The organism is Hymenobacter sp. 5317J-9 (assembly GCF_022921075.1).
Taxonomy (GTDB): domain Bacteria; phylum Bacteroidota; class Bacteroidia; order Cytophagales; family Hymenobacteraceae; genus Hymenobacter.
Genome location: NZ_CP095050.1, coordinates 3,201,179 through 3,258,581 on the forward strand (window position 1 = coordinate 3,201,179; position 57,403 = coordinate 3,258,581).

Here is a 57,403-nt window from a genome sequence, read left to right on the forward strand (position 1 = left end):
GGCGGGCCCGAAATATAGGCAGCAAATTGGCTCCGAATGGGCGCCCGCTGCCAGGGCCCCTGACGCGGGCGGCCTTCCACCGTTGCCCGGCCGTGCTTAAACCCGCCGCGCCCCGCAGCATCCAACGCCCGTGTTTCACCCTTCATCACCCCGCTTTATGAAAAGAATCCTTGTGTTGCTCGCTCTTTCGCTCGGCGCCGCCAGCGCCGCTTCGGCCCAGGCCCCGGCCAATGCCGGCATGGCCACCGCGCAAGCCACGCCCGAGCAGCAGGCCCAACGCCGCACCCAGTACCTCGCCAAAGAACTAGGCCTCAGCGCCGACCAGCAGGCCAAGTTGCAGCCCATCTTGCTGGCCCAGCGCCAGGAAATGATGGCCATGCGCGAGAAGGTACAAACCGGCGGCCGCCAGCGCGGCATGGGCCAGGACCTGAAAGCCGCCCAAGCCAAATACACCGACCAGATTAAGGCCGTGCTCACGCCGGAGCAATTTGCGAAGTTCGACCAGATGAAAGACGACGCCCGCGACAAAATGCGCGAGCGCCGGGCCAGCGGCCAGGGCCGGCCGGCCGGCCGATAAGCCTCCGGGTTTTCGTCTGCAAAAAGGCCCTGCTCATCGATACAAGCAGGGCCTTTTTGCAGGGCACCCAGTCTTGGCATACTGCTTGCAAATACCCTGGCAAGCGAATGAACCCGTATTCTTCGCTTCTTCCCTACTCCCCGTCTTATCCCTTCTCTCTTCCCCTTATCATGAAAAAGACCCTGATGTTGCTCGCTGCCCTGGCTTTCACCACCGCCGGCACCAGCTTTGCCCAAACTGCCCCCGCTGCCACCGCCCCCGCTAAAATGCACCACGGCAAGGGCGGCCACAAAGACCCCGCTAAAAAAGCCGACCAGCACGCCGCCAAAATGGCTAAAGAGCTCGGCCTGACCGCCGACCAGGAAACCAAAGTGGAGCAGCTGATGCTGGCCCGCCAGCAGGAAACCCAAGCTCTGAAAACCAAGTACGCCGCCAACAAAACGGCTGGCCGCGCCGAAATGAAAGCCTCGCACGAGAAGTACGAAGCCCAGCTCAAGAGCATCCTCACGCCGGAGCAATACGCCAAGTTCGACCAAATGAAGGCCGAGCACCGCGGCCACGGCAAGATGCAGGGCGGCAAAACCAAGGTGAAGGCCAAAGCGTAATCGCCTTCGTTTTCAACCACTTCAAAAAGCCTCGGCCCCACCGGCCGGGGCTTTTTTGTGCGCAAAAGCCAACCTGAACCGCACCCCGCATTCCGGCGGTTGCTTATATTTGGCCTAACCACCTGGCCCGAAAACGGCCTTATTCCTCCACCCCATGCCTCCCCTCCCCAGTAGCACGGCCTCGGCCGTGCAAATTCAGCAGTTTTACGACAAGGGCCTGGCCCACGCCAGCTACGCCGTGCGCTGCGGCCGCCAGGTCGCCGTCATCGACCCGGGCCGTGACCCCCAGCCCTACTACGATTTTGCCGACGAGCACGAGGCCGACATCGTGGCCGTGATTGAGACCCACCCGCACGCCGATTTCGTGTCGTCGCACCTGGAAATAGCCCAGGAAACCGAGGCCACCATCTACTGCAGCAAGCTGGTGGGCGCCAAATACCCCCACAAATCCTTCGACGACGGCGACCGCCTCAAGCTGGGCAGCGTGGAGCTGCACGCCATCAACACCCCCGGCCACTCCCCCGACAGCATCAGCATTTTGCTGATGGACGAGCTGGCCCAGAGCCGCGCCGTGTTCACGGGCGACACTTTATTTGTGGGCGACGTGGGCCGGCCCGACCTGCGCGAGGACGAGGCCATTGGCGGCCACAAGCGCGAAGAGCTGGCCGCCGAGCTCTACCGCAGCACCCGCAACAAACTCATGACCCTGCCCGGCAGCACCCGCGTGTACCCGGCGCACGGCCCCGGCAGCCTCTGCGGCAAAACCACCAGCCCCGACCTCGACAGCACCATTGCCAAGGAGCTCAAGACCAATTACGCCCTGCAGCCCATGTCGCAGGACGAGTTTATTAAGGTACTGCTCGAAGACCAGCCCTTCGTGCCCAAGTATTTCGGGCACGACGTGAAACTGAACAAGGCGGGCGCCCCCAGCTTCGAGGACAGCATCCGGGCCGTGCCGCACCCGGGCAGCAACGTGATGCTGGAGCCCGGCGTGCTCATCATCGACACGCGGCCGGCGGCCAAGTTCCGCGCCGGCCACCTACCCGGCGCCATCAACCTGCAGGACGGCGGCAAGTTTGAAACCTGGCTGGGCTCGGTGGTGGGCCCCGGCGAGAAGTTTTACCTGCTGGCCGACACCAAAATAGCCCTGGACACGGTGGTACGCAAAACCGCCAAAATCGGCTACGAGGCCAACATCAAAGGTGCCCTGCTGGCCCCGCTGGCTCTGCCCGAAACCTCCCCCGCCGTGGACGTGGACGCCGTGCGCCAGCACCCCGAGGCTTTCACCATCGTCGACATCCGCAACCGGGCCGAGGCCAAAGACCCGGTGTTCGACAACGCCCTGCTCATTCCGCTGCCCGAGCTGCGCGAGCGCGCCCACGAAATCCCCACCGACAAGCCCGTGCTCATTCACTGCGCCGGTGGCTACCGCTCGGCGGCCGGCGCCAGCATCGTGCACCAGGCCCTTCCCGGCGCCGAGGTGCTGGATTTGGGCGAAGCCATTACGGAGTTTCAGAAGCAGGCCGTGCATTAGCCTTACGGCGACATGCCCCAATTGCCGCTACTCCCTTCGCCTGGGCAGTAGCGGCAATTGTCTTTTCAGCCCGGTCATAACCGCTCGCCTGGCGCTACGCCTACCGGCCGGCGGCCGGCAGCGGAAAGCGCCTTCATCACCTCAATATCATGCAGCAGCCCCGAGTGCAACTGAGAAAAGCCGAAGTATCCGACCTGGAATCCCTCTTCCGGTTTCAGCTCGACGAAGAAGGCATTTTCCTGGCGGCGTTTACGCCCAAAGCCCCTTCCGACAAAGCCGCTTATTTCGAGAAATACACCCGGCACCTGCAAGACCCCACCATCAATACGCAGGCCATTTTGGTTGACGGCCGGGTTGCGGGCAGCATTGCCAAATTCGAGATTGCCGGCGATGCCGAAATCACCTACTGGCTGGATAAAAGCTTTTGGGGGCAGGGCATTGCGACGGCGGCCCTCACCGCTTTTCTCGCTATTGAAGGAGCCCGACCAATTTTTGGCCGGGTTGCGTTCGACAACCTGGGCTCGCAGAAAGTGTTGGAAAAATGCGGCTTTGTGAAGGTTGGCACCGACAAAGGCTTCGCCAATGCCCGGCAAGCGGAGATAGAAGAATTCATTTACAAATTGGACGAATAACCCTCATTGAATGGCCGGCTGGGCTGCGTGAGAGGCAAGCGCCGGCCGTCACGAAGCGGCGCCGACATTCCTTGGGCCTGGGTATCTTTGAGATTATCTCTACCCTATGCGCGTCCTTCACACCGCCGATTGGCATCTTGGCCAGCACTTTCTCACGGGCCAGGAACGCACCACCGAGCAGCAGGCTTTCCTCGACTGGCTCCTGCTGACCGTGCAGGACCAGGGCATTGACGCCCTGGTAATTGCCGGCGACATTTTCGATACCCAAACGCCGTCGTACACGGCGCAGGAGCTGTATTATACCTTCCTGGTGAAGATGCAAGCCACCGGCTGCCGCGACATTGTGGTGGTGGGCGGCAACCACGACTCGCCCACCATGCTCAACGCCTCGCGGCAGTTGCTGCGGCAGCTGCGCATTCACGTGGTGGGCGGCGTGCCCACCGACCCCGCCGAGCAAATCCTGCACCTCAACCGCGCCGACGGTGGGCCCGGCCTGGTGGTATGCGCCGTGCCCTTTCTGCGCGACCGCGACATTCGCCTGGCCGTGGCCGGCGAGACGCTGGACGACCGCCAACTCCGCATCCGCCAGAGCATTGCCGACCACTACGCCGCCCTGGCCGAGAGTGACGCCGTGCGCCGCCTGCGCGAGCAGGACGTGCCCGTGCTGGCCACCGGCCACCTCTACGCGGCCGGCGGCGAAGCCCGCGAGGGCGCCGAGCGCGACGTGCACATCGGCGGCCTTGGCCTAATTGGAGCCGAGCATTTTCCGGCCGCGTTCGACTACGTGGCCCTGGGCCACCTGCACCGCCCGCAGGTGGTGGGCGGCCGGGCGCACATCCGCTACTCGGGCTCGCCGGTGCCGTTGTCCTTCACCGAGGCCGACGACAAGCAGCAGGTGCTGCTGCTGGAATTTGAAGGAGCCGGCGCCCCCCGCATCAGCAGCATCCCGGTGCCCGTGACGCGCCGTTTGCAGCGCTTTCATGGCACCCTGGAGGAAGTAGAGGCCGACATTCTGGCCTTCGACAACGCCGCCTTCCAGTTGGTGGCCTGGGCCGACGTGCTGGTGCGCTCCGACGAGACGCCCGCCGAAGTGCAGCGCCGGGTGCAGGCCGTGCTGCAGCTACAAAAGCAGCAGGTGGTGGCCCCGCGCGGCGTGCGCCACCAGCGCGCCACCGAAGCGCCCGACCTGGCCGAAACCGCCATTCCGCTGGCCCTGCTGCACGAGCTGACCGTGGACGAGGTGTTTGGCCGGCGCGTGGCGGGCCTGCCGCCGGAGCGGGCCGCGGCCCTCACCGCCACGTTTGGCGAGCTGCGCCAGCTGCTGGCCGAGGCCGACCCGCTGGCCTGGGGCGGCCAGGAATAATTACCTGGTAGCTGCTGGCTTTCTGGCCAACAGCCAGATGCCGCCCAACACCAGCGCCGCCACACCTGCCGCCACCGCGACAGGAGCAACTCGCGTGGTTTCTTCCCGATGTGCCGGCCGGGCAAATTCGGCTTCCTGAAATGATTCTCCGGCGGTAGCAGCCAGAATCAGGCGAACGGTTTCGGCGGGCTGGTCCCACTGCGGAAAATGGCCGCAGCGGTCGAACCAATACAGGCGGGCATCCGGGAATCTTTCCAGGGCGCGTTTGGCCTGGCCGGGCAAGCACACCTTGTCCTGCCGGCCCCAGCCGATGACCAGCGGGCTGCTGATGGTGCCCCGCGGCGCCCCTTGCTGCACTTCGCCGTGGGCTAGGTTCCAGAGCAATTCATCGAACGAAGGGGAATGCGCGAAGCTGCGCATCTCGTCGAGCGCCGCGTAGGCCGGAATGGCCCACGGCCGGGCCGAGAACTGCGCAAACAGCAGCGAGCGAGTAGCGGCGTTTCCGGTCAGGAAGGGCATTGCGGGCTGCAGGACACGCACGAGCTTGGTCGAAATCGAGACGCTGTGGTAGAAAACCGGAATTTCCCAGCCTTGCCAAAAGCCGCCGGGGTCGAGCGACACCACCGCCCCCAGCACGCCGCCCCGCCGGGCCAGTTCCAGCACCAGCCGGGCGCCCATGGAGCTGCCCACGGCGTCGATGCCCAGCAGGTGTTGCTCGCGCAGGAAGTCCGTCACGGCATCGGCCAGGGTGCCGATGGTGACCGGACCGGCCAGCGGCGGCGTGTTGCCAAAACCGGGCAGGTCGACGGCAATGACCTCGCGCCGAGTGGCCAGGTCTTCCAGAATGGTTTGCCAGGAGCGCCAGCTGCCGCCAATGCCGTGTAGCAGCAGGAGCGGCTTGCCCGCCCCGCGTCGAATAAAGTTCATAGGTGCCGGCGTAATAGGTGAAGCGACGCTTGGCTGAACGGCGGCATGGCCGCGGGGGTTATTCGGCAACGTGCCGCACTCCTGCGCTGGCGGGGAACCGAAACCAGCCGCAGCGCTTTTCCAGGGTGATTGCCGGCCGGGGCTGCCGTACCTTCGGGAAGTATTTTTGGGAGAAGTATCGAATGAAAATTATCAGCGTCCGTTTCGCTAACCTTAACTCGCTGCCCGGTCCGTTTCTGATTCGCTTCGACGAGACGCCGCTGGCCGACACGGGGCTATTTGCCATCACGGGGCCCACAGGGGCGGGCAAAAGCACCTTGCTCGACGCTATTTCGGTGGGCCTCTACGGCCGGGTGCCGCGCCACGACCGCCAGGTGGGCGAAATGGTGAGCCGCCACGCCAAGGACGCGTTTTCGGAGGTAGAATTTGAGGTGCACGAAACCGACCCCGACACCGGCCAGGTGGACCGGGTGCGCTACCGCTCGCGCTGGGAAGTGAAGCGCAAAGTGCGCGGCGAAGACAAAGGCAGCCTCAACGCCGACGCCATGTCGCTGGTGCTCAGCCCGTCGAACGTGGCCGTGGTAAGCGGGAAAGAAGCCGTGCCGAAACGGGTGGGCGAGCTGTCGGGCCTCGATTTTGGGCAGTTTGAGCAGTCGGTGCTGCTGAGCCAGGGCAAGTTTGCGCGCTTTCTGCACGCGCCGGAAAAAGAGCGCAGCGCCCTGCTCGAAAAGATGACCAACGTGGGTATCTACTCGCGGCTGTCGGTGGCGGCGTTCGAGAAGGCCAAGGAAGAAGAACTGAAAACCAAGCTGCTGCGCGCCAAGCTGGACGCTACCCGGTTGCTGTCGGAAGAAGAGCGCGCCGAGCTGGAACGGCAGCTGGACGAGCTGCATCAGCAAGCCGAGCAGCATTACGAAGAGCAGCAGGACCTGAACCTGTGCCTGACTTGGCGCACCATCCTCGACCAGCTCGACCGGCAGCTGCTGGAAACCTCCCGCGAAGCCGAGCGCCTGCGCCTGGCCGACGAAGCCCTCCAACCCGAATTTGCCCGCCTGGACGGCCACCTCCGCGCCGCCGCCGTCGACAAACCCCTGGAACTGGCCGAAGCCGCCGAAAAAGAAGTAGCCACCGATGAAAAGCAGTTGCTCGAGCTGCAAGCAGCCCTTCCTCACTTAGTACTGGCCGCCGAAAAGGCCGCCACGGCGCACACCGCCGCCACGGCGGCCCACGCACAGGCGCAGGCCGAAGAAGACCGGCTGCGCCCGCTGCTCAGCCAGGCCCAGCAGCAGGATGCCGCCATAGCCGCCGCCCGGCACCAGCTGCAGGTGCAGCGCGATGCGCACGCGCAAAGCCAACGGGAACACCAGAAAACGGCCGACGACCTCAGCCAGGAGGCGCAGGAAATTGAAGCCCTGCAAGGCCAGAATACGACGCTGGACCACTGGCTCATCGAGCACAGCGCCGAAGTTGACCTCAAAAACCAGGTGCTGGCGCTGGACCGCGAAATCATTGACCTGGTGGGCGCGCAAAAGGAAATGGCCGCCCGCGACGCCCGCCGCGCCGAGCTGCGCAAAAACCAGGAGCAAACGGCCGCCGACCTCCGCCAGCAGGAAGCCCTCGAAACCGAGGCCAAAGTCCGCAAGCAAGCCATCGAGGAAGAGGGCAAGCCCTGCCGCACCGAGCGCGACGGCCTGTTGCGGGGCACCACGGCGGCCGACCTGGCCCAACGCGCCGACGACCTTACCGCTCGCCAGCAAGCGCTGCAACTGCTGCTGCCCAAAGCCGAAGCGGCCCACGAGCACCGTGCCCGCGCCGAAACGCTGGCCGCCCAGATTGACCAGGAAACGCCGGCCCTGACCGCCGCCGAAGCCACCGCCCGCCACCTCGAAGCCCGCCGGACCGATGGCCAGCACCTGCTGGAAAGCTACCGCCGCGAGCTGCGCACCCAGCAGGCCCTGGCCGACCTGAACCAGCACCGCCAGCACCTGCAGCCGGGCCAGCCCTGCCCGCTGTGCGGCGCTTTGGAACACGCCTTCACCGCCGATTTTGCCGCCGAAGCCGATGAACAGGAGCAGCGGGTGGCGCAGCAGCAGCTGGCACTGGCCAGGCTCGATGACGAACTGCGCCACGCCACCACCGCCCTCGCCCGCTGCCAAACCGAGCAGCAGCAGCGCCAGAAGCTGCGGGCCGAAGCCCTGGCCGCGGCCGACTTGGCTCGGCAGCAGGCCACGGCGCTGGCGGCCGCCCTCACGCCTGCCCCCCCCAGCCCACCGCCCCCACCGCCGTGCGCGACCTGCTGGAAGCAGCTACCCGCGAACAGGCGGCCGCCGTGGCCGCCCGCCGCCGGGTGGCGGAGCTGGACGAGCAGCTGGCCAAGCTGCGCGAGCAATACCTAAAAGAAGGCGAGGCGGCCACGGCGGCCCAGCGCGAAATTCCCCGCCTGCTGGAACGCCAGCAAACCACCGATGCGGACCTGACCAAGCTGGCCGAGGAAATGCTGCATTGGCAGGAGCAGACCGACATTTTCCAGCGCACCATTCAGGATTTTCTGGCGCCGCACCGGCTGGCGCTGCCCGCCCGGCCGCCCTACGACGGCATCCTGGCTACGCTGCGCGAGCGGGCCGACCACTACGAGGCTCAGGTAGCGAGACTGAATGAGCTGGGCAAAATGCTGTTGGAAAAAACCAGCCAGCACAAAGCCCGCGCCGCAGCACTGGCCCAGCAGGCAACCCAACTCGCCGCCGCCGCCGCGGCACTGGAAACGGAGCAGCAGGCCATTGATGAGCAGCAGGTCGCCCGTCAGGCCTTCTATGCCGGCCCCAATCCTGCGGCCGAAGCCGAACAGCTTCGCCAAGCCACCCAGCGCTTGGCCGACGCGGCCCAGCGCGCCCAAACGCAGCTGGCAGACCAGCAAAAAACGCTGGAAATTCAGCTGAACCGGCAGCGCGACCTGCGCGCGCAACTGGCCACGCACCGGGCTACCCACGCCCAGCGCCTCACAGAGCTGGATGCAGCCCTGGCCACTACCGGCATTGCTACCCCCGCCGAAGCGCGCGCGCTGCTCCTGCCCGCGGCCGAAGCCGAGCGCCTGCAACAACGCCGCCAGGACCACCTCACGGCCAGGGCCGCCACGGCCCGCCGCCTCGAAGACCTCAGTGCCGAGCAGCTGCGCCACGCCGAAGCGGGCCTGACGCCCCACATCGCCGCCGAGCTGACCGCCCAGCTCAACGCGCTATCGGCCGCCGACGACACGCTGCAGCAGAAGCTGGGCGCCGTAAGCAACCAGCTCAAGCAGGACGACGACGCCCGCCAGCTGCAGGCCGATGGCCTGCGCGAGCTGGAGCGGCGCCAGAAGGAAGAGCAGCGCTGGCAGGACCTGAGCGAGCAAATCGGCTCGGCGCGGGGCGACAAGTTCAGCCAGTTTGCGCAGGGACTCACGCTCACGCACCTGGCCCGGCTGGCCAACCTGCGCCTGCGCCAGCTCACGGGCCGCTACACCATCCTTAAAACGCCCAACAAGAACCTGGAGCTGCAAATCATCGACCACGACCAGGCCGACACCGTGCGCCCCATGGCCTCGCTTTCGGGCGGCGAAAGCTTTTTGGTGAGCCTGGCCCTGGCGCTGGGCCTGAGCGAGCTGGCCGGCCACAAGGCCCGCATCGAGTCGCTGTTTATCGACGAAGGCTTCGGTACGCTCGACCCCGATGCCCTGAACACGGCCCTCGATGCGCTGGAACGCCTGCAGCACTCGGGCAAGATGATTGGCGTCATTTCCCACGTGTCCGACCTCAAGGACCGGATTGGTACCCAGATTCGGGTGCGGCCGGGCGCTGGTGGCAACAGCACGGTGCACCTGGTGGGCATACTGGGCCACGAAACCAGCTGCGCCGTGCCCGCCCAGCGCCCTGAGCCGGTGGCCAGCTAGCGCCGGGCGCGCCGGTTGGTGATGCGCTCCACGCGCTGGCGCTTTATCCAGCGCAGGTAGGTTTGCAGGCCCTCGGCGGCGCGCAGGGCCTCCACGGTGGGATATAAGCGGGCCAGCTCGCGGTTGCTCAGGAAGCGGTGCACGCTGCTGTGGCAGGGCTGGCATAGCTCGACGGTGGGGCCGTAGCGGCCGCCCTCCTCGCGGGGCACCAGGTGGTGGCGGGAGGTGGCCTGCACCTCGCGCTCGCAGAGGCCGCAGCGGGTTTCGGCCTCGGATACATTAGATAAGGGAGGCCCTTGGGTGGGCCGCAAGCGCCGTCTGGCCATGCTCTGAGAAGGGAAATCAAAAGCGCACTATCGGGGAAATACCCAACAGTAACGGCCCGGAGCAAGTTGCTATTTCGCTGTTAACCCGCTAACTTGGCCTGCAATGAGTTTACTTGCCGGTATTAGGCAAGCCCTCGTTTTTGCCCCTCACCCCTTTTCGCCGCTTTTCATGACGACATCTGTACCCGCAACCTCATCCCCCGCCCGGGTTTCGTTCGGAGGCAGGGCCCTCGGCGCCCTGGTGGCCCTGCTTCTGCTTGGGGCCGCGCCCGCGGCCCACGCCCAAACCTGGATGGTAAGCACCACGGCCCACATCAAGCTGGGCATTCTGGACAAATACGGCCAGCTTGGGCCCTACACGGCCACGTTTGTGGTGCACAGTGAGAAAACCGGCAAGGATTACTTTCTGGTGAAGCAGCTGGCCAACAACCAGACCGGCATCGACGTGCTGTTTCCCACCGAGCCCTCCGACCCCGACTACTTCAAGACCGAAGGCGGCGAGGCGGCCGTGGCCGCCCCCGGCCGCTACACCTGGGAGTGCCGCGTGAAAGGCGTGAAAGCCGTGAGCGGCCGCTTCGTGTTTCCCGAAGTTGGCAACGACGTGACGGTCATCAACAAATAGCCCGGCGTCCTGTTGCGGGCCGAATTTTACCGAAAGCCTGGCCGCGCGCCGGGCTTTTTTCGTTATAGCTACTTGCCTGCGCGGCAGCGGCCCACCGCTGGTCCCCATGGGTTTTTCCGGTTGATTTTATTCTTTATTCCCTATGCCCCGCAAATCCTTCCCCGAACTCATCAACAGCCCCGGCATGCCGGTACTGGTCGATTTTTACGCCACCTGGTGCGGGCCCTGCAAAACCATGGCGCCCATTCTGGAGCAGGTGGCGGCCCAGCACGGCGGCAAGCTGCGCGTCATCAAAATCGACGTGGACCGCAACCCCGCCGTGGCCCAGCAATACCGCGTGCAGAGCATTCCCACGCTGATACTATTCCACCAGGGACAGCCGGTGTGGCGGCAGGCGGGCGTGGTGCCGGCGGCCCAGATTGGGCAGGCCCTGCAGCCTTTCGTGGGGAAATAACGCCTATTGGGCCCTGCCGGCCCTTCGGGCAAACTATCTGGCACAAGCGGGCGTTGGGGTGAGCGTTATCTTTGCGATTCCCTGCTGCCAACTATATGATTTTTAGTTCTCCTGTCCGTTATCTGGTTCTTGTTTTATTGCTGATTGGATGGGGGGCGCAGCGGGCTGAGGCACAGGGTGCCAGCCGCTTCACGCTGAGCGGCACCGTGCGCGGCGCCCGCGGCGAGGCCCTGCCCGGCGCCAGCGTGGCCGTGCCCCAGCTCAGCACCGGCACCGCCGCCGATTCCCTGGGCCGCTTCACGCTGACGCTGCCCGGCGGCCGCCACCAGCTGGTGGTAACCTCCATTGGCTACCAGCAAATTACCCGCGACCTGAACCTGACCCACAACCAGCGCCTCAGCTTTGCGCTGGAGGAGAGCGGCAACGAGCTGGGCGAAGTGGTGGTGCAAGGCGCCGCGACACTGGAAGAAAAGCTGAAAACCACCCAGATGGGCGTGGAGCACCTCAGCGTGCGCGAGGCCAAGCTGCTGCCGGCCCTGTTCGGCGAGGTCGACATTCTTAAAACCCTGCAACTCAAGCCCGGCGTGCAGAGCGGTGGCGAGGGCACGAGCGGCCTGTTTGTGCGCGGCGGCTCGGCCGACCAGAACCTGTTTTTGGTGGACAACGCGGTGGTGTACAACCCCAACCACTTGTTCGGCCTGTTTTCGGTGTTCAATTCCGACGCCGTGCAGAGCGTGGACCTGTATAAATCGGGCTTTCCGGCCCAGTTTGGGGGGCGCCTGTCGTCGGTGGTGGACGTGAAGCTGCGCGAAGGCGACCGGCAGCACTACGTGGCCACGGGCGGCATCGGGCTGATTTCGTCGCGCCTCACCTACGAGGGGCCCATCAACAAGGGCAAGGGCTCGTTCATCGTGAGCGGCCGCCGCACCTACTTCGACATTTTTACGCGGGCCCTCAACAAGGCCAACGAGGGCAAGGAGGACTACAGCCCCATCCCCGACTACTATTTCTACGACATGAACGCCAAGGCGAACTACACGCTGGGCGACAAGGACCAGGTGTTTTTCACGGGCTACCTGGGCCGCGACGTGTTCGGGTTTAGCAGTTCGGGCGGCTTCAATTTCAATTTTAACTGGGGCAACACCATCGGCACGCTGCGCTGGAACCACGTGTTTTCGCCCCGGCTGTTCGTGAACACTTCGGTGGCCGTGTCGGACTATCAATACAGCCTTACCAACCGGCTCGACCAGTTTTCCTTCAGCCTGGGCTCCAACATCCGCGACTACACGGCCCGTACCGATTTCGAGTACACGCCCACCGACAAGCACCTCTTCAAAGCCGGCGCCACTTTTACGCAGCACCGCTTCGGCGTGGGCCGCCTCGACGCCAACTCCGGCGACGGCCGCGTGAACTTCGGCTCCGACGTGAACTACTACGGGGCCGAGGGTGCCCTCTACGCCTCCGACAACTACAAAGCCTCCGACAAGCTGCAGCTGGAAGGCGGCCTGCGCCTCACCGGCTTCCGCAGCGGCTCGGACCAGTACGGCGGCCTCGAGCCCCGCGCCTCGGCCCGCTACGCCCTCAACGACCGCACCTCCTTCAAGGCCAACTACGCCCTGATGTACCAGTACGTGCACTTGGTCACGAACTCGGGCGCCACCCTGCCCACCGACATCTGGTACCCCTCGCGCCTGAGCGTGAAGCCGCAGCGCTCGCAGCAAGTGAGCGGCGGCGCCAGCTTCCTGCTGGGCGATGGCAAGTACCTGCTCACCAACGAAGTGTACTACAAGTGGGGCCAAAACCAGGTCGATTTCAAAGACGGCGCGCAGCTGTTCGTGAACCCGGAGCTGGACGCCGAATTCATTTTCGGCAAAAGCTGGGCCTACGGCAACGAGATTTACCTAGAGAAAAAAACCGGCAAAACCACTGGCTGGATAGGCTACACCCTAGCCTGGAGCTGGCGCAACTTCCAGCCCCAGCGCGGCACCACGGGCATCAACAATGGCGAGGACTTCCACCCCAGCTACGACCGCCGCCACAACCTGACCGTGGTGGTGCTGCACCAGCTCAACCCGCGCATCAACCTCACGGCCAGCTTCGTGTACACCTCCGGCAACCTGACCACGCTGCCGCTGGGCCGCTTTGGCGTGCAAGACATTCCGGGCTCCAGCGTGGGCATCGACCCGCGCCCGGTGCCCATTTACCCCAATCGCAACACCTACCAGCTCATCCCCTACCACCGCCTCGACCTCGGCATGGTGTACAAAATCGGCGCTCGCCTGAACCAGGACCTCACCCTGAGCATCTACAATGCCTACAACCGGCGCAACGCCTACTTCGTGTTCTTCGAAACCGTGCGGGATAAGGCCAGCGGCCGCACCACGGGCTTCGCGGCCAAGCAGGTGTCGCTGTTTCCCGTCATCCCGTCGCTGACCTACAATTTTCGGTTTTAGCGCCCTCCCAACATTTTAAAAGCCCTTTCTGCTAAGCGGAACGGCTACTTCAAACATGAAACTCGCTCACAAGCTGACGGCTTTGACCCTGCCCCTACTGGCCCTGGCCGGCTGCGGCAAGCTCCAGAACGACATCGACGTGCCGCTGCCCACCTACGCCTCGGAGCTGGTAGTGGAGTGCTACCTCGAGCCCGGCAAAGTGCCCAGCCTGGCCGTCACCACGTCGGTACCGTACCTGAGCTCGGTCATTCCGCAGGTGCCCTCCGACGTCACCGTGACCCTGACCATGCCCAACGGCACGCTGGTGCCGCTGGCCTTCTCCCCCAACTACAAGGCTCTGACCGACACCACGGGCGAGAAGTTTCACTCCCATATCGGGCGCGACCCGCTGGTGGCGAGCCCGGGCGACGTGTTCAAGCTCGACGTGCGCGATACCAAGGGCCGCCACGCCACCAGCTCCACCACCTACCTGGCCCCCATTCCCATCGACTCGGTGGAGTACAAGTTCAACGACAAATCGGGTTCGGAGCGCAAGGCCTACTTTCTCACCAACTTCCGCGACCCGGCCGCGCCCGGCGACTACTACCGCCTGCAGCTGCACAAGGGCGACCCCATTCCCAAAAACCTGCGCAAGAGCCCGGAAACCGACATTTCGCTCGAAGACCGGCTGCTGAATGGCCAGGAATTTACGGTGGGCACCAGTTACCGCTTCAACGCTAACGACACCGTGACGGCCACGCTCTACCACACCGAGTACGCCATGTTCCGCTTCCGCCAGTCGGTGCGCGACGCCCGCAATGCCAACGGCAACCCCTTCGCGCAACCTTCAGCCATTTATGGCAACGTGCAAGGTGGCGTGGGCATTTTTGCCGTGTTGAGCGGCACCCGCCTGACCAAGGTGATACGCTAAGCTGGTCGGTAAGAAATAGGCCGAATTTCTGAGCGTGGCCAAAACATTTTTATCACGGTATTATTCACTTTTTATCAAAGCTAGTATTCACTTGGGCGCAGCAGGCTACGCTGCATGAAATTTCTGTCCTACTGTCGATAGGGCTATGGAATGTGGTTGACTGTCGAAATTATATAACGATTTCGGAAAAAGGCCGTACCTTTAAGTATTCCTTCTTTTTATAGCACTTTGGTATGGCGATTATTTTACGCCCGGCCCTCTTTCTTTTTCTCGGTTTTGCCGGCATTTCTTTGGCCAGCTGTGGTAAGAAGGACGATGTACAGCCTGCCCAACCCGCCGCCCAGGTTCTTACCCCCGAGCAAATACTCACCAGCCACACCTGGCTGCTGAGCCGCACTGTTTTCAACAACGGCCGCAGCACCGTGGTGGCGCCCCAGGGCCCCAACACCCAGTACACCATGAAATTTGCGACGGGTGGCACCTACACGCAGGTCTGGATTGGCAACAATTCAACCACCACCGGTACCTGGACGCTGGACAGCAATAATAACCTAGACCTCTCGGAGTTCAGAGGCGGCGGCTACAAAATCGACTCCCTGACTACCAACAAGCTGCGGTATAGCTTCACCAACCGGGCCAGCATTCCCGAAGCCCGGGTGTTCAGTGCCCTGCCCTAGGGCAGCTATTTTCCATAAAAAAGGCCTTTGCATAATTGCAAAGGCCTTTTTTATATCCTGGCTATGCAGCCCCGGCGCAGAAGCGCATCGGCCCACTTTTGGGTTTACAACTGCTCTACCACGGCTTTAATGAGTGCTGTCAAACGGGGCTCGGCGGCTCCGGCGGCGGCAAAGATGTCGGCCAGCACCACGGGCTTGAGGTGTCCGGGCGCGCACAGGTCGGTGATGACCGACACGGCCAGCACTGGCAGCCCCAGGTGGCGCGCGGCAATGACTTCGGGCACCGTACTCATGCCCACGGCATCGGCCCCGATGGTGCGCAGGTAGCGGTATTCGGCCGGGGTTTCGAGCATGGGGCCGGGCACGCTGGCATACACGCCGCGGCGGGTAGTGCCGGCCTGGCCCAGGGCCTGAGCAGCCGCTTCAGCGCGGGCCAGCAGGTCGGCGTCGTAGGGCGCAAACATGTCGGGGAAACGTGGGCCCAGCTCGTCGAGGTTGGGGCCGATGAGCGGGTTGCCGGGCTGCAGGTTGATGTGGTCGTCAATCAGCATCAGGTCGGCGATGTTGAAATCGGGGTTGAGCCCCCCGGCGGCGTTGCTCACCAGCAGCCGGCTGATGCCCAGCAGCTTGAGCACCCGCACCGGCATGGCCACCTGCTGCATGGTGTAGCCTTCGTAATAGTGAAAGCGGCCTTGCAGCACGGCCACCTTCTTGCCGCCCATGCGGCCCAGCAGCAGGCGCCCGGCGTGGCTTTCCACGGTAGACAGCGGGAAGTGCGGGATGTCGGCGTAGTTGATTTCGTGCTCTACCTCCACTTCGCGGGCCAGCGCACCTAAGCCCGTGCCGAGAATGATGCCGATTTCAGGTTGAAAGGAATTAGAATGGGCCTGGATGTAAGCAGCGGCTTCTTTGAGTTGGTTCAACATGGGATTGTGTTTACAAAAACGCACTAAAACGCCTGTCATCATGAGCACTGCCAAGGGCCTTATCGCTGCCGAACGAAACTCGTTCTTACTTGAGAAGGTCCTTCGCTGCGCTCAGGATGACAGGCGTGTATTTATCAAACTACTGAATATCCAGCGTATACGGCAGGCGGGCCTGCACGCCGCGCATCTGCATCAGCTGCTGGTACTGGGCGTAGGCGGGATAGAGCGGACCGAGCTCCGTTTTCAGGGCTTTGGTTTTGGCTTCGTCGTCGTCGCCCATGCCGAAAGTGGACAGGATGTTTTCAATCTCCGAGCGCTGCCGCGGCAGGCGCTGCACGCGGTAATCGTCGGCCTTGAGGTGGGCGCGGGCGGCGGCAATTTTCAGGGCGGTCTGGTAGTCGCCCAGCACGTCTACGAGGCCGTTGTTCTTCGCTTCTAGGCCGCTCCACACGCGGCCCGAGGCTAGGCGGCGCAGGCGCTCCACGGGCATGTGGCGGCCCTGCGCGGCCTTGCTGGTGAAGTCGGCGTAGATGCGGTTCACTTCTTCCTGCAGCGTGCGCTTTTCAAACTCCGAGAGCGGCCGCGTGATGGTGGGCAGGTCCGAGAACTTGCCCGTGGTCACGCGGTCGACGGTGATGCCGAGCTTGTCGGCCAGCAGCGGCTGAATGTTGGGCAGTACCCCAAACACGCCAATGGAGCCCGTGATGGTGTTCGGGTGGGCCACAATGGTGTCGCAGGCCATGGCAATGTAGTAGCCGCCCGAGGCCGCCACGTCGCTCATGCTGGCAATGATGGGCTTTACCTTTTTGGTGAGCACCACTTCGCGGTAGATGATGTCGGACGCCAGCGACGAGCCACCGGGTGAATTGATGCGCAGCACCACAGCCTTCACCTTGTCGTCGAGGCGGGCCTTGCGGATGGCCTCGGCAAACTTGGTGCTGCCGATGTTGTCGTCGGAGCCTTTGCCGGTCACGATGTCGCCCTCGGCGTAGATGACGGCAATGCGGTTGCCGCTGGTTTTGCCCTCGTTTTCGTCGGCCTTGTCGTTTTTGGTGTATTCGCTCAGGCTCACCAGGTTGGGTTTTTTGTCCTTGGCCAGGTCGAGTTTGCCGCGCATGTAGTCCTGCACCTCATCGAAATAGCCAAGCTTGCTCACCAGCTTCAGGCGCAGGGCATCGGGGGCGTTGTGCACCAGCATCGAGTCGGAGATGACGTTGAGGCGGGCGGAGGCGATGCCGCGGGCCTTAGCCACCTGGCCCACCATGTAGCCGTTGATGGAATTCAAAAAGGAAAGGGTCTGGTAGCGGGCCGAATCGGAGAAGTTTTCGCGGAAAAACGGCTCCACGGCGCTTTTGAACGAGCCCACCCGGAAGATGTAGGGCTGAATGCCGGCCTTGTCGAAGAGGCGCTTGTAGAACATCACCTCCGAGCTCAGGCCGTTGAATTCGAGCGTGCCCTGCGGGTTGAGGTAAATTTCATTGGCCACCGACGACAAGTAGAAACTCTTTTCGGAGGCGATTTCGTGGTAGGCCACCACAAATTTGCCGCTTTTCTTGAAGTCAATCAGCGCGTCGCGCACTTCTTCGAGCGAGGCCATGCCGCCTTGAATGATGCCCAGGTTGAGCAGTATGCCCTTGATGTCGCCGTCGGTTTTGGCGCGCTTGATGGCTTCTTTCAGGTCGACCAGCCCGGTGGCCGAGCCGTTGCCGCCAAAATTGAACCTGCTGTCGCGCCCACGCTCCGAAAGCGGCTCGTTCAGCTTGAGCTCCAGCACCGAGTTGGCGGCTACTTCCTTGCGGTCGCCGGCGCTGGCAGCGGCCCCAATGATGCCCGCCAGCACCAGAAAACCGATAAAACTGAAGGCGGCCAGCCCCACGATGGTGGCCAGCACAAATTTAAAAAACTGACGCATGAAGTGCAGAGGGTAAATTGTTGAAGTAAATGTAGGTCAGTGGGCGCAGAAGCCGCACTGCTGCGCCGCCGAGAAACATAATCGCACCATTTCTGCGGGCATTACAGCCCGTGTGCGGCCTTGCTGTTATCGCACGAAGGCACTGTGCGCTTGGCCCCGCTACCTTTGGGGTTCTTGGCCCCCAACACAATCCAAACCGGGAAAGTGTATGCTCTACCAGAACGTGATGAAATTTTTGCGGAAAAGCGCATGGCTGGCCTGCGTGCTGCTGCCAGCGGCGATGGCGCCCGGCCCCCGAATTAAGCAAGGGTTAGCGGCAGCACGCATGACGCTGGCGGTGCCCGCCGGCTGGGTGGAAGTCCCAGTTATTGCTAATGAGGACATGAGCTATGAATACGCGGTGCGCCACCCCAAGCGCAGGCTGGAAGTGCGCTACGCCCTGCGGCCACTGGCGGGCATGCTGGCCGAATACGCGCGCAGCAAAAAGCAGAAAGACGTTACGATGGTTGACCCCAACGAAATGTATCAAACGCTTTTCCGCACCGTCAAACTCAACATCGGGCCACACGCCCAGCCCGGTCAGAGCATGGACGACATGCTGGCTGCGGAGTTTGCGCAACCTCTCAACGAGTTTCCGGCGGCGGCCATCAAGGAGGAGTTTGGGGCCGACTGGGGAGCCACGGCGATTCTGCAGCCCCGCGCCAGCTTTGGCCAGCGCTACAAGCAGTGCCTTGTGGTGGCCTTGCACAAGCGAAACGCTGCTGATGCCTACTGCTTTTTCATGTTCGACGACCAAGCCGACCTGAAAGACGTGGTTTTTGGCGACCCGGCCAAATCCCCCTTCCACAGCCTGCGGTTTCTGTAGGCGTCGGCTCACGCCTATACCGCCTTCAGTATCCGTACTTCTCGCCCCACCAGCCGCGCAGGCGCTCCTGAATTTTCTGTTCGCTGGCGTTGTGGCCCGGCTCGTAGAAGCGGGTGCCACTGAGGGCGTCGGGCAGGAACTCCTGCTCCTCGAAGTTGCCTTCGCCGTTGTGCGAGTAAGCATACTCCTTGCCGTAACCGAGCTGCTTCATCAGCCGCGTGGGGGCGTTGCGCAGCGGCACCGGCACAGGATACACGCCGTGGGCCTTCACTTCGGCTTGCGCCGCCCGAATGGCCAGATAAGAGGCGTTGCTTTTGGGCGAAGTAGCCAGGTACACCACGGTCTGAGCCAAAATGAGGTCCGACTCGGGCAGGCCGATGACGGTGCAGGCCTGAAAGCAACTCGTGGCCAGCATCAGGGCGTTGGGGTTGGCGTTGCCAATGTCTTCGGACGCCAGAATGACCATGCGCCGCGCAATGAACTTCACGTCCTCACCGCCTTCCAGCATCACGGCCAGGTAGTAGAGGGCGGCATTGGGGTCGGAACCGCGCATGCTTTTGATGAAGGCCGAAATGACGTCGTAGTGCATCTCGCCACCCTTGTCGTAGCGCGCCAGCGGGCGCTGGGCCACCTGCTGCACCACGGCATCGGTCACCTGCACCACGCCCTTTTTGTCGGGCGGCGTGCTCTGCACCACAATTTCGAGCAGGTTGAGCAGCTTGCGGGCATCGCCACCGCTCAGGGCCAGCAGGGCATGGTCTTCCACCAGCTTCACCTTTTTTTGCTGCAGGGCCGCGTCTTCGGTCAGGGCCTTGTTCACCAGGTCGCGCAGGGTTTCCGCGCTCAGCGGCTCCAGCACGTACACCTGGCAGCGCGAGAGCAAGGCCGGAATGACTTCAAACGACGGATTCTCGGTGGTGGCGCCAATGAGCGTGACCGTGCCGTGCTCCACCGCCCCCAGCAAGGCATCCTGCTGGGCTTTGCTGAAGCGGTGAATTTCGTCAATAAACAATACAGTGCCCCGCTGCCGCCGGGCTTTCTCAATGACGTCGCGCACGTCCTTCACGCCCGCATTGATGGCGCTCAAGGCCGAAAAGGGCTGTTTCAACTCGCTGGCCAGCAGGTGGGCCAGAGTGGTTTTGCCCACGCCGGGCGGACCCCACAAAATGAGACTGGGCAGCCGGCCGGCGTTGAGGTAGCGGCGCAGCACGCCGGTTTCGCCCACTAGGTGCTGCTGGCCGGCGTAGTCGGCCAGGCGGCGCGGGCGCTGGCGCTCGGCCAGGGGCGCGTCGGGCCCGGGCGCGGGCGGCGGGGTGAAGGCGGTGGGTTCGTCGTCGGGGAAAAGGGAAGCCATGGCGGGGTTTTGGGCAAAGGTCGGGCAGGGGCAGGTATCAACGGCCAGCCGGGCGGCCGGTTGCCACGCCAGACTCCCTTACGGGCCCAGCGCCAACGGCTGCGCGTACCTTTGACCATGACTTTTTTCCGGCGGCGCTTTGGGGCGGCTTCTCGCATCGACTGGCTGGCGCTGGGGCTGCTGGGGGCACTGGCGGTGCTGTTTGGCTGGCAGGCCGGAACGCCGGTGCTGCACGTGTGGGACGAGGCCCGCCTGGCCGTAAATGCCGCTGAAATGCTGCAAAGCGGCGACTGGCTCGTTACGCGCTACAACGGGCAGCCCGATTTATGGAATACCAAGCCGCCGCTGCTCATCTGGCTGCAAGCCGGCTGCCTGCACGTGCTGGGCTACAACATGTGGGCCCTTCGGCTGCCGTCGGTATTAGCTGCTCTGGGCACGGCCGGGCTGCTGTACCGGTTTGGGTGCCGCACGCTGCGCAGCCGTTTCGTGGGCGCGTTTGCAGCCCTGATTCTGGCCACCAGCCCCGGCTTCAACGGCACCCACGTGTCCCGTTTCGGCGATTATGACGCGCTGCTCACCCTGGCGCTCACGGCAACGGCCTTGCAGTGGTACCGGTATGCCCACCAACGGCAGGCGAAGCAACTGTGGCGGGGCGCCGCGTGGTTTGCGGTGGCCCTGCTCACCAAATCGGCGGCGGCGGTGCTGCTGCTCCCCGCCGTGGGCGCGGGGTGGCTGGCCCTGCCCGGCGGGCGCTGGGCCACCCGGCAATGGCGCACGTACGGGGCCATTATCGGGGCGTTTGGGCCACTGTTGCTGTTCTATTTGCTGCGAGAAGCCGCCGCGCCGGGCTACCTCGCGGCTACCTGGTTCAACGACTGGTACGGGCGCATCAGTCAGCACATTGTCACGGTGCAGTATCCGTGGTGGATATATTTCCAACGGCTGTTTTTCCCGGGCTTGCTCACCTGGAGCTGGCTGCTTCCCGTGGGCGGCTGGCTGGCCAGTTCAAACGCGGCAGCGCTGCCCAGGCGGCACTTTGCCCGGTTTGCCGGCTTGCTTGTGCTCACGTTTCTGGTCATCATTTCAGCGGCACGTACCCGGCTGGGGTGGTACAGCGCCCCGGTCTACCCCCTGGCTGCCCTGCTCTGCGCACTGGGCCTGGAGCATGTGGTGCGGGCCGTCCGGACGCGCTGGCGCTGGTCACGGCCGGTAGTGGTGGGCCTCCTCACAGTGGCCACAGCGATGCCGGCGGGCCTGCTGCTCTACCACGAGCACCGGCGTTGGGAAAGTGAAAAAGCCGACCCCATGCTGCACTTCGGCTACCAGCTGCCGCCGCTGCTCACCCTGCAGCCGCGGCCCCGCGCCGTCACCATCGTGCAGGCCGAGCGCTACCAGGCGGTGCTGCTTTTCTACGTGGCCGCGCTGCGCCAAGCGGGCATCGCGCCGGCCGTGGTGGCGCCGGGCCGCCTGCCGCAGTTGCGCCCGGGGCAGCGGGTGTTGGTTTGCTCCGATTCGGCCCGAAGCCATGTGCTGCGCCAGTACCGGGCGCAGCCCGAACCTGCCATGGCCGGGGGCACGCTTCTGCAAATTCTGGGCAGCCGGGAATAAAACGCGCCGGCCCGGTAAGGCATTCGGCCGCCGCGGCCCGACCTTTGTGGCCCGCGCCACGGCGCGCTTTGCTCCTTTCCTATGCGCAACCAGTTCCGCGTGCACGCGGCCCTTCTCGTCGTCACCATCATCTACGCGGCCAATTATAGCTTGTCGAAGGATGTGATGCCGCACTACCTCCACCCGTTCGGCATTGTCACGCTGCGCATTGTGGGGGCCATTCTTTTCTTCGCCATCATCAAATTTTTTGTAGCCCGCGAGGATAAAATCATTGGCCGGGCCGACAACCTCCGCTCCATTGCCTGCGGCGTGCTGGGCATCGGCCTCAACCAGCTCCTGTTCTTCTCAGGCCTGAACCTGACGGCCCCCATCAGTGCCTCGCTCCTGCAAACGGTGGCCCCCATTGTGGTGGTCATCGCCTCGGCTGTGCTGCTGAGCGAGCGCATCACGCTGCCCCGGGCGCTGGGCATCGGGGTGGGTGCCGTGGGCGCGGCTACCCTCATTCTGGGCCGCAATGCGCAAACGGCCGCGGTGTACCCGCAGGGCACGCTGGGCAATATTTTCATACTGCTCAATGCCACGGTGTTTGGCATTTACCTGGTCATCGTTACGCCGCTCATGCGCAAGTACCACCCGTTCACAGTGCTGGGGCGGGTGTTTCTGGTGGGTGGCTTCATTGCCATTCCGTTTGGTTGGCGCGAGGCCCTGGAGGCCGATTACGCCAGCTTTCCGCCCTACATCTGGGCCGAAGTCGGGTTCATGATTTTCTTCCTCACCATCCTCTCCTACCTGCTCAACAACTGGGCCCTGAAATACGCCTCTCCCGCCCTGCTGGGCGTGTACATCTACCTGCAGCCGGTGCTGGCCGTGCTCATTGCCGTGAGCCTGGGCAAAGACCACCTCACCTGGGGCAAGGCCGGGCAGGCGGCGCTCATTTTCCTGGGCGTGTGGCTGGTGAGCCAAAAGCCCAAAGCGGCCCGGGCGCCGGCCGTGGCCGCAGAAGCAGCGCCAAACTAAAAAAGGCCTGGGCATGGCGTGCGCGGTTCATGGGGCACTCATCGGAGGTTTCGGAGGTTCGTATAGTAGTCTGGTGCGGGCACTTGCCCGTTCCGGCCTCCTTCACACCCTGTTCCTTGTCCTATGAAACATTCGCCGCTGGCTCAGGCCGGCATTCCCATTGCCCCCTCCCTCGAACCCACCCTGGCCGACGACGGCGTGCGGCCCCGCCTGGCGCCCGACAAGCAGCGCCTGGTGCGCATTTCGGCGCTGGCGGTGCTGGTGGCCGTCACCATCAGCCTGGTGGCCCGCCTGCTGGTATATCTGATTAACCTGGTCACAAACCTGGTTTTTCACGGCGAGTTTGCGCTCGAATACCACTCCCCGGCCGACAACCACTTGGGCCTGTGGGTCATCATCATGCCGGTTTTGGGCGGGCTCGTGGTGAGCTTCATGGCCCTGTATGGCTCCAAGGCCATTCGCGGCCACGGCATTCCGGAGGCCATGGAGCAGATTCTGACCAACCAAAGCCGCATCAAGCCGTCCATTATGTACCTCAAGCCGCTTTCGGCGGCCATTTCCATTGGCACGGGCGGGCCGTTTGGCGCCGAGGGGCCCATTATCGCCACGGGCGGCGCGCTGGGTTCCACCCTGGGCCAGCTCATCAACATCACGCATCACGAGCGCAAGGTGCTGCTGGCGGCGGGCGCCACGGCGGGCATGTCGGCCATTTTCGGCACGCCCATCGCGGCGGTTTTCCTGGCCATCGAGCTGCTGCTGTTTGAGTTTTCGCCCCGCTCGCTGCTGCCGGTGGCGCTGGCCTGCATCACGGGCGCGGCGGGGCACCACCTGTTGTTTGAGCAGGGCGCCACGTTTCCCATGCCGGCGCTGCTGGCGCCCAGCAACGGCGCACTGGCCACCTACAGCGCCATTGGCCTGCTGGTGGGGCTGGCGTCGGTGGGCGTCACGAAGCTGGTGTATTTCATCGAAGACAGCTTTGAGGAGTTGCCTTTCCACTGGGGCTGGTGGCCGGCGCTGGGCGGCCTGGCCGTGGGCGTCATCGGCTACTTCGCGCCGCGCACGCTGGGCGTGGGCTACGAAAACATCACCACCGTGCTGTCGGGCACGGCGCCCCTGAGCCTGCTGCTCACGCTGTGTTTCCTGAAATTTGCCTCGTGGGCCATTTCGTTGGGCAGCGGCACGTCGGGCGGCACGCTGGCGCCGCTGCTCACCATCGGCGGGGCCACGGGCGCACTGCTGGGCGTGGCCATCAAGCACTTCTTTCCGGCTTCGGATATCGTTATTCCGCTGGCGGCGCTGGTGGGCATGGCGGCCATGTTTGCCGGGGCTTCGCGGGCGCTGCTTACCTCCATCGTGTTTGCGGTGGAAGCCACGGGCCAGGCGCAGGCGCTGCTGCCGCTGCTGGGGGCCTGCACCGGGGCCTACTTGGTGTCTTTCCTGCTGATGGGCAACACCATCATGACTGAAAAAATAGCCCGGCGCGGCGTAAAAACGCCCGTCGACTACGAGCCCGACCTGCTCGACAAGGTGAACGTGGGCCGCGTGCTGCGAAACGGCATGGTGGCCATCAGCACCGACAACAGCATCCGGGAAGTACGCGAGTGGGTGGAGCGCGACACCGACCGCACCGGCCCTCATTTGGTGGTCGTGAACCCCGATGGCGCCTTTGCCGGCATCGTGAGCACCGTGGCCCTGGCCGGCTGGCACGCCGACGAGGCCGCCCCCATCAGCACCTTGCTGCAGCCCCGCACCGTGGCCGTGCAGGCCACCGACACCCTGCGCACCGCCGTGGAGCGCATGGCCCGCGAAAACGTGGACGTGCTGCCCGTGCTCGGCAGCGAAGCTCAGGTGAGCGGCATCATCTCCTACCGCGACATCCTGATGGCCTACAAAAACCGTCTCGAAGACGACACCAAAGCCGCTCCGCATATTTTGCTCAAGCGCAAAAGCCTGCGCGTGCTACTGCGCGGCCAAGCCCTGTTTCAGAAGCAGAAAACGGAGCTTGAATAGCTTGTGATGGTGAGGAGCGCCAGCTTCTTCCTTACTATTACATTGGTGTTTAATGAAAAAGGCCCGGCTTTTCAGCCGGGCCTTTTTCGTATTGCTTAAGGCAATACTTACAAGTGAATCACCTCGCCATACGCGGCGGCGGCAGCCTCCATGATGGCTTCGCTCATGGTCGGGTGCGGGTGCACGGCCTTGATGATTTCGTGGCCGGTGGTTTCGAGTTTGCGGGCCACTACGACCTCGGCAATCATCTCGGTCACGTTCATGCCAATCATGTGGGCGCCGAGCCACTCGCCGTATTTCTTGTCGAAGATGACCTTCACGAAGCCGTCTTTGGCGCCGGCGGCGCTGGCTTTGCCCGAGGCCGAGAAGGGGAACTTGCCCACCAGCACGTCGTAGCCTTTTTCCTTGGCTTCGGCTTCGGTGTAGCCCACGCTGGCGATTTCGGGCGAGGCGTAGGTGCAGCCCGGGATGTTCTGGTAGTTGAGCGGCTCGGGGTGGTGGCCGGCAATTTTCTCGACGCAGATAATGCCTTCGGCCGAGGCCACGTGGGCCAGCGCGGGGCCGGGCACGATGTCGCCAATGGCGTAGATGCCGGGCACGTTCGTCTGGTAGAAGTCGTCCACAATCACGCGGCCGCGCTCCACTTTGATGCCCAGCTCTTCAATGCCGATATTTTCGAGGTTGGTCACCACGCCGGCGGCGCTCAGCACCACGTCGCAGTCAATCTGCTGCTCGCCCTTGGCGGTTTTGATGGTCACTTTGCAGCCTTCGCCAGCGGTGTCCACCTTGGTTACTTCGGCACTGGTGAGCACGTTCACGCCGATTTTGCGGAACGACTTCTCCATCTGGCGCGACACTTCTTCGTCCTCCACCGGCACGATGCGGGGCAGGTACTCTACCACCGTCACTTCGGAGCCCATGGTGCGGTAGAAGTAGGCAAACTCGACGCCGATGGCGCCCGAACCCACCACCACGAGGCGCTTGGGTAGCTGCTCCATGGCCATGGCCTTGCGGTAGCCGATGATTTTCTGGTTGTCGATGGGCAAAGCGGGCAGCTCGCGCGAGCGGGCCCCGGTGGCCAGAATAATAGATTTGGCTTCGACGGTTTCTTTGCTGCCGTCGGCCTTGGTCACTTCTACCTTGCCGGGAGCCAGCACCTTGCCAGTGCCCATGATGGTTTCAATCTTGTTCTTCTTGAACAGGAAGTTGATGCCCTTGCTCATGCCGTCGGCCACGCCGCGGCTGCGCTTGATGACGGCGCCGAAATCGTAGCCCACGCCGTCGGCCGTGAGGCCGTACTCGGCGGCGTGGTTGAGGTATTCAAACACCTGCGCCGACTTGAGCAGGGCTTTGGTGGGAATGCAGCCCCAGTTCAGGCAGATGCCGCCCAGCGACTCGCGCTCGATGACGCCTACTTTCAACCCCAACTGCGACGCCCGAATGGCGGCCACGTACCCACCGGGGCCGCTGCCGACCACGACCAAATCAAATTGCAATGCCATAGAATTCTGCGAAAGAAAAAAGTACATCGGGCCCGGCTGGGGGACCCACCCAATTAGGGCAGCAAAGATAGCCGCCCCTGTGCACCGCGCCGCAATTCGCGGCTACTGCTTAGCTTGCCAACAATGTTTTGGCCCGAAGCGTGCTAGCAGCCAATCTTGTTCCGTCTCCGTATAAGCCCCCGGCGGCGCCCCGAAAGCGCGCCTTACCACGTACCGTACTCCATGAAATCACTTCTTCGCACGCCGCTGGCAGCCCTGGGGCTGCTGGCTTTCCTCACCAACTGCGCCACCACCGTCACGGAAAAGGAAAAACCCACCGTGAACAGCCAGCCCATGGCAGCCCCCGTGGCCACCGGCGCCACCCGGCCCGATTCGACCGGGGCCGCCGCCACGGCCACCGACGCCCGCGTGGCCACGCCCGCCACCGCCACCCCTGAGCCCGGCGCCACCCCCACCGGCCTGCCCCTCGAAACCGTGGGCGCCCCCGAAACGGCTGCGCCCAACACGCCCAGCGCCACCGCCGCCTCGGCCGAGCGGGCCAAAGAGAAAAAAATGACCGCCGCTGACTACCGCGCCATGCTGGAATCGGCCGACTCGCGCCTCAAAACCAGCCCCAAAGACCCCGCCGCCCTGCTGCAGCGCGCCAAGGCCAAGAGCTACCTCAAGCAGTATAAGGAGGCCATTCCCGATTACACGGCCGCCATCAAGTACCAGCGCAACAACCCCGACGCCTACTACAACCGCGGCGTGAACCGCTTGATGATGAAGCAGTACAAGGCCGCGGCCACCGACTTCTCGGGCGCGCTCAAGTATCGGCCCGACGACAAGGAATCTTTCTTCGGCCGCGGCGTGGCCCGCATGCAGATGTACCAGTACAAGCCGGCTGTGACCGATTTCACCCGCGCAATTCAGCTTGATTCGACTTACGCCGACGCCTGGGAATACCGCGGCATCAGCTATTCGTCGTTCGACAAGCTTTCCGAAGCCCGCCGCGACCTGGAGCGCGCCACCAAGCTCAACCCCGAAGCAGCCAAAAGCCTGAAGCGCTACGTGGGCAACGACGGCCATGAGCCCATCAAGGCCGCGCCGGTGGCCAAGCCCGGCACCGGCTACCACCCGCGGCCCGGGTATAAAAAGCCGGCTACCCCACCGGCCGCTTCAACGCCGGCGCAGTAATCGGGCCGGCACACGTAGCAACCGAACGTCATGCTGAGCGCAGCCGAAGCATCTCTACCGCGCAACTAATTCATTTTAGTGTTGCAGTAGAGATGCTTTGGCTGCGCTCAGCATGACGTTCTTCTTTTGTGGTTCTACTTCCCGCCAAAAAATAGCTTGAAGTAGAAACTGGGCTTGCGCAGTTGCTCGCGCAGGTCCAAATCCATGAACATCATGGAGAGCGTGGCGGCCAATGTGGGGTTGCTCACGGCGCGGTTGGCCACGATGTTGAAGAGGCTGGGGAAATTGAGCAGGCGCTGCATCACGCGGCTCAGGCGCAGCTCCTGGCTGAGGCGGTTGTACACGGCCTTGTCGTAGTTGCGGGCAAACTCGGCACTGAAATCGCCTTTTTTCACGGCTTCGGCGGCCCACACAGCGGCGTGGCGCCCGCTCACCATGGCGTGCGAAATGCCCTCGCCCGAAAATGGGTCGATGAGTGAGCCCGCATCGCCGAGCAGAAAATAGTTAGCCCCCGACAGCGCCCGGCGCTTCGAGCCCAGCGGCAGGCCAAAACCCTTGACGGACCCCAGCCGCGTGGCCCCGGCAAAGCGCGGCGCCAGCGTGGGGTGCGTGGCCAGAATCTCGTCGAGGCGCTGGCGCAGGTTGATTTTCTTGGCCGCCACCGTTTTGGAGAGCATGCCCACGCCCACGTTGGCCTGGCCGTTGGGCAGCGGGAACACCCAGAGGTAGCCGGGCAGGAAGTCCTTGATGAAGTGGAGCTCGATGAAATTGTCGGGGCTGAGGCCGCTCACGCCGTCGTAGTAGGTGCGCAGGCCGGCGCAGTGGTGGTCGGGCTCCAAGGCGTGGCCGGCCACTTTGCGGGCGAATTCCGACTGGGCGCCGTTGGCTACTAGCAGTAGGCGGCAAGTGGCAATTGCCTGGCCGGCTTTGTCGAAGAGCTGCCAGCCGGTGGGCGTGCGCTCGGTGCGGGCCACGTCCACGTTTTCGCGGAAGTCGATTTCCGGGCGCTGACGTACTTCTTCGACCAGGAAATTATCGAAGTCCATGCGCTTGGCCACGTGGCCGGCGGTGGCGTCGGCGGCCTTGTTGAAGTTCGGCTTGAATGGAATGCTGAGCTGGCGGCCGTTGGGAGCAATGAAGTCGATGCCCCAGCTCGGAATCTGGATGGGCGAGGCGGCCAGCTTGGCGTGCAGGCCGGGCTCGATGCGCTTCAACTCGTTGATGACCTTGCCGCTGAGGGCGTCGCCGCAGGTTTTGTCGCGCGGAAACGCGGCGCGGTCCAGCAGCAGGCAGGGCTGGCCGGCATTGGCCAGGTGCAGGGCGGCGGCGGCCCCGCCGGGGCCCGCGCCCAGAATACAGATGTCGTGATGGGGCATAATCTGCGGCGAAGTTAGCCTGCGGTAGCGCGGACTTTCAGTCCGCGAATCGAAACTGTTCCTTCACGGACTGAAAGTCCGCGCTACTTACCTTCGCCCCATGACCAACACACTCACCGGAAAAGTGGCCCTTGTGACGGGCGCTTCCAAAGGAATTGGCCGCGCCATCGCGGCGCATTTTGCCCAGCTCGGCGCCGATGTCGCCTTCACGTATTTGTCGTCCGTCGAGAAGGGCCAAGCCCTCGAAACCGAACTATCGGCCGCCGGCACCAAGGTAAAAGGCTACCGCTCCGACGCCTCCGACTACGCCCAGGCCGAAAAGCTGATTGAGGACGTGGTGGCCGATTTCGGCAAGCTCGACATCCTCGTCAACAACGCCGGCATCACGCAGGACGGCCTGCTCATGCGCATGAGCGAGCAGCAGTGGGACCAGGTGCTCACCGTCAACCTCAAATCGGTGTTCAACCTCACCAAAGCCGCCACCAAACCCATGATGCGCGCCAAAAGCGGCTCCATCATCAACATGACCAGCGTGGTGGGCATCAAGGGCAACGCCGGGCAGGCCAACTACGCCGCCAGCAAGGCCGGCATCATCGGCTTCACGAAATCGGTGGCGCTGGAGCTGGGCTCGCGCAACATCCGCTGCAACGCCATTGCCCCCGGCTTCATCGAAACCGAAATGACCGACGCCCTCGACCCCAAGCAGGTGGACGAATGGCGCAAGGCCATTCCGCTCAAGCGCGGCGGCCGGCCCGAGGACGTGGCCCGGGCCACGGCGTTTCTGGCCTCGGATGACTCGGCCTACATCACCGGTCAGGTGCTGCAGGTAGATGGCGGGATGCTGACGTAGACCACTTAGATTTCAGCTTTTACCTACCGTTCTGCCCAATTCTGAAGCAGGCTGTTATAATCTTTGCTCCTTCGTTTGGGAATGGGGTAGAGAAAATAGCAGCCTGTTTCAGTTACCAGAGTGTACTTATCGGTTGGGGCAAAGCTGCCTTTAGCTGAGAAAATAACATTAAACCGTTTGGGCCCGACGTTCATTAGATAGTAGGAGCACAAACTGTCTGCATTTATTCCATTTGCACTGCTTCTAATAATTGAGTCACTGTATTGATGTAACTGAGCTGTTAACATTCGCTTCTCAAGCTTTTCTTTGAATTGCGCTGCTCTACTAAAGCCGACATCAGGGAAACACCAAGTTGTGCCGGGAGGCGGCGGCTTAACTATGATTTCTGAAGGCACAAACTGATAACCGCTTTTCGACCAGCCGTAACCGGCACAAATAAAGCCTGCTGCAAAACCCAGAATCAATAACGTCGGGAATGTCACCCATCTCGAAGTGAGTATTTTCAAATACGGTTCTTGTCGATTAGCTCTTCGCATAACACCCGTTTTTTAGCACTATCAACTTGAATAACCGCAGATTAAAGTCAATTTCTGTTATAGCGGTTTGGATAGCAATGGTAACGTTTGCATTACTTATATCTGTATTTGCCTACCCGCGCCTACACCGCCGCCTGCTCCGCTTCCAAGGCCACCGCGCTGCCGCAGCCGCCACTGCGCAAATCGCGCCCCAGCTTCGCGAGGGCGACCTGATTTTTCACACCTCGCTCTCGGCCCAGAGCCGGGCCATTCAGCTCGCCACGCACTCGCCCTACAGCCACTGCGGCATTCTTTACCAGCGAGACGGCCAGTGGCAGGTATTCGAAGCTGTGCAGCCGGTGAAGCTGACGCCGCTGGCCGACTGGGTGGAGCGGGGCCAGGACGGCCATTTCGTAACCAAGCGGCTGCGCGACGCGGCCACGGCCCTCACGCCCTCCGCGCTGGCCCGGCTGAAAGCAGCGGGCCAGCCGATGCTGGGCCATAACTACGACCTGTATTTCGGCTGGTCCGACGACCGGATTTACTGCTCTGAGCTCATCTGGAAGGTGTACGAGCGTGGGCTGGGCCGGCGGCTGGGCAAGCTGCAGCAATTGCGCGATTTCGACCTGAGCCATCCCGCCGTGCAGGCTAAGCTACGGGAGCGCTACGGCAACCAGCTACCGCTGCAGGAAACGGTAATTTCGCCGGCCAGCATCTTCCGCAGCCCCGAACTGGTTACCGTGCTCAGCCGTTGAAGCAGCGGGCGGCTGCAACCTTGCCGGCTGTTGCCGACCTTTAGCGCTGATTCAATCCGACTTTCGTTTGCTGACCACTCAATATTCTGCCTGGTTCATTCCGCTGTGCCTGCTCGTAGGGGCCGGCTACGCGGGCCTTCAATACTCGGCCAAAGCGCCCTGGAGCAAGCAGCTCAACTTCGCGCTGGCCGCCCTGCGCTTCGCCGTGGTGAGCTTTTTGTGCTACCTGCTGCTGGCACCGTTCATCCAAACCACCACCACGCACACCGAGCAGCCCACCGTGGTGCTGGCGGTTGATAATTCGCAGTCCGTCGAGCTGTTTACGCCCAAGCCGGTGCTGAGCCAGGCCACCGCCGGCCTGGCCCGGCTGGCCGAAACCCTGCGCAGCCGCGGTTTCACCGTCGAAACCCGCTCCCTCACGTCCACGGCCGCCCGACCGGCCCGCCTCGATTCGCTGCGCTTCGCGGCCGCTACCACCGACCTCGACCAGCTGCTGACCGGTACGCGCGATGCCTACGACGGCCGCAACCTGGCCGGCGTGGTGCTGGCGTCCGACGGCCTAGCCAACCAGGGCCGCAGCCCGGCCTATTCCGAGTTTAGCTTCCCGATATACAGCGTGGCCCTGGGCGACACCGTGCCCAAGAAAGACCTGCGCCTCACCGACCTTACCTACAACCGGGTGGCCTTCAGCGGCAACAAATTTCCCATCGAAGCCGAGCTGGGCTTTGAGGGCTACGCGGGCGGCGCGGCCACCGTGGAGCTGCGCGAAGGCAACCGCGTGCTGGAATCGCGCCGCGTGGCGTTGCCGGCTGGGCGCCGCCGGGCACGCGTGGCCTTCCAGCTCACGGCCCCCGCGCCCGGCAAGCGGCGCTACGAGGTGCGCGTGGTGCCCCAGCCGGGCGAGTTTACGGCGCTGAACAACGCCCGCACAGCTTTTGTGGAGATTGTAAAGGGCAAGCTGCGGGTCCTGCTGGCCGGCGCCGCTCCCCACCCCGACCTCAAGGCGTTGCGCGCCGCCATTCTGGCCAACGACAACTTCGACCTGACCCTGGCCCTGCCCGGCGTGGCCCCGCTCAAGGCCGATACCGACTTCGACGTGGCCATTTTGCACCAGCTGCCGGCCCAAGGCGGGCTGGGCAACGAGATTCTGGCCCAGGTGAAGGCCCGGCGCACGCCCGCGCTCTACATCATTGGCGCGCAGTCGGACCTGGGCAGCTACAACCAGCAGGGCGCCGGCCTCACCATTCAGGCCCGGGGGGCGCAAACCGACGAGGTGACGCCGCGGCCCAACCCCGGCTTTGCCCGCTTCGCCACCGACGAGGAGTCGGCCCGCCGCTTTGCGCAGTACCCGCCCGCCCCGGTGCCGTTTGGCGACTACCGCCTGGGGCCCGGCGCGGAGGCGGCCCTGTGGCAGCAGGTGGGCCGCGTGGCCACCCAAAAGCCGCTGCTGGTGTTCGGAGGCCCGCAGGAGCGCCGCCAGGCCACCCTGCTCACCGACGGCAGCTGGCAATGGCGCCTGAGCGAGGCCGTGGAGCACGACGACAAGCCCGAAGCGTACGACCGCCTCATCATCCGCACGCTGCAGCTGCTTACTCAAAACGCCAACAAAAAGCGCCTCGACGTGTATCCCACGCAGGACGCCTTCGGCACGCAGGACGACGTGACGCTGGGTGCCGAAACCTACAACGCGGTGTTTGAGCGCCTCTACAACCAGAAAATTGACCTGGTGCTCACCGATGCCCGGCAGCAAACCCGCCGTTTCTCCTTCACTAACGCCGAGGACGGCTCGCCCCTGCACTTGGGCCCCTTGCCCGAGGGCCTCTACAAGTACCAGGCCCGGGCCACGCTCGGCGGCCAGGCGCAACAGGATGCCGGCGAGCTCCTGGTGCAGGCCCAACCCCTGGAAGCGCTGGAATCGAAGGCCGACAACAACCTGCTGGCGCAGCTTTCGCGCCGCAGCGGCTCGCGGCTCTACTACCCGGCGCAGCTCGACCAGCTGGCGCAGGACATCCTCAAGGCCAATTACAGGCCCGTGATTACGGCTGAGGAGGACTTGAAGGATTTGATAAATCTGAAGTGGATTTTCTTCCTGATTCTGGCTTTCCTGACGGTGGAGTGGGCCGTGCGCAAGTATTCGGGAAGCGTGTAAACCAGCACGGCGTAGAGACGCGACCCTTCGCGTCTCGGTGTTGAATGATACCCGACGACAACCGACCGGCGCGCCCACCGAGACGCGAAGGGTCGCGTCTCTACGCCGTTCTTTTAGGTATTTCGTAAAGTAGAACTGCTCCCGCTACGTCCTCCCTTCTACTTTACTTCCTGATATGAAAATACGAGCCATCATTACCGGGGCTACTGGCATGGTGGGCGAGGGCGTCCTGCTCGAATGCCTGCAAAACCCCACCGTGGAACATGTGCTGGTGCTCACGCGCAAACCCACCGGCCGCAGCCACTCGAAAATGACCGAGCTGCTGGTGCCTGACCTAGCCAACCTAAGCGCTGTGGAAAGTCAGTTGACGGGTTACAACGCCTGTTTTTTCTGCGCGGGCATTTCCTCGGTGGGGGTTTTGGAAGGAGAATATGAGCGCATTACCTACGACCTCACGTTAGCAGTAGGCCAAACGCTGGCTCGACTTAATCCAGACCTGACGTTTATATATGTTTCGGGTGCGGGCACCGATAGTTTTGAAAACTCCCGTCAGCATTGGGCCCGTATCAAGGGCCGCACCGAAAATGCGCTGTTGCGCCTCCCCTTCAAAGCGGCTTATATGTTTCGGCCGGGGTTTATGAAAGCTACGGCTGGTCAGCGCAATTTACTGGCTTGGTACCCCGTCATTGCCTGGCTCTACCCCGTGGCCCGGCGGCTGGCGCCCAACTACGTGAGCACCCTGCAGGAAGTGGGCCGCGCCATGATAAACGCGGCCGACTACGGCTATACCAAACCCGTGCTCGAAGTACGCGACATCGTGGCGCTGGCCAACGGCAAAGCCGCCCCGCGTCCCTGACAACCCCTTATGCGTGAATCTGTAAAGAAATTCCTTGTGACGACCGGCGGCATTCTCGGCACCCTGCTCATTGGCGTGGTGACTTTCACCAACCTCAGCCCGCAGCTGGGTGGCACGCCCACGCGGCTGGAAAAAGAGGCGTTTGCGAAATCCGGCCATTACAATGCGAAAAAGGGCGAGTTCGTGAACCTGATTCCGACCCGGGAAATGACGGGCGGCAGTACGGCCTCGGCGATGTGGAAATTTCTGTTTCAGAAGTCGCCCCAGGCCGCGCCGCCTGGGCCGCTGCCCATGCAAGCCCTCGACTCGCTGGCCATCACGCGCAAAACGCCCGACGTGGTGCGCATCACTTGGTTTGGGCACTCGGCCAGCCTGCTCGAAATCGCGGGCCAGAACATCCTGCTCGACCCCATGCTGAGCGTGGAAATGGGGCCCGTGAGCTGGGCCACACCCAACCGCTACAACCGCGAACTGGTCATCACCCCCGAAAAGCTGCCCTACATCGCGGCCGTGCTCATTTCGCACGACCATTACGACCACCTCGATTTCCGAACCATCGAGAAAATCAAGGACAAAGTGGGGCAATTCTATGTGCCGCTGGGTATTGGGGCGCACCTGCGGGCCTGGGGCGTGCCCCGCGAGCGCATCACCGAAATGAACTGGGGCGAACAAGCCACCCTGCCGGGGCTGCTGCTGCACTGCACGCCCAGCCGCCACTTTTCGGGCCGCGGCCTCACCAACCGCAACTCCACCATGTGGTGCTCCTGGGTGGTGCAGGCGCCCACCAAGCGCGTGTTCTACACCGGCGACGGGGGCTATGGGCCGCACTTCGCCGCCATCGGCCAGCAATACGGCCCCTTCGACCTGGCCGTGGTGGAATGCGGGCAATACAATGAAAGCTGGGCCGAAATCCACATGAAGCCTGAGCAGAGCGTGCAGGCCGCCCGCGACGTGCGCGCCGCCGTGATGCTGCCCGTGCACTGGGGCGCCTTCACCGAGTCGCTCCACGCCTGGAACGAGCCCGTGACCCGCGCCACCGCCGAGGCGGCACGCCTGGGCCAGGCCATTACCACGCCGCACCTGGGCGAGCCCGTAACTTTGGGCACCACGCTGCCCAGCTCGCGCTGGTGGGAAGGTCAATTGTAGCGCGGACGCTGCGAGTCCGCGACTGCTGAAAACCCATTTATTTCCTGCCAGGCGCGAACTCGCAGCGCCCACGCTACAAGTTGCCATGCGCTACATTCTCGTCAACAAGCCCTACGAAGTCCTTACCCAGTTCACCGACGAGCACGGGCGCGCCACACTCAAGGACTTCGTGCCCGTACCGGGCGTGTACCCCGTGGGCCGGCTCGATTTCGATAGCGAGGGCCTGCTCCTGCTCACCGACGACAAAGCTCTGCAGCACCGTCTGAGCGACCCCAAATTCAAAGTCCCGAAAACGTATTGGGCGCAGGTAGAAGGCACCGTTTCCGAAGAAGCGTTGGCCCAGCTGCGGCGCGGCGTGCGCATTAAAGACGGCCTTACCGCGCCAGCCCAGGCCCAGGTGATGCCGGAGCCCGCCGACCTGTGGGAGCGCAGCACGCCCATTCGCTTCCGGGCCAGCATCCCGACCAGTTGGCTGGCCATCACCATCTCGCAGGGCATGAACCGGCAGGTGCGCAAGATGTGCGCCGCCGTGGGCCTCCCCTGCCTGCGCCTCGTTCGTGCCCGCATCGACGAGCTAGAGCTCGGTGAGCTGGCACCCGGTCAATGGCGCGAGCTCACCCCAGAAGAATCCCGCAAGCTCAAAGCCAAGTTCTCAGCCACCAAGAACCCGGCAAACCGAAAGGTGGCAGTGAAAGGCGAAAAGCCGCCGCAACTTGCGCCGCGTCGGCCACTAAAACCATAAGCAGGCGCCAGCCGAAATTGAATAAACGCTCCCGCCTCCGCCAGCTTCTGGCACTGCTGCTCATTGGCTTTGCAGCCATGAACGCCGTGGCCTTTTTTCACGCCTGGCGCTTCACGCACTTTTCCAACGAGCCCGGCCTGCACTCGCCCAACCCCGAGCTGCTTGGCCCCGGCCAGAAGCTGTGGCTGCTGCTTACCGGCATCCGCAATCCCAAGCCGCAAAACGGCCCCAAACCCGGCTTCCCGGTCGAGACCGTGCGCATCGCCAGCCCCAACGGCCCGCTAGAAGCCTGGTATGCCCGGCCCGACAGCGGCCGAGCACGCGGCACCGTGGCTCTGTTTCACGGCTACACCAGCAGCAAGTCGCACCTCACCCACGAGGCCGGCTACTTCCGCCGCCTGGGCTACAACGTGCTGCTCGTGGACCAGGCCGGCAACGGCAATTCCGCCGGTTTCCGCACCACGGTGGGCTACCGCGAGGCCGACGACGTGGCTGCCGTTTTCAATTGGCTTAAAAACCTCTTTGCGAAATCGTCAGGCTCCCCTCTCCTTGGGAGAGGGGCCGGGGGTGAGGTTTCGCGGGGCCACATCATTCTCTACGGCGTCAGCATGGGCGCCGTGGCTATCCTCCGCGCCGAGGCCGAGCTCGGTATCCGTCCCACCGCCAACATCCTCGAATGCCCCTACGGCAACATGCGCCAAACGGCCTACAACCGCTTCGCCTCCATGCACGTGCCCGGCTTCCCTATGGCCGACTTACTGGTGTTGTGGGGCGGCGTGCAAAACGGCTTCTGGGCCTTCGGCCTCAACGCCGAGCGCTACGCCACCCAAATCCATGCGCCCACCCTCCTGCTCTGGGGCACCGCCGACCCGCGCGTGACCCGCGCCGAAACCGATGCCATTTTCGCCAACCTGGCCGGGGCCAAAGCCCGCCACGACTTCGCCGGCGTCGGCCATGAGCCATACTGGCGGCGCTACGGCGCCGATTGGGAACAGCAGATTCGCGGGTTTCTGGGAGCGGCAAAGTAGCCTTCTTGTCGCTGCTGTCACAAGCATGCGCCGCGGCTTCCGAAACGGCAACGCGGCCGAGTGGTGGTGCGCGGCACTGGCTTCGGCAACGGCCAGGGGCTGGCCTGGCGGGCACCGGGACGCCGTTGGCCCTCCGGCTTTGGAAGCAACGGCCGGCCCAGGTGCTAACCTTTTGATTTAGGCACGGGTATAGCAAAGCCTACCTTCCTGCCAAACTTTACGATAGCCGCTGTTGGGCCATCCGGCGCGCAGGGCCCCAGCTTATGGACTTCTCGATTGCGTGGCAGAAAATGAATCAGATTGGGCGCGACCTGATGGCGGCGTTGCCCAATATTGCCATTGGTGCCGTGGTGTTTGTCCTGTTTGCCTTGCTGGCCCGGGGCGTGCGGGCCCTGGTGCAGCGCGTAGTGCGCGGCAAGCGCGAAAGCCAGAGCCTGCCGCTGCTGCTGAGCCGGCTGGCCTACGTGGCCACGCTCATTCTGGGGGTGCTTGTTACGGTCACCATCATCCTGCCGGGCTTCACGCCGGCCAGCCTGGTGAGTGCCCTGGGCGTGGGCGGCATTGCCATCGGCTTCGCGTTCAAGGACATTTTTCAGAACTTCCTGGCCGGCATTCTGCTGTTGCTCACCGAGCCGTTTCGCATTGGCGACCAGATTAAGTACAAGGACTTTGAGGGCACGGTGGAGTTCATTCAGACCCGCGCCACCACCATCAAAACCTACGACGGCCGCCGCGTGGTCATCCCCAACGCCGAGCTGTTTACCAACGCCGTGACCGTGAACACAGCCTACGACAAGCGCCGCCTGCAGTACGACGTGGGCATCGGCTACGGCGACGACATCGCCCGCGCCCGCCAGCTCATCCTCGAAGCCATGCGCGAGGTGGAGGGCGTGCTGCAGGACCCCGCCCCCGAGGCCCTGGTAATCGACCTGGCCGAAAGCACCGTCAACATCCGGGCGCGCTGGTGGGTGAACCCGCCCCGGCAGGCCGACATCCTCGACGCGCAGGACAAGGTGCTCGAATCCATCAAAAACAAGCTCACCGCCCACGGCATCGACCTACCTTTTCCCACGCAGCAGCTCCTGCTGCACAACCAGACCGAAGCCACCGACGGCAACCGCAGCCAGCAGCGCGAAGGCTGGCCCGCCGGCACGGGCACTGTGCCCCCGGCCCGCGCCGCCGTGGCCCCCGAGGCACCGCCCGCCCCGTAGGCCCGCCAGGGTTTACCGGGCATTCTGCGATTTCGGGCGCGGGTATCAGCCCACTTCGGCCAGGCGCGCCTGCACTTGCTGCCGCTCGTAGTGGGTGTGCAGGGTGCGCCGGGCGGCCTCACCAATCAGCCCGGCCTGCTGGCGCAGCGCCCGCAGGCGGGCGGGGCTCTGGGTGCGCTGGCCCACGGTGGCCAGGGCCGTGAGCAGGCGCAGGTATACGGCGGCGTTGCCGTCGGCATTGATGCGAATCTGGTCGAACGCCGTGGCCACAAAATCCCCGAACGACGGCCGCACCGCCAGCACCCGCACCCGGTCTTCGTCGGCGCGCAGGGGCCCGGCCAGCCGGCGGCCGGCCAGCTGGGCCAGCAAGCTGCCGAGGTAATCGACGCAAATAAGGGCCGTGGTGGTGTCGTTGATGCCCGGCGAGAGCGCCTTGAGCGCAATGTCCACAATCTGGCGCAGCCCAAAGCCGGCATCCTGCTCTACCGTGCGCTGGCTGCCCAGCCCAAACCGCGTGCTGAAACGGCCCCTCAGCTCTTCGGTGAGCCCGATTTCGCCGCCCCCGTAACGCGCCACCGCCACCAGGGCTGCGCCCTGGGCCACAAAGCCGCCCATGCCGTGCTCCATGCGCACCACGCAGCCCAGTTCCCGGGCCAGGTCCAGCAGGCCGTCTTCGTCTACGCTTTGCACGTAGCCGCTGGCGGGAGCGGGCACAAATTGCCACTGCAACTGGCCGGCCTGCTGGCGCAGGGCCTGGGCTTCGGTTTCGTCGGCCGGCTGGCCCAGCTCGTCCGGAAAAAGGCGGCCAATGGCGGCTTCTGTTTCCTCGGCGGCGTTGCGCACGATGTTGGACGCCTGAATGGAAGAGGCAATGTGGTGAATAAAGAAAATCAGCACCCCGATGCTCACCAGGGCCAGCACCAGCCCCATGAGCACGGCCAGCGACGGAATGAACCGGCCCTCGTCGCCGCCCCGAATGGTGCGCAGCACAATGAGGCAGTACACGAAAATGCTCACGAAAAAGCCCAGCACCAACTGGTTGCCGCGGTCGCGCATGAAATTGCGCAGCACCCGCGGCGTGTATTGGCTCGACACCTGGGCCAGCGTGCTCAGCGTGAGCGAGAAGATAAGGCCCGCCACCGTAATCATGGAGCCGGCAATGGCCGTGAGCATGCCGCGCGCGCCATCGGAGCCCGCCCCAAACAGCAAGGGATAATCGGCGAGCCCGTCGTGGTTGATGCGAACATCGACTAGCACCAGCCCGAAAGCCAGCAGGATGGCCCCGGCCACCATCAGCGTCGGCACAAACCAGAAGCTGGCATTTATATTCAGCCAAAGGGCGCGGAGTCGGTTCATATGCAAGTGGGTACTGCCGAGCCCGGGGGAAAGTTGTGCCCGGGCTTTGGGGCGCACCCGGGCGGCCTCCGCCCCTAGTGCTCGTCGCGCGGCACCGTGCCGGGGGGGCTGGCGGAGGGCAGTGGCGGCTGCAGCTGCGCCAGCAGCGCCGCCGACACGTCCAGCGTGCGAATGGGGAACGGAATGACGATGCCGGCCGCGTCGAACGCCCGCTTGAGGCGCATCACGGCCTCGCTTTTGGCCCCCACGTAGTCGGCCTGCCGGGTGTAGGGAATCCAGAAGCGCAGGGTGAAGTTGATGGCGCTGTCGCCGAAGTCGGTGAACATGACTTCCACCGGCCGGTCGGGCAGCAGGTGGGGGAAGCCCTGCATGGCGGCCAGGGCCACGGCGCACACCTGCTCCAGGTCCGAGTCGTAGGCCACGCCGCAGGGCAAATCGACGCGGCGGCGGGTGGTGACGCTGTAGTTGATGACCGGGCTTTCGAACACCTTGCGGTTGGGCACGCGCACCAGCTCGCCGGTCACCTGCCGCAGGTCGAGGGTGCGCAGGTTGATGCTTTCGATGGTGCCGAAATACTTATCGGTTTCAATGACGTCGCCCACCATGAAGGGCCGCTGCACGGCGATGATGATGCCGCTGATGAAGTTGGCCGCAATATCTTGAAACGCAAAGCCCAGCGCCAGCCCGATGATGCCCACGCCGGCCAGCAGCGAGGTCACCGTCTTGTCGAGGCTCAGCACCTCCAGCGTGAAAAACGTGCCGATGAGCAGCGTGCCCACGTAGCACATCGTCACCACCAGGTTGTTGAGCGTGCCGCTGCCCGACACCCGCCCCAGCAGGTTGGTCACCGCTCGCCGCACCAGCCGCGCCGCGAAAAACGTGGTCACGAGAATCAGCAGGGCAATCAGTAGGTTGGGCAGCAGCAGAATAAGCTGCTGCATCCAGCCGGTGAGCTTACGCGAGAGCAGGTCGAAGGCGTGGTGAAATTCTAGCATGCAGCGGGCGGGGCGAGTGAGGCGTGGCCTTACCTACGGCATCCGCCGGGCTTTCGATGGGTTGCGCCCCGCCGGCTGCGCCCGAATCTGGAGGCGCGCCGGGGCCGGGGCAGCAAAAAAGCCTCGGCGGGGGCAGAGGCTTTTTGGGGTATTGCTTCTGATGATTTCAGCACTGCTATTCTATAAAATCACAAAAGGTGATTTGCTTCCGTCATTTCAATGGTACAGCACCAGTCTTGCATTCAGTAATAAAATATCGGACGCTAACAAATTTGCTAAGGTTGATTGTACTTAAACGCTTTAAGTACATCATTTACTGGAACTTGATTCGACTTATATCTTTCGCCAACAGTTGTTGTTACTACTGCTTGTACCAACGTGTCTTCGGGCAAAGAAGCCCACATCTCAATCGATTTTGGCTTAAGATTATAGTCTACACTTGCGACTTGACCGAACTCTAGCTTTGCAGGAAAAGTAACGGGGACGAGTTTGTCAAATAAGTAAAAAGTATCGGTTGCACCTTCAAAAGGATGTGTCAATGTGAAATACGGTTCATTAAAATACCGATGCTCCTTCTCAATATTTATCATGCTAACACCCAAAGCAGCGCCAAAAACACCTTGATATTCACTAATTAAAACTCTGACAGCTAAATAAATCTTGCCATCGTTCTCCTGCTCCTTTTCTGGTAAAGGAATGTTAGGCTCTTTGCCCAACTTTTTGATTACCAATGATGCAAATTCCTCTGGTGAGTACGATTTAAGGTTGATATAACCGATTGTCGGTCTAATGCCGTCGATTTCCGTATCGTCGAATCTTGCAGGTAGAATATATTCTTCATGATTTTCTATTGCTCTTGCAATAGCAGTTTTAATCTCATGGTTTGTCCAAATCTTTTTTTTGTAATGCTGCGAAATGAAAGGAATGCAGTACCTAGCGCTTTTCCTATAAACATAGTCGAAATGAACGCCTAAATCCTTGCCCCACAAATCAGCCTCCTCAAACTTATCGTAGAAAACTTTTATGCCATTGTCACTGAGAAAATGAGCGACTCTTTCTACGTATTCTCTGTCTTCACCTGCAAATGATAAAGTAACATCGTACTTGAAATCCATAGTCTTTGGTGATTGTAGTTTTCAATCCTGCTTGCACAAACAATTCTGATTGCTGCGAGTCAAAGCTACCTCAAGTAGCGCAAATCATTTACAGCAAATTACTCCTTCCCCTCCACCCGAAACTTCGGGGCTGCGTAGTCCTTCGGCAGGTAATCGGCGGGGATGGTGGTCTGGTTGCCGTCGCGGGCGGCGCGGTAGTGGGGCGACATGATTTCGACCCCGGCCGCGTTGAACTGGTCCTGGATGTGCTGGTGGATGCGCGAGTAGATGACGGCCTGGCGGCTGGCCTCGCGGGTGTAGGCGTTGAGCTGGTAGCTCACGTAGAAATCGTCGAGGCTGGTTTGGAGCACGAAGGGCGCGGGCTCGGCCAGCACGCCCTCGGCCTGCGTGGCCGCCGCGATGAGCAGCTGGTGCACCTGCGCCCAGGGCACGTCGTAGCCGATGGTGACGGTGGTGTGCAGCACGAGGCCCAGCGTGGGCGCGGCGCTGGTGTAGTTGGTGGTGTAGGAGCTCATGATGGCCGAATTCGGGATGGTAATTTCCTCGTTTTTGATGGTGCGGATGCGCGTCACGAGCAGGTTTTTCTCGATGATGTCGCCCGTCACGTCCCCGATTTTCACCCGGTCGCCGAGCTTGTAGGCGCGCATGTAGGTGAGCACCAGCCCGGCCACAATGTTGGACAGCGACCCCGCCGAGCCAAACGTGAACAGAAACCCCAGAAACACCGACACGCCCTTGAAAATGGGCGAATCGGAGCCCGGCAGGTAGGGAAAAATCACCACCAGCAGGAAGGCAAACACCAGCACCCGCGCAATCTGGTAGGTCGGGTTGGCCCAGTCGGGGTAGAAGCCCGCGATGGTGAGCTGGCCCAGTCGGATTTCCTCCTTCAGAAAGTGCAGGCCGCGCAGCACGTAGCGGAACACCGTGACGATGACCACAATGGTAATCAGGTTGGGCAGGTAGTGCCACAGCGACAGCCCCATGCGGCGCAGCGGCGCAATGACGTAGCCCAGCAGCGTATCGGCCACGTCCTGGGTGCCGGGGAAGATGCTGAACAGCAGCGGCAGCACCAGGTAGATTATCAGGAAGATGACCACCCAGCGCAGCACATTGGCCAGCAGCAGGGCCGCGTCGAGCTCGCGCCGGGGCGTAAACAGCTCGTACGTGCCCAGGCGGATGCCCTTGAACCACCGCTCCTCACGGGTGATGAGCTGCAGCTCCAGCCAGCGAAACAGCTGGTTCACGAGGCGCACCACGAAGTAGAACGCCACCAGCACCAGCAGCACCAGCCCCACTTCCTTGAGCGTATTCAGCAGGCTGTGGCTTTGCTGGTACTGCGCCACGGCGTACGCAATGCGGGCGCGGTACTGCTGGGCCAGCGAGTCGCGGCTGGTGTTCATCCACAGCGCGTCGTTGTCGGAAATGCTTTGCACCACCAGCTGGCCGTACATCAGGTCGATGGTCTGCTCCGAGGGGTAGAGGCGCAGCGAATCGGGCTGGTAGCGCACGTCGGCTTCGAGGCGCTGGATTTTCTCGGCAATGAGGTTGGCCCGCTCGCGGGGCGAAAACGGCCCCAGCTTGGTATACACAAAGAACAGCGTGTCGCGATGGGGCACCACGGGGTAGCCGCGGGCGCGCAGCTTCAGCGAGTCGATGTGCTGGCGGGCCACGGCGCGGCGCAACGAGTCGGCGGCGCGCAGGCTTTTCAGCTCCTCCACCAACTCCCGTTCGCGGGGCCGGTTCTGGCCGTTTTTCAGGGCCAACAGCTCCTGCTGCAGCTGCGTGAGGCGGGCCGTGGTTTGGCGGCGCAGCGAGTCGAGCTGGCGCAGGGTGCGCGTGTCGGTGGTGAGGGCCACGGCCCGGGCCGAGTCGCGCGGCGCCGACGCCGGGGGCGCGGTTTGGGCGCGGGCGGCCCCCAAAGTACCCAGCCAGCTCAGAACAAGCAGCAGATACAACGGTGTACGCGGCAACAAACGGCAATAGGCGGAAAGGGCAAGCGGCATAGCGGCAACTGATACAGACGAGCTGCAAGGTTCAAAAAAATATGCCCAATGCCCGCGGCTTTGGGTCGGGCACCGCATCACTGCCGAGCTTATTTTCACCTTTTTCAAAAGGCCTCCCGTTATATCCCAATGGAACTCTACAATACGCTGGCGCTGCTGATTGTGGTAGCGGCCGTTTTCGGCTTCATCAACCACAAATACCTCGGGCTGCCGGGCACCATCGGGCTGATGGTGCTGGCACTGGTTTCGTCCCTGATTGCCATTGGCCTGGGCAAGCTCGGAGTAGACTGGGTAGTAACTGCCGGCAACCTGGTGCGGGGCATCGATTTTCACACCATTCTCATGCAGGTGATGCTGAGTTTCCTGCTGTTTGCCGGGGCCATTCACGTCGATGTGCGGGCCCTCGGCCGCGAGGGCGCTGCGGTGGGCGCCCTGGCCACCGTGGGCACGCTGCTGTCCACGGCCCTGGTCGGAACGGTTTTTTACTACCTGCTACCGCTGTTTGGCCGGCCCACCGATTTCATTTACTGCCTGCTCTTCGGGGCCCTCATCTCCCCCACCGACCCCATTGCCGTGCTGGGCATCCTCAAAGCGGCCCGCATCGACAAAAAGCTGGAAATCCGCATCGTGGGCGAGTCCTTATTCAACGACGGCATTGCCGTGGTGGTGTTTATGAGCCTGTATGAGATTGCCCGCTTCGGGGCCGGGCAGGCCACGCCGGGCGTCATCGGCCAGCTGTTTTTGCAGGAGGCAGTGGGCGGCCTCGTGCTGGGCGCGGTGCTGGGCTACGTCACGTTCTGGGCCCTGCGCAGCATCGACAACTACCAGGTAGAGGTGATGATAACGCTAGCCCTGGTGATGGGCGGCACGGCGCTGGCCACGGCGCTGCACACCTCGGGCCCGCTGGCCATTGTGGTGGCCGGGCTGATAGTGGGCGACCAGGGCCGGCAGCTGGGCATGTCGGACCTGACGCGGGACTACCTCGACAAGTTCTGGGAAATCCTTGACGAGATTCTCAACGCCGTCCTCTTCGTGCTCATCGGCCTCGAAATGCTCGTGCTTGATATCAGCCGCACCACCCTGCTGGTGGGCGCCGTGGCCATTGTGGTGGTGCTGCTGGCTCGCCTCGCCTCCGTGGCCCTGCCCCTTAGCCTGCTGCGCCGCTTCTACCAGTTCGACCGCGCCACGCTGCGGGTGCTCACCTGGGGCGGGCTGCGGGGCGGCATCTCCGTGGCGCTGGCCCTCTCTCTCCCCGATTCCATGCCCCGCGACCTGATTGTGGGCATCACCTACGTGGTGGTTATTTTCAGCATCATTGTGCAGGGCCTCAGCATCGGGCCCCTCGTGAAGCGCCTGGGCCTGAGCACCGGCCCGGTGGCCGATGGCCACTGAGAAACGCACTTACAAATCGCATAAGTAGGATAGAGATACATCTTTGCTTCTCCTCATTCAACAAAACGGTTATTGCCCCCTGACGACGCAAGTATGCGTCCTTCTGTCTTGTCCCTGTGGGCTAGGCACCAATTCCACCTCGCCGGCCCCAAAGCCCGCCACGACTTCCCCGGCGTGGGCCACGAGCCCTACTGGCACCGCTACCCCGCCGACTGGGAGCAGCAGACGCGGGCGTTTCTGAGCCGCTGATACTCGGCAATGGAAACAGTGGTTATTCCACTGCTTTTTCTACTGATTCCATCATTCTGAGGGCAGTTTGCGCCAAGCCATTGTTGGGATACACTTTTAGTACTTGCTTGTAATACGCTCTGGCTTTTAGTCCATCTCCAATTTGGCTGTAGCAAAAAGCAATGTTGCACAAAGCCATTTCACGGTAATCCATAGCGGAAGAATTCAGCAACGTGACATACCGGTATTTATCAACCCACGGGTTATTGGTAAAAAACTTGTAGCTCGATTCAAAAAATGGGATTGCACCAGCATAGTCATGCTTCTTAACCAACTGCATTCCTTTCCGCTGGTCGCTGGCAACCACTGCTCTGAGGACATAACCGAGTAGCAAATACCCGCCAAAAGCCGGAAATACTGGGTTTGTGAAGCCAGCCAAATAGCAGACTGTCAATATTAATCCCAACACTACCATCTGAGGGAGTATTGAAATCCATGCTATTTGCTTTACTACTGGAACGTTCGAGGCCATCTGTTTTGAATTACTCCACTTATAACTGCCGGTTAAAGTAGCGCAGGAAACAATAAAGCAGCCGCCATTTCCGCCCCCTTGTCAGGAAAATTCTGGCCTCCCGCAACAATTCCCGCCACCGCGTCGGATAACCTCCATCCTGGCGGCCGAATCGGTGACAATCTGTCACCAAATCGACGCTGGTACGTTGCTTGTAATCCCCGGTCAGCGGCTGCGAAGCTGCCTCGAACCTGACACATTCCTCTCCTCATCTTAACCAACACACCCCTCTCATGGGCAAAATAATCGGCATTGACCTCGGCACCACCAACTCGTGCGTAGCCGTAATGGAAGGCAACGAACCCGTTGTAATTCCCAACAGCGAAGGCCGCCGCACCACCCCCAGCATCGTCGCTTTCCTCGACGGGGGCAAGGGCGAGCGCAAAGTGGGCGACCCGGCTAAACGCCAGGCCGTTACCAACCCCAAGAATACGATTTCCAGCATCAAGCGCTTCATGGGCCGCCACTTCAACGAGGTGACCGCCGAGCAGAAGCACGTTTCCTACGACGTCGTAGCCGGCCCCAACAACACGGTAGCCGTGAAGATTGGCGACCGCAACTACACGCCGCAGGAAATCTCGGCCATGGTGCTCCAGAAAATGAAGCAAACCGCTGAGGATTACCTTGGCACGACCATAACCGAAGCCGTTATCACGGTACCCGCTTACTTCAACGACGCCCAGCGCCAGGCCACCAAAGAAGCTGGTGCCATCGCCGGGCTCGACGTGAAGCGCATCATCAACGAGCCCACCGCCGCCGCCCTGGCCTACGGCCTCGACAAGAAGCACAAAGACCAGAAAATCGCCGTGTACGACCTCGGCGGTGGCACGTTCGACATCTCCATCCTGGAGCTCGGCGACGGCGTGTTTGAAGTACTGAGCACCAACGGCGACACCCACCTCGGCGGCGATGACTTCGACCAGGTTATCATCAACTTCCTCGCCGACCAGTTCAGCAGCGAAAACGAAGGCCTCGACCTGCGCAAAGACCCCATGGCCCTCCAGCGCCTGAAAGAAGCCGCTGAGAAAGCCAAAGTGGAGCTCTCCAGCTCGACCGAAACTGAAATCAACCTGCCCTACATCACCGCCACGGCCTCGGGCCCCAAGCACCTGGTGGTGAAACTGAGCCGCGCCAAGTTTGAGCAGCTCGCCGACGAACTCGTGCGCCGCTCGATGGACCCGGTGAAAAAAGCGCTGCAAGACGCCGGCCTGAGCACTTCGGACATCAACGAGGTTATTCTCGTGGGTGGCTCGACCCGCATTCCCCGCATCCAGGAGGAAGTGGAGAAGTTCTTCGGCAAGAAGCCTTCGAAAGGCGTGAACCCCGACGAAGTAGTGGCCATCGGTGCTGCCATCCAGGGCGGTGTGCTGACCGGCGAAGTGAAGGACGTTCTGCTGCTCGACGTGACTCCCCTTTCGCTCGGCATCGAGACGATGGGCGGCGTAATGACCAAGCTCATCGAGTCGAACACGACCATTCCGACCAAGAAATCGGAAACCTTCTCGACGGCTTCGGACAACCAGCCTTCGGTAGAAATCCACGTGCTGCAAGGCGAGCGTCCGCTGGCCAGCCAGAACCGCACCATCGGCAAGTTCCACCTCGACAGCATCCCGCCCGCACCCCGTGGCGTGCCGCAAATTGAGGTAATCTTCGACATCGACGCCAACGGCATCCTGAACGTAACCGCCAAGGACAAAGGCACCGGCAAGGAGCAGAAAATCCGCATCGAAGCCAGCAGCGGCCTGAGCGAGGACGACATCAAGCGCATGCGCGACGAAGCCGCCGCCAACGCCGACGCTGACAAAGCCGAAACCGAGCGCATCGGCAAGATGAACGCCGCCGACTCGATGATTTTCCAGACCGAGAAGCAGCTGAAAGAGTACGGTGAGAAGCTGAGCGGTGGCAACAAAACCGCCATCGAAGGCGCGCTGGCCGACCTCAAATCGGCCCACGAAGCCAAGGACCTCGCCCGCATCGACAGCGCCATGGAGGCCATCAACGCCGCCTGGCAGGCCGCCTCGCAGGAGATGTACGCCGCGGGTGGCGCTGACGGCCAGGGCGGCCAGCCCGGCGGGGGCTTCCCCGGCGGCGACGGCGGTGCCCAGGGCGGCAACGGCCAAGGCCAGCCGGCTGGTGACCACGTGACCGACGTGGACTACGAAGAAGTAGACGGCAAATAAGCCCGTAGATTCCAGGGACTGTTGGATTTAACACCATTCAACAAGCCCGTGAAAAAGGCCGGAGGCAGCAGCTTCCGGCCTTTTTTGTTGTCGCAGCTTTACCTTTAACCCTGCTTGCTCTTTCGCGTAAGCAGCGCAGTGCCCCGAAATCTGTTGCTTCGGCGCGGCTTTCTGTCCCGACTCCCATTTTTTCTTATGAAAATTTCTTCCCTCCTATTTCCTGCCCGCGCGCTGGCGTTTGGTGCCCTGCTCGTTGCCTTCGATTCCTGTAGCGTGAGCGAGCAGGTGAAAGACAAGCCCAGCGGCAAAAACGTCTCGGCCGAAGCCCTCGAAAACGAAGCTTACACCCTGATGCAATACCGCCTCAACTTCGTGGACGAAGCCAAGCTGGGCGGCCAGGACATTCTGTTTGTGCGTCAGGCCGCCGACATAACATCGCCCCAGCAGGCGCAGCTGCAAACGGCCCTGCAAAAAGGCAACCTCCCGCTGCACCTCAAAATGCGCGTGTATGCCAAAAACCCCAGCCCCACCAACGTGACGCTCAAGCAGCTCGACTACAAGCTGCTGCTCGACGGCAAGGAGCTGACCACCGGCTCTACGGCCGCCAACACCCCGCTCGAAGCCAGCGCCATCGAGACCCTGCCCATCAACGTCGACATCAACGTGAAACCGGCCCAGCTCGCGGGCAGTACGCCGGCCGCTTTTGCCTCCGGCCTTACCGATTTCACGGCGGCGAACCGCCGCCTCATGGTGCAGATTCGCCCGCAGTATGTGGGCGCCGCTGGCCGCCAGGTGCCCGCGGCCGATTTCATGACCGTGGACCTCGTGACCAAGAAAAAGCCCACCGCGGCCAAATAGCCACGGCCTGTTGCCATAAAAAAAGCCGCCTCTGTCAGGGCGGCTTTTTTTTGTGGCAAGCGTCGAATTGCGTTACGCCTTTACGGCATCGGTTTCTGCTTCCTCTTCCTGCTCTTCGGCGAAGCCTTCGGCAATTTTCTCGTCGGCCTCGGCGCGGTCGTCGGCGTCGGCCTGCTCGGCGTTTTCTTCCTGCGCAGCTTTGTGCCGGGGCTCGTAGCTGAGGCGCACGAAGATGGGAAAGTGGTCGGAACCCACGTGGGGCAAGCGGCGCATGTCGACCACCTGAAAATGCGCCGACACAAACACGTGGTCGAGCGGCCACCGCAGCAGCCGGTAGTCGGCGTGGAAGGTGGGCATCAGGCCCCGGCCCACGCGCGGGTCGAGCAGGCCCGAAACGCGCCGAAACAGCTCGGACGTGTGCGACCAGGCCACGTCGTTCATGTCGCCAAACACGATGGTGGCTTCGTCGCGCCGGTCCACCTCCTTGCCCACCAGCAGCAGCTCAGCGTCGCGCTTGGTACTGGTTTTCGATTCCTGGGGCGCGGGCGGCTTGGGGTGCAGGCCGTAGAGACGCACCCAGGTTTGGCCATCGGGCAGCTGCACGTGGGTGTGCAGCGAAGGAATGTCGTCGTCGAGCAGGTACTTAATCTGGCAGGCCTTCAGGGGCAGGCGCGAGAAGAACAGCAGGCCGTAGGTGTTGTCGAGGGGCTCATGGCAGGTGTACGGATGGGTTTCTTCGAGCGGCCGCAGCTGCTCGTGCCACCACGAATCGGTTTCGACGGCCATGATGACGTCGGGGTCGGCGGCGCGCACGGTGGCCAGGGCCAGCGCCCCTTCGCGGTTGTATTGCAGCACGTTCATCACCGCCAGGCTGAGTTCGGTGCGGGGGTCGTGGGTGCGGGTGCTATCGGCCACGTCTTTGGGCACCAGCCGCGTGTAGGGGATTATGCGCAGCAGCTGGTAAACCGTGGCGGCCGCCAGCGCCAGCAAAAACAGCTGCGGCCAGCGGCCGGCGCTGGCGTAGCCCAGGGCCAGGCCGGCCGCGGCCACCAGCACCAGGGCCAGCACAATCTGCAGGCGCGGAAAGTCAAACACGCGAATCCACCAGGCGGTGTGCCGCAGCAGAGGCATCAGGGTAGCCACCAGGGCAGCTCCCCCAATTATCCAAACGGCCCAGTGGCTGGCAGTAAGCAGTACGGAGAGAAGTATGGGCATGAAGGGCAACGGGGTGGGAATACGGAAACAGGGCAGAAAAACGGGCGGGACTAAAGCAAACGCCCCGTGCTCTTGGCACGGGGCGGGCTTAAAGGTCGTCCTGAAAGCCGCCCTTGCGCAGCTCTTCAATGGTGCGCATCACCCGGTCTTTGAGGGTGGTGCGGTACTTCTCCAAGGCATCGGCCAGGCGGGCGTTGTTGAGGGCCAGCATCTGAATGGCCAGCACGGCGGCATTGGCGGCGTTGTCGAGGCCCACGGTGGCCACGGGCGTACCGGCCGGCATCTGTATCATGCTCAGAATGGAATCGAGCCCCTGAATGGACAGCGTGCTGTTGATGGGCACCCCGATGACAGGCAGCGTGGTGAAGGCGGCCACCATGCCCGGCAGGTGGGCCGCCCCGCCCCCGCCGGCGATGAGCACGCGCAGGCCGCGCTTGCGGGCGCTTTCGGCGTACTCCACCATGCGGTGCGGTGTGCGGTGCGGCGACACCAGCGTGATGTCGTAGGGAATGCTGAACTGGCGCAGCAGTTCGGCGGCGGCCGACATAATTTTCAGGTCCGACTTCGACCCCATGATGATGCCCACGATGGGGTTTTCGGTCACGGGACGGTCGTTTTCAGTACCGGCGGAATGCTCGCCGGTGGAGGAGTCAGGAATCATGCGGTGGGGAGAACGAAGTAGCGTAAACTGGCCTACGCAAAGCGGCAGGCCGCCGTTGAGCCGGCAAAATAGTACTTTTCCGCCCGGTTCGGCCCCGCCCCTACCTTTGCGCCCTATGGAAATTCTGCTCGCCACCTTCACCACCCTGTTTTCCATCGTCAATCCCTTCGGGGCCATGCCGGTGTTCCTCACCCTCACCGCCGACGACCGCGCCTCGGAGCGGGCGCGCACGGCGCTGCGGGCCTGCATCTACATGGTGATGGTGCTCACCGTGGCGTTTTTCGGCGGCCAATACATCCTCAACTTCTTCGGCATCAACATTCAGCACCTGCGCATTGCGGGCGGCATTCTGCTCATGCGCTCGGCGTTTGAGCTGCTCACGCCCGGCGCCAACCGCGACCGGGTGGGCCCCGACGCCCTCGAAGAAAGCAAGCATAAGGACGACATCAGCTTCACGCCGCTGGCCATGCCCATGCTCTCGGGGCCGGGCTCCATGGCCATCTGCATCGGCCTCATCCGCCCCAGCTACGTCGACAAGGCCATGACCGTGCTGGGCTTTGCGCTGGTGGCCCTGGGCGCGTTCGTCATCCTGTTGTTTTCGCTGCGCCTCACGCGGGTGCTGGGCAAGCCCGGCATGGCGGCCATGTCGCGCATCATGGGCTTCATCACGCTGGCCATTGGGGTCAATTTCCTGGCCACGGCCATCTCGGCGCTGTTTCCGGGGCTCACGCGGTAGGGTTCGGGCGTAGGCAAAAGCACGTCCTGCTGAGCTTGTCGAACTGCTACAAAATCAGCTTGTAGCCAATGCCGCGCACGTTCACAATCTGCACCTGCGGGTCTTCCTTCAGGCAGCGACGCAGGCGGGTGATGAACACGTCGAGGCTGCGGCCGTTGAAAAAAGAGTTGTCGCCCCACAGCTCTTTGAGCACGGCGTTGCGCTCCAGCACCTGGTTGCGCTGGTCATACAGGCGTTTGAGCAGCTCGGCTTCGCGGTTGGTGAGGGTTTCCTCCTGGGCGCCGAAACGGAGCTTTTGCTTGGGATGGTCGAACTGGTAGCGGCCGATGGCGAGCAGGCCAACCGGGGCCGGCGCCGCGGCAGGCTGGCGCAACAGCTGGGCTTTGATGCGCACAATCAGCTCGTCCATGCTGAAGGGCTTTTTCAGGTAGTCATTGCCACCCAGCTCGAAGCCGCGCACCACGTCGGCCGGCTGCGACCGGGCCGTGAGAAAGAGAATGGGCACCGCCGTGTTTTCGCGCCGGATTTGCTCGGCCAGCGAGAAACCGTCGAGCTTGGGCATCATCACGTCGGCCACCACAATGTCGGGGCACTGCTGGCGGAACAGCTGCAGGCCGGCCTCGCCATCGGGCGCAAACTGCACCGCGAAGCCGCGGCTTTCCAGGCTGTCTTTGACGATGAGGCCGAGCGACGGCTCGTCTTCGATGAGGAGAACGGTGGGCATGGAGTGATTTTCTAACCTTGCGGAATCCAGAGGGCAAACTCGCTGCCGCGCCCCACCCCGCTGCGCACGCCGATGCGGCCGCCGTGGCGCTCCACCACCTGCCGCACGTAATACAAGCCCAGGCCGAACCCTTTGACGTTGTGCAAGTTGCCGGTGGGCACGCGAAAGAATCGGTCGAAGATGGCTTCCTGGTAGCCGGGTTCGATGCCCGGGCCGTCGTCGGCCACGGTGAGGTGCCAGCCGCTGGGCTCCTGCCGCCCCCGGATGGTGATGGTCACGGCTTCTTTGGAGTACTTGATGGCGTTGTCGATGAGGTTGTTGATGACGTTGCCCATGTGCAGCCTGTCGAACTTGACGGCCGCGGCCGGCGCCACCTGCACGTCGAATTTCACCGGCTTGGCGGCCTGCAATTGATGGCGGGCTACGATTTCGGCCACCAAGTCGGCGGGCTGCACGGGCTCGGGGCTCAGCTCCAGCTGTTGGCGCTCATCAACGGCAATGTTCAGGACTTTCTCCACCAAATCGGACAGGCGCTGCAGCTCATTGCGCGAGATGCTGAGGTAGGTCTGCGTCTTGGTGGGGTCGTTGAGGGCGCCGAAGTTCTGTAGCGCCTCCACGGCCGCCGAAACGGTGGCCAGCGGCGTTTTCAGCTCGTGCGTCATGTTGTTGATGAAGTCGTTCTTGACGTCCGACAGCTTTTTCTGCTTCAGAATCGTGCTCAGCATCAGCCAGAAGCAACCCGTGGTGAGCGCCAGCAGCAGCACCGAGCCGCCCAGCAGCCCGCCCATTTCCCGCAGGATGTAGGACGTGGGCGGCTGAAACGAGGCCCGGACGTACAGCTCCCGAAACGGGTTGAGCGACACCGGCGGGGTTTTCACACGGTAGCCGGGGCGCGCGGGCAGTTCGTCGAAGGCCGCGGGGCGGGCGCCGGCCTGCCGCAGCGGCAGGCTCAACGTATCGAGCACCAAGGGAGCATCAGCGCCGCGTAGGCGCAACTCGCGGTGGTAGGCGGCGGCGAGCTGGTGCAGGTCGGCGGGCTGGCCGCCGGCCCAGTTGTTGATGAGCAGTCGCGAAAGCTTGCGCACCATGGTATCGGCCGCGCCGGCCGCGCGGCGCGGCAGTGCCAGCTGGGGCGAGCCGAGCCGGAACACCCGAATTTGCTTCACACCGTTCATTTCAATGGCTCCGGCGGCCGCCGGGCCGGTCACGTTGCGCGGCGTGCCGGTGGCACTGTCGTCGTCTTTTCCCTGCACCACCACGCGGTTGACATGCCCTTCGTCGTCGGTGTTTTGGAACACCATGATGCGGCCTTTGGCGCCGCGGTCGCGGTCGACGAAGTGCCGGGCCAGGTCGAGCTGGTGGCGCTGCACCACGCTGGACAGGGCTTCGCGGGCGGTGCGGGCAAACTGGCTGGCCGTGAGCTGGTAGGTGTTGTAAAGCCAGTAGGCCTGAAAGCCGTTGATGCCCAGCATGCACGCCACCATAAGCCAGAAAATGGAACGAATGCGGCGTTTCATAAGAAAATGCCGGGGTGAGTTTCGGCCAAACAAAAATACGGGCTTTGCCTGCTCATTTTCGTCCGTTAACACTATTTAACACAGGATAACAGTACTTTACAAAAGATTGTCGGTGCTTTGCAGCGTTCCATTCAACCCGCCATTCTCCCATGAAAAACGCTGCAAAAAACCTGGTACTATCCTTCACGCTGGGCCTCCTGGCCGCCAGCGCCGCCGTGGCCCAAACCAGCGGCCGCATCAACTACGAAGCCACCCAGCGCGTCGACCTGAGCCAGGTCCGCATCATCATCAACGGCCAGCAGATAAAGCCCGGCAGCCCCGACTTCCCGACGGACATTCCTGAGTCGCGCAGCTTCGGCCTGACGCTTTCCTTCGCCGGCACCGCAGCCAAAGAGGAGCGCGAAAACGCCGGCATGGTGATGCGCACCGTGGAAGGCGGCCCCGGTGGCGGCGGAGTGCCGCAGCAATTGAACATTCCGCGGCCCGTGCAGGAAACCACCTACCTCGACCTGGCCAACCGCACCAGCACCACGGTGCTCACCGTGAAGAAAGACGAAACCGCAATCACCTACCGCAGCGACGCCCCCATTGCCGCGCCCATGGGTTGGTCCCTGACCGGCCAAACCAAGAAAATAGCCGGCTACACCTGCCGCAAGGCCACGGTGCCCTACAAGAAGGAAACCTACACCGTGTGGTTCACCACCGACCTGCCCTTCACCTACTCCCCGGTGCGTGACCTAACCCCCGAAAAAGGCGTGGTGCTGGCCCTAGAAAGCGAGCAGGAGCAGTACCGCGCCGCCAAAGTGGACCTAAAGCCCGTACCCGAGGCCGAGGTGCAGCCCATTGCTACGGCTCAGAAAGTGACGCCCGCCGAGCTGAAAGATGCCCGCGAGAAAGCCCTGGCCGACTTCCGCCAGAAGATGATGGAAGGCGGTGGCCTGCGCTTCAACCGCAACTAGTACGGCCATGCGTTTTTTACTTGTGTTGACCCTGCTGCTCGGCCTGGCCACGGCCGGACGGGCGCAGGCCCCTACCCGACCGGGCCCCGGCACCGTGCGCGGCGCCCTGGCCGATTCGGCCACCGGCAGGCCTTTGCGCGAAGCTTCCGTGACGCTGACTCTGGCGAAAGATTCGAGCTACGTCAGCTTCGGCATCACGGACGGCGACGGACGTTTTGCCCTCAAAAACGTGGCTGTGGGCAACTACAACGTGCAGGTGTCGGCGCTGGGCTACCGCGCCCGCCTGCTGCCCGTAGCCGTATCGGCCACCGACCTGACACCTGACCTGGGCCTGCTGCGCCTGGGCCAAACCAGCCAGAAGCTGGGCGAAGTGGTGGTGACTCAGAACCTGGCTCCCGTGGCCGTGCACGGCGATACCGTGGACTTCAACGCCAAAGCCTTCAAAACCCAGCCCAACGCGGCCGTGGAGTCTTTGCTGAAAAAGCTGCCGGGCGTGGAAGTGGACCGCGACGGCAGCATCCGCTCCCAGGGCCAGGCCGTGAACCGGGTGCTGGTGGATGGCAAGCCGTTCTTTGGCGACGACCCCAAAATGGCCACCCGTAACCTGCCCGCCGACATCATCGACAAGGTGCAGATGTACGACCAGCAGAGCGACCAATCGGCCTTTTCGGGCATCGATGATGGCAACCGCCAGCGCACCCTTAACCTGGTGACCAAGCGCGACAAGCGCAAGGGCTACTTCGGCACCGAAGCCGCGGGCGTGGGCACCGATGGCCGCTACCAGGCTCGCCTGGGCCTGAACCGCTTCAACAACGGCCGCCAGATTTCGGCCCTGGCCCAGGCCAACAACCTCAACCAGCAAGGCTTTTCCGACAACGGCGGGCCGGCTTCGGCTGATTTTGGGCCAGCGCCCGGCGGGCCCAGCGGCGGAATCCGGCTGCAGCTGGGCGGCGGGAGCGGGCGCCAAAACTCCCCGGCCTCGAATAGCCAGCCCACGAACATCACCGAATCGGGGGCCGTCGGCCTGAACTACCGCGACGCCTGGGGCAAAAAAGCCGAGGTAGCCACCAGCTACCTGGCCAGCCGCGCCACCGTGACCACCGACCAGCAGATTCGGCGCCAGAACGTGGCCGGCAGCACCGGCCCCGAAGCCGGCCAGCCCATCATCAGCGACCAAAGCCTGCTGAACCGCACCACGACCACCAGCCACCGCTTCAATATGCGCCTCGACTACGTGCTTGATTCCTTGACGTCGCTGCGCCTGACGCCCTACGCCTGGTGGCAAACCACCGACCTGGCCCGACAAAACCAGCAGCAAACCAGCGTGGGGAGCCGCTTGCTCAACCAGGGCAACAACCGCTACACCGGCACCACCGACAACCCCAACGGCGGCGGCAACTTCCTGCTTATGCGCCGCTTCGCCAGGCAGGGCCGCACGTTCTCGGCCAACCTCAATTCGACGCTCAGCAACCAGGACGTCGCCGATTTCAACCGCGGCACCACATCGTTTTTCGACGCCTCAGGCATGCCCCTGCCGCAGGCCACGCAGCAGCTCAACCAGCGCATCGAGCAGCACACTCCGGTGCGCAACCACGCGCTGACGCTGTCCTACGTCGAACCGCTGTCGCTGCGCACCAAGCTCGAAACGCACTATGCCTTCAACGACGCTCGCAACAACGGCAACCGCTTCACCGCCGATTTCAACGAAGCCAGTGGCCAGTACGACCGCCCGAACGCTGGCCTGAGCAACCAGTTCACCAGCCTGTTTCAGTCGAACCGGGCGGGCCTGACGCTGCAAAAGCGCCGCCTGCGCTACACCATCGGCGCGGGGCTGGATGCCCAGCGGGCCGACCTCACGGTGCGCAACCTCTCGGCCGACACCACCGTGCAGCGCCGCTTTACCAGCCTGCTGCCCAATGCTTTGTTCAGCTACACCGGCACCCGCAACCGCCAATTGCGCCTCAACTACCGCACCCGCCTCAACGCACCCAGCGCCAGCCAGCTGCAGCCCGTGCGCGACAACTCCAACCCGCTCAGCATCCAAACCGGCAACCCCAATCTGCGGCCGGAATACGTGCAGTCGCTGGTGGCCACGTATTCGCAGTTCAACGCCGCTACCAGCCGCAGCGTGTTTGGCTTGCTGAATGGCAGCCGGGTCGATGACCGCATTGTGTCGTCCAGCACCTTCGACAGCCGCGGCGTGCAAACCACCCGCCCCGTGAACGCCGACGGCTTTTACAGCCTGAACGGCTTCCTGTCGTTGGGTCAGCGCCTCGCTACCCACAAAATCAACCTCAACCTGACCACCAATGCCAGCTTCGTGAAGTCGCCCAGCCTCGTGAACGGCCTGGCCAACACTGGCCGCACCTGGAGCCTGGGCCAGGGCGCCAGCGCCAACTCAGCCTTCAACGAAACCCTGGAGTTCGGCCTCAGTGCCAACGTGACCTACCAGAACGCCAGCTACTCGCGCCTCACCGACCAGAACAACAACTTCCTCACCCAAACCCTGACGGCCGACATTTACTACCAGCTGCCCGCCCGCTTTGTGCTCACTTCCGACCTCTGGTACAGCAACAACACCGGCCGCGCTGCTGGCTTCAACCAGCGCATTGCCCTCTGGAATGTGGCCCTGGCCCGCCAGTTTTTTGCCAACAAGCAGGGCGAGCTCAAGCTGCAGGTGTACGACCTGTTGAACCAGAACCGCAGCGTGGTGCGCAACACCACCGAAACCTACGTGGAGGACGTGCGCAGCCGCATCCTGCAGCAATATTTCATGCTAAGCTTCACCTACAACCTGCGGCAGTTTGGCAAGTAGGCTGAGCATCAGTAATGGACAATAAAGAACGTCGTGCCGAGCCTAGCCGAGTCACCTCGCGTGAACGATGCTGAA

Annotated in this window: 49 protein-coding genes; 32 read left to right on the forward strand and 17 right to left on the reverse strand. The window is 63.0% G+C overall.

What is annotated here, in order from left to right:
• The first annotated feature begins 157 nt into the window (after positions 1–157).
• From MUN81_RS13595 to sbcD, 5 genes are all read left to right on the forward strand, one after another.
• Entirely contained in the window at positions 158–577 is a 420-nt protein-coding gene (locus MUN81_RS13595; protein ID WP_245111195.1) for a hypothetical protein, read from the forward strand.
• 170 nt (positions 578–747) lie between these two features.
• Positions 748–1,182 (forward strand): DUF4890 domain-containing protein, encoded by a 435-nt coding sequence (locus MUN81_RS13600; RefSeq protein WP_245111196.1) that lies wholly within the window; start codon positions 748–750, stop codon positions 1,180–1,182.
• Positions 1,183–1,336: 154 nt separating this feature from the next.
• A complete protein-coding gene (locus MUN81_RS13605; RefSeq protein WP_245111198.1) occupies positions 1,337–2,716 on the forward strand; it encodes an MBL fold metallo-hydrolase in 1,380 nt (459 codons plus the stop codon).
• A gap of 149 nt (positions 2,717–2,865) precedes the next feature.
• A complete protein-coding gene (locus MUN81_RS13610; protein ID WP_245111200.1) occupies positions 2,866–3,348 on the forward strand; it encodes a GNAT family N-acetyltransferase in 483 nt (160 codons plus the stop codon).
• Positions 3,349–3,454: 106 nt separating this feature from the next.
• Positions 3,455–4,711 (forward strand): exonuclease subunit SbcD, encoded by a 1,257-nt coding sequence (gene sbcD, locus MUN81_RS13615; protein ID WP_245111201.1) that lies wholly within the window; start codon positions 3,455–3,457, stop codon positions 4,709–4,711.
• Here sbcD and MUN81_RS13620 read toward each other — a convergent pair whose 3' ends face one another.
• Entirely contained in the window at positions 4,712–5,638 is a 927-nt protein-coding gene (locus tag MUN81_RS13620; protein ID WP_245111203.1) for an alpha/beta fold hydrolase, read from the reverse strand.
• A gap of 182 nt (positions 5,639–5,820) precedes the next feature.
• Between MUN81_RS13620 and MUN81_RS13625 the strand changes: the two genes are divergently transcribed.
• Together MUN81_RS13625 and MUN81_RS13630 are read left to right on the forward strand one after the other, a co-directional pair.
• A complete protein-coding gene (locus MUN81_RS13625) occupies positions 5,821–8,034 on the forward strand; it encodes an AAA family ATPase (RefSeq protein ID WP_245111204.1) in 2,214 nt (737 codons plus the stop codon).
• Entirely contained in the window at positions 7,923–9,563 is a 1,641-nt protein-coding gene (locus MUN81_RS13630) for an SbcC/MukB-like Walker B domain-containing protein (RefSeq protein ID WP_245111206.1), read from the forward strand. Before MUN81_RS13625 ends, MUN81_RS13630 begins: the two co-directional genes overlap by 112 nt.
• On the opposite strand, the gene MUN81_RS13635 is transcribed toward MUN81_RS13630, so the two are convergent.
• Positions 9,560–9,889 (reverse strand): HNH endonuclease, encoded by a 330-nt coding sequence (locus MUN81_RS13635; protein ID WP_245111208.1) that lies wholly within the window; start codon positions 9,887–9,889, stop codon positions 9,560–9,562. The genes MUN81_RS13630 and MUN81_RS13635 overlap by 4 nt on opposite strands.
• A 169-nt stretch (positions 9,890–10,058) precedes the next feature.
• Between MUN81_RS13635 and MUN81_RS13640 the strand changes: the two genes are divergently transcribed.
• The 5 genes from MUN81_RS13640 (at position 10,059) to MUN81_RS13660 (ending at position 15,005) form a co-directional block, all read left to right on the forward strand.
• Positions 10,059–10,511, forward strand: a complete 453-nt coding sequence (locus MUN81_RS13640) for a hypothetical protein (protein WP_245111209.1) — start codon at positions 10,059–10,061, stop codon at positions 10,509–10,511.
• A 142-nt stretch (positions 10,512–10,653) separates the two neighbouring features.
• Positions 10,654–10,965, forward strand: a complete 312-nt coding sequence (trxA, locus tag MUN81_RS13645) for a thioredoxin (protein WP_190924196.1) — start codon at positions 10,654–10,656, stop codon at positions 10,963–10,965.
• A gap of 137 nt (positions 10,966–11,102) precedes the next feature.
• Positions 11,103–13,418, forward strand: coding sequence for a TonB-dependent receptor (locus tag MUN81_RS13650; protein WP_245111211.1), 2,316 nt, complete (start codon positions 11,103–11,105; stop codon positions 13,416–13,418).
• Between the two features lie 55 nt (positions 13,419–13,473).
• Positions 13,474–14,328, forward strand: a complete 855-nt coding sequence (locus MUN81_RS13655; protein ID WP_245111213.1) for a DUF4249 domain-containing protein — start codon at positions 13,474–13,476, stop codon at positions 14,326–14,328.
• A gap of 290 nt (positions 14,329–14,618) precedes the next feature.
• Positions 14,619–15,005: a hypothetical protein gene (locus tag MUN81_RS13660; RefSeq protein ID WP_245111215.1), complete on the forward strand. Its 387-nt coding sequence runs from the start codon at positions 14,619–14,621 to the stop codon at positions 15,003–15,005.
• A 104-nt stretch (positions 15,006–15,109) separates the two neighbouring features.
• Here the strand turns inward: MUN81_RS13660 and MUN81_RS13665 are convergent, their stop codons facing one another.
• Positions 15,110–15,931 (reverse strand): purine-nucleoside phosphorylase, encoded by an 822-nt coding sequence (locus MUN81_RS13665; protein WP_245111217.1) that lies wholly within the window; start codon positions 15,929–15,931, stop codon positions 15,110–15,112.
• 139 nt (positions 15,932–16,070) lie between these two features.
• Positions 16,071–17,843: a signal peptide peptidase SppA gene (gene sppA / locus MUN81_RS13670; RefSeq protein ID WP_245111219.1), complete on the reverse strand. Its 1,773-nt coding sequence runs from the start codon at positions 17,841–17,843 to the stop codon at positions 16,071–16,073.
• A gap of 208 nt (positions 17,844–18,051) precedes the next feature.
• Between sppA and MUN81_RS13675 the strand changes: the two genes are divergently transcribed.
• Positions 18,052–18,708: a hypothetical protein gene (locus MUN81_RS13675; RefSeq protein ID WP_245111221.1), complete on the forward strand. Its 657-nt coding sequence runs from the start codon at positions 18,052–18,054 to the stop codon at positions 18,706–18,708.
• A gap of 25 nt (positions 18,709–18,733) precedes the next feature.
• Here MUN81_RS13675 and MUN81_RS13680 read toward each other — a convergent pair whose 3' ends face one another.
• Positions 18,734–20,062 carry a replication-associated recombination protein A gene (locus MUN81_RS13680; RefSeq protein ID WP_245111223.1) on the reverse strand — a complete coding sequence of 443 codons (1,329 nt, stop codon included), beginning with the start codon at positions 20,060–20,062 and terminating at the stop codon, positions 18,734–18,736.
• A 117-nt stretch (positions 20,063–20,179) separates the two neighbouring features.
• On the opposite strand from MUN81_RS13680, the gene MUN81_RS13685 reads away from it, so the two are divergent.
• The 3 genes from MUN81_RS13685 (at position 20,180) to MUN81_RS13695 (ending at position 24,697) form a co-directional block, all read left to right on the forward strand.
• Positions 20,180–21,670, forward strand: a complete 1,491-nt coding sequence (locus MUN81_RS13685; protein WP_245111224.1) for a glycosyltransferase family 39 protein — start codon at positions 20,180–20,182, stop codon at positions 21,668–21,670.
• An 81-nt stretch (positions 21,671–21,751) separates the two neighbouring features.
• On the forward strand, positions 21,752–22,687 hold the full coding sequence (locus MUN81_RS13690) for a DMT family transporter (protein WP_245111226.1): 936 nt from the start codon (positions 21,752–21,754) through the stop codon (positions 22,685–22,687).
• 123 nt (positions 22,688–22,810) lie between these two features.
• Positions 22,811–24,697: a chloride channel protein gene (locus tag MUN81_RS13695; protein ID WP_245111228.1), complete on the forward strand. Its 1,887-nt coding sequence runs from the start codon at positions 22,811–22,813 to the stop codon at positions 24,695–24,697.
• Between the two features lie 107 nt (positions 24,698–24,804).
• Here the strand turns inward: MUN81_RS13695 and lpdA are convergent, their stop codons facing one another.
• The gene (gene lpdA, locus MUN81_RS13700; protein ID WP_245111230.1) at positions 24,805–26,199 is read right to left on the reverse strand and encodes a dihydrolipoyl dehydrogenase; all 1,395 of its coding nucleotides are present in this window, start codon (positions 26,197–26,199) and stop codon (positions 24,805–24,807) included.
• 222 nt (positions 26,200–26,421) lie between these two features.
• Here lpdA and MUN81_RS13705 point away from each other — a divergent pair, with 222 nt between their 5' ends.
• Entirely contained in the window at positions 26,422–27,375 is a 954-nt protein-coding gene (locus MUN81_RS13705) for a tetratricopeptide repeat protein (protein WP_245111231.1), read from the forward strand.
• A gap of 134 nt (positions 27,376–27,509) precedes the next feature.
• Here the strand turns inward: MUN81_RS13705 and MUN81_RS13710 are convergent, their stop codons facing one another.
• Complete coding sequence (locus MUN81_RS13710) at positions 27,510–28,751, reverse strand: geranylgeranyl reductase family protein (protein WP_245111233.1); 1,242 nt, start codon at positions 28,749–28,751, stop codon at positions 27,510–27,512.
• 100 nt (positions 28,752–28,851) lie between these two features.
• On the opposite strand from MUN81_RS13710, the gene fabG reads away from it, so the two are divergent.
• Entirely contained in the window at positions 28,852–29,601 is a 750-nt protein-coding gene (gene fabG, locus MUN81_RS13715) for a 3-oxoacyl-[acyl-carrier-protein] reductase (protein ID WP_245111235.1), read from the forward strand.
• A gap of 23 nt (positions 29,602–29,624) precedes the next feature.
• Here fabG and MUN81_RS13720 read toward each other — a convergent pair whose 3' ends face one another.
• The gene (locus tag MUN81_RS13720) at positions 29,625–30,107 is read right to left on the reverse strand and encodes a hypothetical protein (protein WP_245111237.1); all 483 of its coding nucleotides are present in this window, start codon (positions 30,105–30,107) and stop codon (positions 29,625–29,627) included.
• A 107-nt stretch (positions 30,108–30,214) separates the two neighbouring features.
• Here MUN81_RS13720 and MUN81_RS13725 point away from each other — a divergent pair, with 107 nt between their 5' ends.
• The 7 genes from MUN81_RS13725 to MUN81_RS13755 all read left to right on the forward strand — a co-directional run bounded on the left by MUN81_RS13725 (position 30,215) and on the right by MUN81_RS13755 (position 38,003).
• Positions 30,215–30,871: a YiiX family permuted papain-like enzyme gene (locus tag MUN81_RS13725; protein ID WP_245111239.1), complete on the forward strand. Its 657-nt coding sequence runs from the start codon at positions 30,215–30,217 to the stop codon at positions 30,869–30,871.
• 67 nt (positions 30,872–30,938) lie between these two features.
• Complete coding sequence (locus tag MUN81_RS13730) at positions 30,939–33,020, forward strand: VWA domain-containing protein (RefSeq protein ID WP_245111241.1); 2,082 nt, start codon at positions 30,939–30,941, stop codon at positions 33,018–33,020.
• Between the two features lie 175 nt (positions 33,021–33,195).
• A complete protein-coding gene (locus MUN81_RS13735) occupies positions 33,196–33,876 on the forward strand; it encodes an NAD-dependent epimerase/dehydratase family protein (RefSeq protein ID WP_245111243.1) in 681 nt (226 codons plus the stop codon).
• A gap of 9 nt (positions 33,877–33,885) precedes the next feature.
• Positions 33,886–35,022 carry an MBL fold metallo-hydrolase gene (locus MUN81_RS13740; protein WP_245111245.1) on the forward strand — a complete coding sequence of 379 codons (1,137 nt, stop codon included), beginning with the start codon at positions 33,886–33,888 and terminating at the stop codon, positions 35,020–35,022.
• A gap of 85 nt (positions 35,023–35,107) precedes the next feature.
• A complete protein-coding gene (locus MUN81_RS13745) occupies positions 35,108–35,764 on the forward strand; it encodes a pseudouridine synthase (RefSeq protein WP_245111246.1) in 657 nt (218 codons plus the stop codon).
• Positions 35,765–35,781: 17 nt separating this feature from the next.
• A complete protein-coding gene (locus MUN81_RS13750; RefSeq protein ID WP_245111248.1) occupies positions 35,782–36,792 on the forward strand; it encodes an alpha/beta fold hydrolase in 1,011 nt (336 codons plus the stop codon).
• Positions 36,793–37,055: 263 nt separating this feature from the next.
• The gene (locus MUN81_RS13755) at positions 37,056–38,003 is read left to right on the forward strand and encodes a mechanosensitive ion channel family protein (RefSeq protein ID WP_245111250.1); all 948 of its coding nucleotides are present in this window, start codon (positions 37,056–37,058) and stop codon (positions 38,001–38,003) included.
• 45 nt (positions 38,004–38,048) lie between these two features.
• Here MUN81_RS13755 and MUN81_RS13760 read toward each other — a convergent pair whose 3' ends face one another.
• From MUN81_RS13760 to MUN81_RS13775, 4 genes are all read right to left on the reverse strand, one after another.
• Positions 38,049–39,359: a DUF2254 domain-containing protein gene (locus tag MUN81_RS13760; RefSeq protein WP_245111252.1), complete on the reverse strand. Its 1,311-nt coding sequence runs from the start codon at positions 39,357–39,359 to the stop codon at positions 38,049–38,051.
• Positions 39,360–39,433: 74 nt separating this feature from the next.
• Positions 39,434–40,354 (reverse strand): mechanosensitive ion channel family protein, encoded by a 921-nt coding sequence (locus MUN81_RS13765; protein WP_245111254.1) that lies wholly within the window; start codon positions 40,352–40,354, stop codon positions 39,434–39,436.
• Positions 40,355–40,629: 275 nt separating this feature from the next.
• A complete protein-coding gene (locus tag MUN81_RS13770) occupies positions 40,630–41,469 on the reverse strand; it encodes a TIR domain-containing protein (RefSeq protein WP_245111256.1) in 840 nt (279 codons plus the stop codon).
• A gap of 98 nt (positions 41,470–41,567) precedes the next feature.
• Positions 41,568–43,424, reverse strand: a complete 1,857-nt coding sequence (locus tag MUN81_RS13775; RefSeq protein ID WP_245111257.1) for a mechanosensitive ion channel family protein — start codon at positions 43,422–43,424, stop codon at positions 41,568–41,570.
• Between the two features lie 177 nt (positions 43,425–43,601).
• Here MUN81_RS13775 and MUN81_RS13780 point away from each other — a divergent pair, with 177 nt between their 5' ends.
• Together MUN81_RS13780 and MUN81_RS13785 are read left to right on the forward strand one after the other, a co-directional pair.
• Positions 43,602–44,864: a sodium:proton antiporter gene (locus MUN81_RS13780; protein WP_245111259.1), complete on the forward strand. Its 1,263-nt coding sequence runs from the start codon at positions 43,602–43,604 to the stop codon at positions 44,862–44,864.
• 93 nt (positions 44,865–44,957) lie between these two features.
• Positions 44,958–45,113 (forward strand): hypothetical protein, encoded by a 156-nt coding sequence (locus MUN81_RS13785; protein ID WP_245111260.1) that lies wholly within the window; start codon positions 44,958–44,960, stop codon positions 45,111–45,113.
• A 22-nt stretch (positions 45,114–45,135) separates the two neighbouring features.
• Here the strand turns inward: MUN81_RS13785 and MUN81_RS13790 are convergent, their stop codons facing one another.
• Complete coding sequence (locus MUN81_RS13790) at positions 45,136–45,624, reverse strand: tetratricopeptide repeat protein (RefSeq protein ID WP_245111262.1); 489 nt, start codon at positions 45,622–45,624, stop codon at positions 45,136–45,138.
• A 272-nt stretch (positions 45,625–45,896) separates the two neighbouring features.
• On the opposite strand from MUN81_RS13790, the gene dnaK reads away from it, so the two are divergent.
• The gene (dnaK, locus tag MUN81_RS13795; RefSeq protein ID WP_245111264.1) at positions 45,897–47,843 is read left to right on the forward strand and encodes a molecular chaperone DnaK; all 1,947 of its coding nucleotides are present in this window, start codon (positions 45,897–45,899) and stop codon (positions 47,841–47,843) included.
• Between the two features lie 195 nt (positions 47,844–48,038).
• On the forward strand, positions 48,039–48,701 hold the full coding sequence (locus MUN81_RS13800; protein ID WP_245111266.1) for a hypothetical protein: 663 nt from the start codon (positions 48,039–48,041) through the stop codon (positions 48,699–48,701).
• 72 nt (positions 48,702–48,773) lie between these two features.
• Here MUN81_RS13800 and MUN81_RS13805 read toward each other — a convergent pair whose 3' ends face one another.
• Entirely contained in the window at positions 48,774–49,916 is a 1,143-nt protein-coding gene (locus MUN81_RS13805; protein ID WP_245111268.1) for an endonuclease/exonuclease/phosphatase family protein, read from the reverse strand.
• Between the two features lie 88 nt (positions 49,917–50,004).
• A complete protein-coding gene (gene purE / locus MUN81_RS13810; protein WP_245117395.1) occupies positions 50,005–50,490 on the reverse strand; it encodes a 5-(carboxyamino)imidazole ribonucleotide mutase in 486 nt (161 codons plus the stop codon).
• A gap of 202 nt (positions 50,491–50,692) precedes the next feature.
• Between purE and MUN81_RS13815 the strand changes: the two genes are divergently transcribed.
• Entirely contained in the window at positions 50,693–51,313 is a 621-nt protein-coding gene (locus tag MUN81_RS13815) for a MarC family protein (protein WP_245111270.1), read from the forward strand.
• 46 nt (positions 51,314–51,359) lie between these two features.
• Here the strand turns inward: MUN81_RS13815 and MUN81_RS13820 are convergent, their stop codons facing one another.
• Together MUN81_RS13820 and MUN81_RS13825 are read right to left on the reverse strand one after the other, a co-directional pair.
• Positions 51,360–52,037 (reverse strand): response regulator transcription factor, encoded by a 678-nt coding sequence (locus MUN81_RS13820; protein WP_245111271.1) that lies wholly within the window; start codon positions 52,035–52,037, stop codon positions 51,360–51,362.
• An 11-nt stretch (positions 52,038–52,048) separates the two neighbouring features.
• Complete coding sequence (locus MUN81_RS13825) at positions 52,049–53,554, reverse strand: HAMP domain-containing sensor histidine kinase (RefSeq protein WP_245111273.1); 1,506 nt, start codon at positions 53,552–53,554, stop codon at positions 52,049–52,051.
• 149 nt (positions 53,555–53,703) lie between these two features.
• Between MUN81_RS13825 and MUN81_RS13830 the strand changes: the two genes are divergently transcribed.
• Positions 53,704–54,513 (forward strand): GLPGLI family protein, encoded by an 810-nt coding sequence (locus tag MUN81_RS13830; protein ID WP_245111274.1) that lies wholly within the window; start codon positions 53,704–53,706, stop codon positions 54,511–54,513.
• 7 nt (positions 54,514–54,520) lie between these two features.
• Positions 54,521–57,328 carry an outer membrane beta-barrel family protein gene (locus MUN81_RS13835; RefSeq protein ID WP_245111276.1) on the forward strand — a complete coding sequence of 936 codons (2,808 nt, stop codon included), beginning with the start codon at positions 54,521–54,523 and terminating at the stop codon, positions 57,326–57,328.
• Positions 57,329–57,403: the final 75 nt, after the last annotated feature.

Bases quoted from the DNA above. Each gene is read 5' to 3' on its own strand.
- MUN81_RS13735 (WP_245111243.1), top strand. From the start codon at position 33,196: ATGAAAATACGAGCCATCATTACCGGGGCTACTGGCATGGTGGGCGAG.
- MUN81_RS13695 (WP_245111228.1), top strand. From the start codon at position 22,811: ATGAAACATTCGCCGCTGGCTCAGGCCGGCATTCCCATTGCCCCCTCC.
- MUN81_RS13710 (WP_245111233.1), bottom strand. From the start codon at position 28,751: ATGCCCCATCACGACATCTGTATTCTGGGCGCGGGCCCCGGCGGGGCC.
- MUN81_RS13830 (WP_245111274.1), top strand. From the start codon at position 53,704: ATGAAAAACGCTGCAAAAAACCTGGTACTATCCTTCACGCTGGGCCTC.
- MUN81_RS13765 (WP_245111254.1), bottom strand. From the start codon at position 40,354: ATGCTAGAATTTCACCACGCCTTCGACCTGCTCTCGCGTAAGCTCACC.
- MUN81_RS13610 (WP_245111200.1), top strand. From the start codon at position 2,866: ATGCAGCAGCCCCGAGTGCAACTGAGAAAAGCCGAAGTATCCGACCTG.
- MUN81_RS13655 (WP_245111213.1), top strand. From the start codon at position 13,474: ATGAAACTCGCTCACAAGCTGACGGCTTTGACCCTGCCCCTACTGGCC.
- MUN81_RS13740 (WP_245111245.1), top strand. From the start codon at position 33,886: ATGCGTGAATCTGTAAAGAAATTCCTTGTGACGACCGGCGGCATTCTC.
- MUN81_RS13685 (WP_245111224.1), top strand. From the start codon at position 20,180: ATGACTTTTTTCCGGCGGCGCTTTGGGGCGGCTTCTCGCATCGACTGG.
- MUN81_RS13680 (WP_245111223.1), bottom strand. From the start codon at position 20,062: ATGGCTTCCCTTTTCCCCGACGACGAACCCACCGCCTTCACCCCGCCG.
- MUN81_RS13760 (WP_245111252.1), bottom strand. From the start codon at position 39,359: ATGAACCGACTCCGCGCCCTTTGGCTGAATATAAATGCCAGCTTCTGG.
- MUN81_RS13690 (WP_245111226.1), top strand. From the start codon at position 21,752: ATGCGCAACCAGTTCCGCGTGCACGCGGCCCTTCTCGTCGTCACCATC.
- MUN81_RS13815 (WP_245111270.1), top strand. From the start codon at position 50,693: ATGGAAATTCTGCTCGCCACCTTCACCACCCTGTTTTCCATCGTCAAT.
- MUN81_RS13665 (WP_245111217.1), bottom strand. From the start codon at position 15,931: ATGTTGAACCAACTCAAAGAAGCCGCTGCTTACATCCAGGCCCATTCT.
- MUN81_RS13770 (WP_245111256.1), bottom strand. From the start codon at position 41,469: ATGGATTTCAAGTACGATGTTACTTTATCATTTGCAGGTGAAGACAGA.
- sbcD (WP_245111201.1), top strand. From the start codon at position 3,455: ATGCGCGTCCTTCACACCGCCGATTGGCATCTTGGCCAGCACTTTCTC.
- lpdA (WP_245111230.1), bottom strand. From the start codon at position 26,199: ATGGCATTGCAATTTGATTTGGTCGTGGTCGGCAGCGGCCCCGGTGGG.
- MUN81_RS13820 (WP_245111271.1), bottom strand. From the start codon at position 52,037: ATGCCCACCGTTCTCCTCATCGAAGACGAGCCGTCGCTCGGCCTCATC.
- MUN81_RS13675 (WP_245111221.1), top strand. From the start codon at position 18,052: ATGCTCTACCAGAACGTGATGAAATTTTTGCGGAAAAGCGCATGGCTG.
- dnaK (WP_245111264.1), top strand. From the start codon at position 45,897: ATGGGCAAAATAATCGGCATTGACCTCGGCACCACCAACTCGTGCGTA.
- MUN81_RS13805 (WP_245111268.1), bottom strand. From the start codon at position 49,916: ATGCCCATACTTCTCTCCGTACTGCTTACTGCCAGCCACTGGGCCGTT.
- MUN81_RS13725 (WP_245111239.1), top strand. From the start codon at position 30,215: ATGGTAACGTTTGCATTACTTATATCTGTATTTGCCTACCCGCGCCTA.
- sppA (WP_245111219.1), bottom strand. From the start codon at position 17,843: ATGCGTCAGTTTTTTAAATTTGTGCTGGCCACCATCGTGGGGCTGGCC.
- MUN81_RS13705 (WP_245111231.1), top strand. From the start codon at position 26,422: ATGAAATCACTTCTTCGCACGCCGCTGGCAGCCCTGGGGCTGCTGGCT.
- trxA (WP_190924196.1), top strand. From the start codon at position 10,654: ATGCCCCGCAAATCCTTCCCCGAACTCATCAACAGCCCCGGCATGCCG.
- MUN81_RS13635 (WP_245111208.1), bottom strand. From the start codon at position 9,889: ATGGCCAGACGGCGCTTGCGGCCCACCCAAGGGCCTCCCTTATCTAAT.
- MUN81_RS13780 (WP_245111259.1), top strand. From the start codon at position 43,602: ATGGAACTCTACAATACGCTGGCGCTGCTGATTGTGGTAGCGGCCGTT.
- MUN81_RS13605 (WP_245111198.1), top strand. From the start codon at position 1,337: ATGCCTCCCCTCCCCAGTAGCACGGCCTCGGCCGTGCAAATTCAGCAG.
- MUN81_RS13595 (WP_245111195.1), top strand. From the start codon at position 158: ATGAAAAGAATCCTTGTGTTGCTCGCTCTTTCGCTCGGCGCCGCCAGC.
- fabG (WP_245111235.1), top strand. From the start codon at position 28,852: ATGACCAACACACTCACCGGAAAAGTGGCCCTTGTGACGGGCGCTTCC.
- MUN81_RS13800 (WP_245111266.1), top strand. From the start codon at position 48,039: ATGAAAATTTCTTCCCTCCTATTTCCTGCCCGCGCGCTGGCGTTTGGT.
- MUN81_RS13785 (WP_245111260.1), top strand. From the start codon at position 44,958: ATGCGTCCTTCTGTCTTGTCCCTGTGGGCTAGGCACCAATTCCACCTC.
- MUN81_RS13755 (WP_245111250.1), top strand. From the start codon at position 37,056: ATGGACTTCTCGATTGCGTGGCAGAAAATGAATCAGATTGGGCGCGAC.
- MUN81_RS13745 (WP_245111246.1), top strand. From the start codon at position 35,108: ATGCGCTACATTCTCGTCAACAAGCCCTACGAAGTCCTTACCCAGTTC.
- MUN81_RS13790 (WP_245111262.1), bottom strand. From the start codon at position 45,624: ATGGCCTCGAACGTTCCAGTAGTAAAGCAAATAGCATGGATTTCAATA.
- MUN81_RS13640 (WP_245111209.1), top strand. From the start codon at position 10,059: ATGACGACATCTGTACCCGCAACCTCATCCCCCGCCCGGGTTTCGTTC.
- MUN81_RS13620 (WP_245111203.1), bottom strand. From the start codon at position 5,638: ATGAACTTTATTCGACGCGGGGCGGGCAAGCCGCTCCTGCTGCTACAC.
- MUN81_RS13600 (WP_245111196.1), top strand. From the start codon at position 748: ATGAAAAAGACCCTGATGTTGCTCGCTGCCCTGGCTTTCACCACCGCC.
- MUN81_RS13625 (WP_245111204.1), top strand. From the start codon at position 5,821: ATGAAAATTATCAGCGTCCGTTTCGCTAACCTTAACTCGCTGCCCGGT.
- MUN81_RS13835 (WP_245111276.1), top strand. From the start codon at position 54,521: ATGCGTTTTTTACTTGTGTTGACCCTGCTGCTCGGCCTGGCCACGGCC.
- purE (WP_245117395.1), bottom strand. From the start codon at position 50,490: ATGGGGTCGAAGTCGGACCTGAAAATTATGTCGGCCGCCGCCGAACTG.
- MUN81_RS13825 (WP_245111273.1), bottom strand. From the start codon at position 53,554: ATGAAACGCCGCATTCGTTCCATTTTCTGGCTTATGGTGGCGTGCATG.